40 protein-coding genes (1 of these 40 running past the window's edge) are annotated in these 57,671 nt (G+C 43.6%); 6 read left to right on the top strand and 34 right to left on the bottom strand.

All coding sequences use genetic code 11. The features are described from left to right. The 13 genes from AB9H30_RS06270 to xylB form a co-directional block, all read right to left on the bottom strand. On the bottom strand, positions 1 to 36 hold the beginning of the coding sequence (locus AB9H30_RS06270; RefSeq protein WP_371193797.1) for a family 78 glycoside hydrolase catalytic domain. 2,745 nt of this gene lie to the left of the window's left edge; 36 of the gene's 2,781 nt are visible here — the first part of the coding sequence; it begins with the start codon at positions 34 to 36; its stop codon lies beyond the left edge, outside the window. Between the two features lie 43 nt (positions 37 to 79). Next, positions 80 to 1,171 (bottom strand): Gfo/Idh/MocA family protein, encoded by a 1,092-nt coding sequence (locus AB9H30_RS06265; protein WP_371193796.1) that lies wholly within the window; start codon positions 1,169 to 1,171, stop codon positions 80 to 82. 16 nt (positions 1,172 to 1,187) lie between these two features. Further along, positions 1,188 to 2,582: a hypothetical protein gene (locus tag AB9H30_RS06260; protein WP_371193795.1), complete on the bottom strand. Its 1,395-nt coding sequence runs from the start codon at positions 2,580 to 2,582 to the stop codon at positions 1,188 to 1,190. A gap of 21 nt (positions 2,583 to 2,603) precedes the next feature. Then, complete coding sequence (locus AB9H30_RS06255; protein WP_371193794.1) at positions 2,604 to 3,755, bottom strand: Gfo/Idh/MocA family protein; 1,152 nt, start codon at positions 3,753 to 3,755, stop codon at positions 2,604 to 2,606. A gap of 41 nt (positions 3,756 to 3,796) precedes the next feature. Continuing rightward, positions 3,797 to 4,498, bottom strand: a complete 702-nt coding sequence (locus AB9H30_RS06250) for a DUF1080 domain-containing protein (protein ID WP_371193793.1) — start codon at positions 4,496 to 4,498, stop codon at positions 3,797 to 3,799. 206 nt (positions 4,499 to 4,704) lie between these two features. Continuing rightward, positions 4,705 to 7,752 (bottom strand): TonB-dependent receptor, encoded by a 3,048-nt coding sequence (locus tag AB9H30_RS06245; RefSeq protein ID WP_371193792.1) that lies wholly within the window; start codon positions 7,750 to 7,752, stop codon positions 4,705 to 4,707. Positions 7,753 to 8,326: 574 nt separating this feature from the next. Next, on the bottom strand, positions 8,327 to 9,709 hold the full coding sequence (locus AB9H30_RS06240; RefSeq protein ID WP_371193791.1) for an NAD(P)(+) transhydrogenase (Re/Si-specific) subunit beta: 1,383 nt from the start codon (positions 9,707 to 9,709) through the stop codon (positions 8,327 to 8,329). A gap of 9 nt (positions 9,710 to 9,718) precedes the next feature. After that, entirely contained in the window at positions 9,719 to 9,994 is a 276-nt protein-coding gene (locus AB9H30_RS06235; RefSeq protein ID WP_371193790.1) for an NAD(P) transhydrogenase subunit alpha, read from the bottom strand. After that, a complete protein-coding gene (locus AB9H30_RS06230) occupies positions 9,994 to 11,157 on the bottom strand; it encodes an NAD(P) transhydrogenase subunit alpha (protein ID WP_371193789.1) in 1,164 nt (387 codons plus the stop codon). The genes AB9H30_RS06235 and AB9H30_RS06230 overlap by 1 nt, the downstream gene beginning before the upstream one ends. 280 nt (positions 11,158 to 11,437) lie before the next feature. Continuing rightward, the gene (locus AB9H30_RS06225) at positions 11,438 to 12,439 is read right to left on the bottom strand and encodes a Kelch repeat-containing protein (RefSeq protein WP_371193788.1); all 1,002 of its coding nucleotides are present in this window, start codon (positions 12,437 to 12,439) and stop codon (positions 11,438 to 11,440) included. A gap of 127 nt (positions 12,440 to 12,566) precedes the next feature. Further along, on the bottom strand, positions 12,567 to 14,288 hold the full coding sequence (locus AB9H30_RS06220) for a hypothetical protein (RefSeq protein WP_371193787.1): 1,722 nt from the start codon (positions 14,286 to 14,288) through the stop codon (positions 12,567 to 12,569). Positions 14,289 to 14,432: 144 nt separating this feature from the next. Further along, positions 14,433 to 15,755 (bottom strand): xylose isomerase, encoded by a 1,323-nt coding sequence (gene xylA, locus AB9H30_RS06215; RefSeq protein WP_371193786.1) that lies wholly within the window; start codon positions 15,753 to 15,755, stop codon positions 14,433 to 14,435. 39 nt (positions 15,756 to 15,794) lie between these two features. Further along, positions 15,795 to 17,297 carry a xylulokinase gene (gene xylB, locus AB9H30_RS06210; protein WP_371193785.1) on the bottom strand — a complete coding sequence of 501 codons (1,503 nt, stop codon included), beginning with the start codon at positions 17,295 to 17,297 and terminating at the stop codon, positions 15,795 to 15,797. Positions 17,298 to 17,488: 191 nt separating this feature from the next. Here xylB and AB9H30_RS06205 point away from each other — a divergent pair, with 191 nt between their 5' ends. Further along, positions 17,489 to 18,691, top strand: coding sequence for a XylR family transcriptional regulator (locus AB9H30_RS06205; protein ID WP_371193784.1), 1,203 nt, complete (start codon positions 17,489 to 17,491; stop codon positions 18,689 to 18,691). Positions 18,692 to 18,718: 27 nt separating this feature from the next. Here the strand turns inward: AB9H30_RS06205 and AB9H30_RS06200 are convergent, their stop codons facing one another. Then, positions 18,719 to 19,477 (bottom strand): helix-turn-helix domain-containing protein, encoded by a 759-nt coding sequence (locus tag AB9H30_RS06200; protein WP_371193783.1) that lies wholly within the window; start codon positions 19,475 to 19,477, stop codon positions 18,719 to 18,721. 166 nt (positions 19,478 to 19,643) lie between these two features. On the opposite strand from AB9H30_RS06200, the gene AB9H30_RS06195 reads away from it, so the two are divergent. The 3 genes from AB9H30_RS06195 (at position 19,644) to AB9H30_RS06185 (ending at position 23,189) form a co-directional block, all read left to right on the top strand. Further along, a complete protein-coding gene (locus AB9H30_RS06195; RefSeq protein WP_371193782.1) occupies positions 19,644 to 20,792 on the top strand; it encodes a Gfo/Idh/MocA family protein in 1,149 nt (382 codons plus the stop codon). 63 nt (positions 20,793 to 20,855) lie between these two features. Further along, positions 20,856 to 21,911, top strand: a complete 1,056-nt coding sequence (locus AB9H30_RS06190; protein ID WP_371193781.1) for a sugar phosphate isomerase/epimerase family protein — start codon at positions 20,856 to 20,858, stop codon at positions 21,909 to 21,911. 9 nt (positions 21,912 to 21,920) lie between these two features. Next, on the top strand, positions 21,921 to 23,189 hold the full coding sequence (locus AB9H30_RS06185) for a sugar MFS transporter (RefSeq protein ID WP_371193780.1): 1,269 nt from the start codon (positions 21,921 to 21,923) through the stop codon (positions 23,187 to 23,189). 277 nt (positions 23,190 to 23,466) lie between these two features. Here the strand turns inward: AB9H30_RS06185 and AB9H30_RS06180 are convergent, their stop codons facing one another. The 11 genes from AB9H30_RS06180 to kduD all read right to left on the bottom strand — a co-directional run bounded on the left by AB9H30_RS06180 (position 23,467) and on the right by kduD (position 40,478). Next, a complete protein-coding gene (locus AB9H30_RS06180; RefSeq protein WP_371193779.1) occupies positions 23,467 to 24,975 on the bottom strand; it encodes a sulfatase in 1,509 nt (502 codons plus the stop codon). An 11-nt stretch (positions 24,976 to 24,986) separates the two neighbouring features. Continuing rightward, the gene (locus AB9H30_RS06175) at positions 24,987 to 25,970 is read right to left on the bottom strand and encodes a ThuA domain-containing protein (protein WP_371193778.1); all 984 of its coding nucleotides are present in this window, start codon (positions 25,968 to 25,970) and stop codon (positions 24,987 to 24,989) included. Between the two features lie 62 nt (positions 25,971 to 26,032). Next, entirely contained in the window at positions 26,033 to 27,271 is a 1,239-nt protein-coding gene (locus tag AB9H30_RS06170) for a glycoside hydrolase family 105 protein (protein WP_371193777.1), read from the bottom strand. A 50-nt stretch (positions 27,272 to 27,321) separates the two neighbouring features. Beyond that, on the bottom strand, positions 27,322 to 28,665 hold the full coding sequence (locus tag AB9H30_RS06165; RefSeq protein ID WP_371193776.1) for a BNR-4 repeat-containing protein: 1,344 nt from the start codon (positions 28,663 to 28,665) through the stop codon (positions 27,322 to 27,324). A 234-nt stretch (positions 28,666 to 28,899) separates the two neighbouring features. Beyond that, positions 28,900 to 30,312 (bottom strand): sulfatase-like hydrolase/transferase, encoded by a 1,413-nt coding sequence (locus AB9H30_RS06160; RefSeq protein WP_371193775.1) that lies wholly within the window; start codon positions 30,310 to 30,312, stop codon positions 28,900 to 28,902. Between the two features lie 532 nt (positions 30,313 to 30,844). Continuing rightward, positions 30,845 to 34,105: a glycosyl hydrolase gene (locus tag AB9H30_RS06155; RefSeq protein WP_371193774.1), complete on the bottom strand. Its 3,261-nt coding sequence runs from the start codon at positions 34,103 to 34,105 to the stop codon at positions 30,845 to 30,847. Positions 34,106 to 34,137: 32 nt separating this feature from the next. Next, entirely contained in the window at positions 34,138 to 35,541 is a 1,404-nt protein-coding gene (locus tag AB9H30_RS06150) for a BNR-4 repeat-containing protein (RefSeq protein ID WP_371193773.1), read from the bottom strand. Positions 35,542 to 35,772: 231 nt separating this feature from the next. Further along, complete coding sequence (locus AB9H30_RS06145; RefSeq protein WP_371193772.1) at positions 35,773 to 36,726, bottom strand: TIM barrel protein; 954 nt, start codon at positions 36,724 to 36,726, stop codon at positions 35,773 to 35,775. Next, positions 36,726 to 38,456 carry a GMC oxidoreductase gene (locus AB9H30_RS06140; protein WP_371193771.1) on the bottom strand — a complete coding sequence of 577 codons (1,731 nt, stop codon included), beginning with the start codon at positions 38,454 to 38,456 and terminating at the stop codon, positions 36,726 to 36,728. Before AB9H30_RS06140 ends, AB9H30_RS06145 begins: the two co-directional genes overlap by 1 nt. A 370-nt stretch (positions 38,457 to 38,826) precedes the next feature. Then, entirely contained in the window at positions 38,827 to 39,657 is an 831-nt protein-coding gene (gene kduI, locus AB9H30_RS06135) for a 5-dehydro-4-deoxy-D-glucuronate isomerase (RefSeq protein WP_371193770.1), read from the bottom strand. A gap of 47 nt (positions 39,658 to 39,704) precedes the next feature. After that, entirely contained in the window at positions 39,705 to 40,478 is a 774-nt protein-coding gene (kduD, locus tag AB9H30_RS06130) for a 2-dehydro-3-deoxy-D-gluconate 5-dehydrogenase KduD (RefSeq protein WP_371193769.1), read from the bottom strand. Positions 40,479 to 40,909: 431 nt separating this feature from the next. On the opposite strand from kduD, the gene AB9H30_RS06125 reads away from it, so the two are divergent. Continuing rightward, a complete protein-coding gene (locus tag AB9H30_RS06125; RefSeq protein WP_371193768.1) occupies positions 40,910 to 41,737 on the top strand; it encodes a DeoR/GlpR family DNA-binding transcription regulator in 828 nt (275 codons plus the stop codon). 86 nt (positions 41,738 to 41,823) lie between these two features. Here the strand turns inward: AB9H30_RS06125 and AB9H30_RS06120 are convergent, their stop codons facing one another. The 5 genes from AB9H30_RS06120 to AB9H30_RS06100 all read right to left on the bottom strand — a co-directional run bounded on the left by AB9H30_RS06120 (position 41,824) and on the right by AB9H30_RS06100 (position 50,630). After that, positions 41,824 to 43,224: an FGGY-family carbohydrate kinase gene (locus AB9H30_RS06120; RefSeq protein WP_371193767.1), complete on the bottom strand. Its 1,401-nt coding sequence runs from the start codon at positions 43,222 to 43,224 to the stop codon at positions 41,824 to 41,826. A 171-nt stretch (positions 43,225 to 43,395) separates the two neighbouring features. Next, a complete protein-coding gene (locus AB9H30_RS06115; RefSeq protein ID WP_371193766.1) occupies positions 43,396 to 45,069 on the bottom strand; it encodes a cytosine permease in 1,674 nt (557 codons plus the stop codon). Between the two features lie 95 nt (positions 45,070 to 45,164). Continuing rightward, positions 45,165 to 46,460 (bottom strand): L-rhamnose catabolism isomerase, encoded by a 1,296-nt coding sequence (gene rhaI, locus AB9H30_RS06110; protein WP_371193765.1) that lies wholly within the window; start codon positions 46,458 to 46,460, stop codon positions 45,165 to 45,167. A 56-nt stretch (positions 46,461 to 46,516) separates the two neighbouring features. Next, a complete protein-coding gene (locus AB9H30_RS06105; RefSeq protein ID WP_371193764.1) occupies positions 46,517 to 48,709 on the bottom strand; it encodes a bifunctional rhamnulose-1-phosphate aldolase/short-chain dehydrogenase in 2,193 nt (730 codons plus the stop codon). A 379-nt stretch (positions 48,710 to 49,088) separates the two neighbouring features. Next, entirely contained in the window at positions 49,089 to 50,630 is a 1,542-nt protein-coding gene (locus AB9H30_RS06100) for a sialate O-acetylesterase (protein WP_371193763.1), read from the bottom strand. A gap of 124 nt (positions 50,631 to 50,754) precedes the next feature. Between AB9H30_RS06100 and AB9H30_RS06095 the strand changes: the two genes are divergently transcribed. After that, complete coding sequence (locus AB9H30_RS06095) at positions 50,755 to 51,675, top strand: sugar kinase (RefSeq protein ID WP_371193762.1); 921 nt, start codon at positions 50,755 to 50,757, stop codon at positions 51,673 to 51,675. A 154-nt stretch (positions 51,676 to 51,829) separates the two neighbouring features. Here AB9H30_RS06095 and AB9H30_RS06090 read toward each other — a convergent pair whose 3' ends face one another. From AB9H30_RS06090 to AB9H30_RS06075, 4 genes are all read right to left on the bottom strand, one after another. Then, on the bottom strand, positions 51,830 to 54,979 hold the full coding sequence (locus AB9H30_RS06090) for a TonB-dependent receptor (RefSeq protein WP_371193761.1): 3,150 nt from the start codon (positions 54,977 to 54,979) through the stop codon (positions 51,830 to 51,832). 1,134 nt (positions 54,980 to 56,113) lie between these two features. Continuing rightward, positions 56,114 to 56,290 carry a hypothetical protein gene (locus tag AB9H30_RS06085; protein WP_371193760.1) on the bottom strand — a complete coding sequence of 59 codons (177 nt, stop codon included), beginning with the start codon at positions 56,288 to 56,290 and terminating at the stop codon, positions 56,114 to 56,116. 182 nt (positions 56,291 to 56,472) lie between these two features. After that, complete coding sequence (locus AB9H30_RS06080) at positions 56,473 to 57,066, bottom strand: hypothetical protein (protein WP_371193759.1); 594 nt, start codon at positions 57,064 to 57,066, stop codon at positions 56,473 to 56,475. Next, positions 57,059 to 57,671, bottom strand: a 613-nt coding sequence (locus AB9H30_RS06075) for a hypothetical protein (RefSeq protein ID WP_371193758.1), incomplete at its 5' end; no start/stop codon positions are given. The genes AB9H30_RS06075 and AB9H30_RS06080, both read right to left, overlap by 8 nt.

Raw genomic sequence — 57,671 nt, 5'->3', positions numbered from 1 at the left:
TATTAGCTTTTGGAAACCTTTGTTGTTTTGTAACATACTTACCTCTTCGGTATTAGCAAGCTTACTGCTATTGCCATATTTAACTTGTTTGATTTTGTGTATCTGCCAATCGCTGCGCAAGCATGCTGAGTTCGGCAGCCTTAAACACATGAGCTTGAGTCATTGAATTCTCAGTTCTGTGTATGCAATCTAAAATAAGCTCTCCAAAAAAAGGAAAGCTAGATTGCCCTAAACAGTCGATTTCATGTTCGCCGTCTGCATCGCTTAAAAACACTTTTGACGCCGGTGCTTGGCGTCCAATATCGATGTATTTGCGGCATTCTATTGTACCCTTGGTGCCCATAATAAAGCTGCGACCATCGCCCCATGTTGCTTGTCCGTCTGGCGTAAACCAGTCGACTCTTGCGTAAAAAGACACACCATTGCTTGCAGTCATCGATACTTCACCAAAGTCTTCAAGCTGCGGTTTATCTGCGTTGGCAACGTTGGCAACCCTAGCAAAATTAATGCTGGCTTCTTGCACATCCCCATAAGTCAAAAATTGCTCAACCTGGTGGGAGCCTATATCGGTTAATATGCCGCCATATTGCTGTTTATCGAAAAACCAATCGGGGCGCTTTTCCTTTGATAAACGATGTGGGGCGATGTTTATGACCTGTATCACCTCGCCTATCGCACCTTGTTTTATAAGCTCACCGGCATGCCAAGCTGCCTCATTGTGTAAGCGTTCAGCGTAATACACGCTATACAAACGCTGAGTAGTTTTTGCTATCTGCTTTATTTCAGAAAGTTGCTCTAAGGTCGTAAAAGGTGATTTATCGGTAAAATAGTCTTTACCTGCCAACATTACCTGCTTGCCAATATTTGCACGTAAATTGGGGATGGCTGCCGACACCACTAATTGTGTGCTGTCGTCGCTAAGTATTTGCTCAAAACGCTCGGCGACAATCGCTTGCGGATACTTTTGACAAAAATCCTCTAAGCGCTTTGGGTCGCTATCAAATACATATCTTAATGTCGCGCCTGCTTGCAACAGGCCATTTGTTTGTCCGTAAATATGCCCGTGATCTAAATACGCCACGGAAAAGAAAAACTCATTCGGCTGCACGACCGGTTTTGCATTGCCTAGCGGTGCATAAGTCGCCCCGTCTTTAATATTTGTTTTTTGCACCTCTACGCTCCACGCATTAAGCTAAATTGACCCACACAGAATAGGAGACACTCGCAAACACCGTCACAATGCACACCGCCATCGCCAGATTAAATAAGTGTCTTTTCAAGCCCTTTGGCATAGCACTGCCAAGGTAATTGGGTCGATTGTGTAAAATTGCCCAGCCGATATACGCAACAGGCAATAAAAACCCACATATGGCAGCAGTGGGTAACACAACATAAGGCCCCATTGATGCCCAAAAAAAGATACCGAGCACCGCTGGTGTGGGTGCTAATAAAGCTAATTTGTATTTTAAGCTTCCCTCTTTCCATTTAAACATTGCCGCCGCAGCTGAGCCGCAGCAAAGCATATGCATAACCAAAGAGCCCACCGCCATACCCAAAATACCAAAGGCAAATATCAGCCGACTGGTAAGCTCACCTAAACCTGCAGACATAAACATCGTGCCAGCTTCAGTGGCGCTTACCCTGCCCTGTATGTCTGAACCGCTGTCAAAAAATGCACCAGCTGCTGCAATAGAAATTAGACCTGTGACCAAAATATATGGCACTACCAGCCCTACCCCAATATCATAGCGAGACAAAGTGACATGTGCTGGTGTCCATTTTTTATGCAGCAAAGTAAAGCCATAAATAAAGGTCATATTTATGCCTACCGCACTGCCCAAAGCAGCCATTAATATTGTGACACCTTGGGCATCATCAGGCAGTGAGGATGGGATATATCCGGTGAGTACGGCGCCCCAATCAACTTTACCTTTAAGACTGGCACTCACAACTACCCACAAAAAGGCGACAATGACTAAAGCACTGAGTACCTTGATACCCGTTTCAAATATTACAATGGTATTCACTTTGCCACTTCGAGACTGAGTGTCGCCGCCAGTGCGTTTACCGTAATTCCAAGCAGTAAAGCCACACAAGGCCCATACTGCAATGGCGAGTATCAGCAAATACACATTTCGTAGACCATGCTTATTGTGGTCCACTGAAAATCCTGTAGACACTACAATAATCTCTTCTAACATCGCAGCGCTTAAAGGGTAATGTGCAAAGCCCCAAATGATGCTTGAAGCAAAGGCCGCAAGTGCCCAACTATAGGCAATAGGACGATTAACATGTTTTTTCATCGACTCAAACGGCGACGTTTGGGTATGTAAGGTTTGATAAGAGAGTGCAAACAGCATGACGCAACCAATTAGCATGGCCACCGGCTGTACCCATAAAAACTCATAACCATACAGCGCGCCAATAGTTAAAGATGTAACCGCGCTACCTCCCCCTAGGGTCATCGCGCCCTGCAACCAACCTGGGCCACTCAGAGATAAATATGTGGGCACTCTTGAATACCAAGGTTTACTGCTCAGTGCGATTAACATGGCCGCCTCTGAATCAATTCTGTTTTTCATGCAACTCCTTGTATTCACTTATCATCGGTACGATGCCGACATATCTATTTTGGCTTGTCGCGTAGATTTTGCTCGCAAAGCAGAGCCCTTTATTTTTTCATTTAAGCGATTTTGATAAACCTGCCGATTAAGAGGTAGAGTCACTGATTGATTTGTCCATGTAGACAGCAGCATGGCATTTGCCATATCTAACGAAGCTAAGCCATCAGCAGCGGGAGCAATCAATGACTCACCCTGCAATATTGCTTGCACAAAATTATTCATTACCGCCGCGTGCTGGTTGACACTTTCTTCAATACGAATCACGCTAGTCTCTGATAGAGGTATGCCAAACATATCATTGGTTTGCTGATTAAACTCGACGCTGCTTTGGCTATTAATAATGACGCTTAGCTGCCCGTCATCAAACAACAAGGCGCCCTTATCACCCACAATTTCAAAACGATTAAAGCCTGGCGCTTCGCCGGTAGAGCCTATAAACCCTCCAGTCGCACCATTTTGATAGCGAAAAAAAGCACTGACTTGGTCTTCCACTTCAATATCATGATGCTTGCCAAATTCGCAAAATGCGCATATTTCAGAGGGCAATCCGCAAATCCATTGAAACACATCGATGTTATGAATAGCTTGATTGACCAATAGGCCTCCCCCTTCCCCCTTCCAAGTCGCGCGCCAATCACTGACCTGAAAATAAATCTCTGGTCTGAACCAATTCGTCATGGTCCAGTGTGTGCGCTGAATATCGCCGAGCAAGCCACTGTCGACAATCTGCTTCATTCTTAAAAACGTGGGATCAGTCCGCTGATTTAGCATCAAGGCAAATTGGGTACCTACATTTTGATATGCAAGTAGCTGCTCTCCCTCATAAGATGATAGGCCCATAGGTTTTTCTAGCATCACATGCAGTCTTTTTTGCAGTGCGTATTTTGCGACTTCAAAATGGGTCAATGTAGGTGTTGCAATAATAATGGCGTCGATGCAACTAGCATCAATCATCGACTTATAATCGGTGTAATGGCTAACGCCAAGCTCTGCTGAGAGCGAACTTGGGCTGCGTGAACAAATAGCCACGAGATTTGCACCTTCAACGCGATTGTTGACGATATTGTTGATATGTTGTTTCGCGATATTGCCGAGGCCAACAACACCAATATTTACTGTGTTTTGCGTCATAGCTTGCTCAATTACTTATTTCGCTTATGTGGATAGGGCTGCTAGTCAAGCTCAGTGATAAAAACATTTCGAAATTTCACTTGATTATCTGTTTTGCCGGTCTCAATCAACTTTTTGCTGCCGTGATGCTGCAAGGCAATAAAGCCCTCGCTATCGGTGCTGTCTAGAACATGCGTGGTGAGGATGTCATTCACAAAAATTTTAATTTCGTTACCCCTGCATTCAATTCTGTAGCGATTCCACTCCAGGTGTTTGTAGGCATTGGCCAATTCTTCTGTCCACTCAGGAATGAAGTTCTTTATAAATTTTTCGTCTGGCTGAGAGCGCGTTGGGTGAGTTGGATGCAACCATTGCCTGCGCCCTTGATCAAAAAACCCTCCACTCCATCGGCGAGTGCTTGGGTCCACCTCAGCTTGATATCCTATCGCGACAACTCCGCCTTCTACTGGTTTTGTTTGCCCACGAAACAAAATGCCGGAATTACTATATTCTTCCACATCTGGTAATAATATCTCTGCGGTCAATACAAAGTTTTTATAGGTTTTTTTAGTGCTGTAGAACCAGTTTTTTGTAGATTCTAAGACCAGTTCGCCGTTGCGATACTCAGCGACTCCGTATGAATAGATATTTTCAAATTGCGAAAGCTCCGCATCGAGCAAGTTTTTTGGTGCTTGAGTTGAAATACATGCAAAAAGGTGAGTCAAGACGAATAGTAATAATGACCTTCTCAGTAGTGAGACCATAGTTCCCTCCAGAAGGATTAATTTAAATGACATATAATGATTGATTATGAGCGAAAATAATCTTTATTCCAAGTAATTAATCATATTTATGTAACAATAATTTAACGTTCTGTTATGACGACCTCAGACGCTAAAAAGCCTAACGAAGCACAAAACATCCAGTTTTGTTTTCATTAGGCTTTGTAGCGTTATTTAACAATTAATAATTAAAATGTGTAAGTAGCAAAGATTTGATACTGGCGGCCAGAGTATCTTACACGATGTATCGCATCTTCATTACCTCCAATAAAATCATACTCTTGACGGTTGTTTAAGTTAAATGCATTTAAATTTAGCCTTAAGCTTTTGCTCCACCTATAGGACGTAGATAAATCCAAACGGCCACCAGAGGTCTGAGAGCGAGCATCACTACCTAGGAAATTTGGATCACCACCACCTGCGCTTAACAATTTTTCGTCCTGCCAGTTGTATGCCAGTCGCACAGAAATACCATCGTTTTCCCAATAGGTAATAAGATTGTATGAGCGCGGCGCAATACGTGTCATTGGCGGAGCGTCATCACCCTCGTCGGTCGTTACATAAGTATAGTTAAATACACCACCAAAACCATTCCATGGGTACGGTAAAAAATCTAGCTTTTGTTGTATCGCAAGCTCATACCCGTTTACATCAATTGTTGCATCAATATTTGGATACTCTCGAATGAGAACTTCGCGATTTTCAGTAATATCACCGGTTTGAGGGTCTGTAAATGAACCAACCTCTTGACAAATAAAGCCACCGTCTGGCTGGTCAAGTCTTTCTAGCGCGCCGACTAAACCATCAAATTGTGCTTCGTTACCAACAGGGCAAACCGTTTGTCTATCGCCAAACAAGTTTGTAATTTCTTTCCGAAAATAGCCAATTGAAATGGCACTACCACTTCGGTTATACCACTCTAATGATAAGTCATAGCTTTTTGAGGTATATGGCTCTACATCACTTCTAGGATTATCTATAGTAACGCGGTTTGGGGTCGAATTAATTGTACCGCTCGGGGTTTGAGCACGCAGATTCGGACGCACTAAGCCTTCTGCATAAGCAGCTCTGAGGATTAAGTCGTCTTTAAGTTCAAGCGAGGCGTTAAATGAAGGCAAAGTATGTTCATAATCGTTATCGCTAACAAAGGGAACATCTTCACCATCAATAAAACCAGAGCCAATTAGGTCATTTTTGGTTTGAACATGACGCACACCTATATTACCAGAATACAACATCCCGCCAATTTCACCCTCAAAATCCGCCATGATATACGCTGCATTTATTTGTTGCTCAACCGAGAAGTTGTTAGTGTAAAATTGGTTTCGTCCCCCAGCAGTGCGAATGAACCAGCCGGTATCTCCAGCAAGTTCAGCCCCCTCAGGAATGTCTCTGTCGCTTTGCAATAAGGTTCTTAGATTCTCTGAATCAAGGACCCTCCAGCCATTGTTAATATCGTAATAACCAGGAAAGTCACCATTAAAATATTCTGCCTGATTATCAGAGGTTAAGGCGTCTCGCCAAATAGTTTCTTCTGATAAACCTGAGGTATTGATACCGCCAGCACCAATTCGAAAATCGTCATTTCTTAACTCTTCATTCGACTGACGAATACCAAATTTAATCGAACTCACTTTAGCTAAATCGTTGCCAAAATCCACAAAGCGCGTTGCATTGGCTTCGAAGCTATTGAAATCACGTTCTGGACGATCAACTCGGCCATTTACAAATAGCCTTACGTCTCTTCCTCCATTTACCGTTCTATCAAGACGAGTATCAAAATTCGCTAACGCTACGCTGCTCCATTCACCAGAATAAATAAAGTTATCCCAACCCAACAATGAAGATGACGCTGCACGTAAGTCACCATTTCCGGTATTGATGGTGCCAGTAATACCTGTGGGTTCAAAAGCATTATTGTTTGCTGAAGTAAGGTGGCGGACATCAATACCTTCATTAATAAATTCGTTACTTGCAGTTGACGCACTTATTGTGCTGTCAATTACCCAGTCATCGTTGACATAATTGCCGTATAAAAATACGCCTTTGGCCTCTTCAGTATATGAGAATAAGCGGTTAGCGGGGACCCAAGTCACATTGCTTAATCTAACTTCATCTACAGTATAAATTGGCGTACCGTCTGCACCGTCCGTCAAACGCACAGGATTCCCTAATAATTCGACTGACTGCATAACTTGACCAGCATTTGGACCGCGGGTGAACCTTGAATCGAGCTGAGAGCGAATCGAAAAGTTAACGTCTTCCATATTACTCTCATCAAGCACTCGTTTTGTATAAAGTAAGTTAGCGCCCAGTTTGATATTTTTGCTCGCCTGCCACTCAATATTCCCTGTTGCTGATAATCTATCTCCGCGCGCATTTTCTGTTATTTGTCTTGCTCGAATGGGCGCATAAATGCTTGCATTTTCTTCCAAACCATGTCGTTGAATAAACTCAGCAACGTTTGCGACGTTTTCATTAACAAAAGCGCGGTCATCCCAGTTTGCAGTATCACGACGAAAATTCTGCTCAGAACCCGCGACCTTTACCGCAACCGCAAGCGTGTCTTTAATTAAGTGCTTTGTACCTGAAAGCCTGAATTCATTGTCCCAAGCTTGTGATAGTTCCTCGTACCTTGTCCCCAAGCTAAAACTATAGCGACCGTCTGCTTTTGTAAGTGCGCGTTGTAACTTTTTATCTACGACACCGGCTATACCACCTTCTTGAATATCCGCCGTAGGGCTCTTAATAACAGTAATGCCGTCAAATACACTTGCTTCAAATGAACCGAAGGGATTTGTACTACCGACAAGATCAGCAGCTCTACTTGGAGTAGCAAACGATTGTCCTTCAGCTGTTGTTTGAACAAACCCGCTTCCTAGGCCGCGTAAGCTAATTTCTGAGTTGCGTTGTGCATCTTCAGTATTTAATTGAACTCCGGGCAGCAACTGTAGTGCTTCGCCTAAATCTAATGCTGGTAGAGAGTCAATGTCGGTTGCAGAAATTGCATCAACGATAGATTTCGCAGTCCGCTTTATATTGAGTGCATCCTCTAATGAGCTCCTAACTCCTTTGACTTCAATTATTTCAGTTTCTTCTTGTTTCTCTGTATTAAGCGCAGTATTAACCTCTTGTGCAATAATTGATGGAGAACTGACGCTTAAAAGGATACCCGTTAAACTGCAAATGAACATTGAGCAGCTTCGATTATTTTGATTAAACAATGTTTTTTTCATTATAAACCCCTAGATTCCAGATAATTGGGTTAATTAAATATGTGTTTTACTTCACATGCCTTATTGATAATTAAATGTTTAACAATAAATAAATGCTTAATCTCCATACATTAAAAGTCAAAATCGCTCATTAAAAGTACTCACAATTAATCATTCGGCGCCATTATGCGCCTAAAAAAACTTTAATCAACAAAATGTTAACGCACTGTATGAAATTTGTTTTAGGCCACGTATACAGAGGGATGTAGAGAACATTGCCACTAACAAAAGAGGGGTATTTTAGGACTGTAATTGCGCTGACTGAAAATGACTGAACTAGCCGAAAGATTAGCTGGGATTGACAAATCTACTTTTTATATATAATTCTGAAGACATATTTAGAACGCTGGGCGACAAAAGTAGCTCGAAGTATATGCAAAACGACCAATTTAATTACGCCAGAGATGATTAAATGCTTAGATTCACGTTGTCAGTAATCTGAAAAATCCGTACAGCGGCCAATCCATTGATGTTCTAATTCATATTTTCAATGGCTTAGCCGATGTGCGTCTTGGAATAATCAATTGTTGAATTATCAATCTGAAAATTGTTTTATGATCCCGTTTATTGTGGTTTTCGCATCACCAAAGAGCATTCTGGCATTTGGCTTGAAAAAAAGCGGATTATCTACACCGGCGAAACCTGATGACATGCTACGTTTTAAGATGAATACATTTTTTGCGAGATCTGCATTGATTATTGGCATGCCAAAAATTGGGCTACCCTTTATGTCTCTTGCCGCAGGGTTAACCACATCATTTGCGCCAATAACAATTGCGACATCAAAACCTTCCATGCGGGCATTTACTTCATCCATCTCGAGTAATATCTCATAAGACACATCAGCTTCGGCTAACAATACATTCATGTGACCGGGCATTCTTCCAGCAACCGGATGGATACCATATACAACTTCTGCTGCATTTCTTTCCAGCAAGGCCTGTAGTTCTTTCATTGCATGTTGCGCTTGCGCCACTGCCATCCCATAGCCGGGAATAACCAATACAGATTGAGCCGCCTCCAGCAGGTAGAAAGCATCTTCGGGCGACATGGGTGTCACTTCCCCTTCAATTTCAAAGGTTTTATCTGTTGGATTTGTAAAACCAGAAAATAGCACATTGCTCAGCGACCGGTTCATCGCTTTGCACATAATGCTGGTCAAAATAATTCCACTCGCACCAACCAAAGCACCAGCCACAATTAATAAATTATTGAATACAGCAAACCCGGCAGCACAGGCCGCTATACCTGAGTAGCTATTAAGTAGAGAAATAACCACTGGCATATCCGCACCACCAATGGGTAAGACTAGCATCACGCCCAAGACCAAACACAACACAACAAATACGCTAATCAAATTGAGACTTTCTGGCCAGAGTGTTAAAACGGTTGTAAGCAACACAATGCACACTAATAAGAAAATATTTACAAAAGCCTGACCTTTAAAGACTGTAGAACCGCTGCTGATCACCCTAGGGATACTGCCGCTTAGTTTTGCCCACGCGACAATGCTACCCGAAAAGGTGATACTGCCAATCAAACTGGTTAACAACGCAATCAGTATTAAATAGGTTGATAATTGAGAATTGTTCAATAGTAATGCTAAAGCGACCATAAGACTTGCTAAGCCGCCTACGCCATTTAGCAAAGAAACCATTTCTGGCATACTTGTCATCTCGACTTTTTTGGCAATGACTACGCCAATCATGCTGCCCACAACAATCGAAACAATAATCAACTCGTAAGAAATAATGCGCTCATTAAGCAAGGTCGCGAGGATCGCAACAAGCATACCTATGGCCGATAAAAAGTTTCCTTTTCTGGCACTCGCTGGGTGTCCTAAAAGTTTAAGTCCGACTATAAATAATATGACACTTATGATGTAGACGGCATTAATGATTAAATTTATATTTTCCATAATGCGCCCTTACTTACTTTTGAACATAGCGAGCATACGGTCAGTAACCATATACCCACCCACAACGTTTATGGTGGCAAGACATACCGAAAGGCATGCAAGTGTTTTCGAGAGTATTGAATAATCGCCCCCGGCATAGGCAAGTGCACCTATCAAGGTTACGCCCGAAATCGCGTTGGCACCTGACATAAGTGGCGTATGAAGTGTCGCAGGCACTTTTCGAATGAGTTCAAATCCTAAAAAAATAGCAAGTATTAAGATAGTTGATAAATAAATAAATGACATTAGTGTGTCTCCGCGCTGTTCAAGGCTTTGGTGTGCAAGGCTTTGAAATTTAGATTAATCAATTCGCCTTGGTGGGTAATTAGAGCCGATTGCAGAATTTCATCTGCGATATCTAGCTCTACTTTTTGCGCTTGTGGACGCCAAAACTCTTGCAATAATGCTTGTAAGTTATTCGCATACATCTGGCTGGCATGGTAGGCAACTTTACTACTCCAATTACCTGTACCGATAATGGTTACGCCGTTATAAATAGTGGTTTTCCCAGCAACGCTGGCTTCTACATTACCGCCCGATTCAGCTGCCATATCAACAATCACACTACCTGGTTGCATTAATGCAATTACATTGTTTTTTATCAGTAAGGGAGGTTTGCGGCCAAAAACTTGCGCTGTGGTTATCACGACATCAGATTCTGCAATACACTGCGCTTGAGCCTTTTGCTGCAACTCTATTTGCTCGCTCGTTAGCGCATTCGCATATCCTTGCTCGTTCTGTCCTGTATTACCTAGGTCGATATTTAAAAATTTAGCGCCTAAGGATCTAACTTGCTCAGCAACAGCTTCTCGCGTGTCGTATGCAACCACCGACGCTCCTAATCGTTTCGCGGTGGCAATGGCCTGTAAACCGGCAACACCTGCACCAATTACAAACACCTTTGTTGGTTTTATGGTGCCAGCGGGGGTCATCATCATAGGAAATACTTTGGGTAAAGCAAGCATTGCTTCGGCGACCATAACATAACCAGCAAGGCTAGCCTGCGAGCTCAGGGCATCCATTTTTTGACAACGACTACTTCTTGGTATTAATTCCATAGATAACGATGATCTGCCAGATATTCTTAACCACTCAATTAGTTCAGGTGAATTAAAAGGGTCAAAGAAACTGATACAACAAACCTCAAGCTTAGTTTCGTTCAAATCCTTTTGAGACAATGGGTGAATGGATAAAACATAATCAGCAACAGACAACAATTTTTTTCGACTAGAAGCGATAATCGCGCCAGCATCGATATATTTGGAATCATCAATATGCAATGTCTTGCCGATCCCTTTTTGCACATACACAGACATTCCTAGTTCCACAAGCGTTTTTACATTGTTAGGTAAACAACTGCATCTTCGCTCCTGTAACCTCTGCTCTTTAACAAAGACGACAGTGCTCATTCTTACTCCTCGGTTTCAATGTTTACAAAAATTCATAATTTGCCTAAGCAACAGGCACAAATCTCCCTCCTAAAAATATTCAGGATCTTCTGTCGACGTGATTATTGTTTTAAGTATGTTTTATCGCGCAGTCTTAAATAATCGACGCTGCTTTGCGATATTGCGGGTATTGACAATCTTAAAAGTGATGTTAATTTTTAAGCCGCGGCGCACATTAAACCATAATGATTTATTTTGCAATTTTTTGACCGATTATGATTTAAGCGGCATGTTATCTCACTTAGCGCAAAGGTATGGTCAATCTCTCCATATTACTCAACTCGGGCCTACCCCCTCGCCTACCGCTGCCGCTCACAACGTAGATAGCTCCCTGATGCAAGCTTGCCCCGCCACTGTGTCTTCCTATATTCAGGGGTGGCGCGTTTGACCACGTTAAGTTATGGGTGTTTAGTACTTCTACTTCTGCATGCGCTTGCTTTTGACTTCCAGATTCGCCTCCAATAACCCATATATCCTTTTCTACGACAACTACGTTTGCGCCTGCTCTGGGGGTGGGTAAGTTCATACTTTCAGGAAGTGTCTGCCAAGTTTGACTGTGAAAATCAAAAACATCAACTTGTGAAACTGTTAACTCAAAGGTTTGCCCAGTTGCTGCTGATGTTTTGCGACCTCCGAGAACATAGAGTTTATCTCCTACTACTGCTGCCGCGGCGTGGTCTCTTGAATTAGGGGCATCCGGCAATCTGACAAAGCTCTGCGTTTTTGGATTATATTTGTCAAACCAGCTAACGCTACCTGATAGATGACCGTTGACAATACCTCCGACCAAATAAATATTATCGTTGTAAACCGCTGCGCTTGCGCCACCTCTTATTCTGTCTTTAGGCATCGTTGTGCTGCGGGTTAATTGATTGCTATTTGTATTAAAAACAAGCACATTTTCAACCCCCGTTTCGTTAGGATAAGAACCAGTGAAAGCACCCAAAATGTATATATTGTCTTGCCAAGCTAGCGCTTGAAAATGATGCAGCTCAAGAGGCGTTTGAGGTAAAACATGCTTCCATAAAGCGTTCTTGCTGTCATATTTTTCTATTGGCTTATCTCGCCGACCGCCTAACAAATATAAGGCACCGTTAACACTTACCAATGTCGACTCATGTCTTGGCACTAAGTTGGTTTCTAATAATTCCCAATTTTTTTGCGCGTTTACCAATTGGCATTTTGAAAATAGTGATAAGAGAAGCACAACACTCATTAACTTTAGGGTAGTCAGTGATGGCATTATGTTAATTCCTTTGTTTAGTGGGTTTCGTTTACTGCAGCCTACCGTATGGAGTTGAATGAGCTTAAACAAGCGAAGGTTTTGCGTTTATTCGCTGAATTTAGCTGAGTCAGCTAGCTTCTGAACATCAAAATATTTCCACTACAGTATCTGCGAGCAATACTTCAATTCTCTGTACGCCAAATGATGCTAATGTACTTTCGATAACAATTTGCGACTGACCGGAGCCGTTGGTTGACACCTTCAGGCTCTGCCAATCGCTCCATAACAAACGATTGTTTTTGATGTATGACTGCTTAGCTTGTGTAAATGCGATCTGACCAGCGTTGCTTAAGCGCTTGTTTGGGGAGGACGTCGCATGAATATCATCCACAAGCCAGCCACCCTTGCTTTGCGAAATTAACTGTTCTGAAAAGTCGGCGTAAAACAGGTCGTTGTGATTGTTACTCGCGTCTATATTCGCTAAGCGATAATTAAACGCCGTACCCTCAGCAAAATCGACGTTTAAAACCAGTCTAATGGACTCTGGCGCTTGGTATGAAAGGTCTGTCGCATTGAAGTTAAACAGCAGCATATCAAAGCCCTGTTTATCAGGCTTTTGCGTAAAAATACCATCGACTCGATTATTCGCTATCTTTGGCTCACCTGTTCGCTGATTAACAAAAAGATGATTGCCCACCATCGAGTGTAAGGCTAACTGTGTCATTGCCTCAGCAATATATTCACCTTTTCTAACATTGCCCCATTGAAACACCTCGGCGATACCGTTTTCTAAGACCATTTTTGCCATCATCGCAAAAAAGGACGAACTGTGAGATGTCGCGACGCTTACAAAACCTCCTCTTTGCATTTTTGATATCAGCTTAAACTCATGTATTTCAAAACTCGCCTCGGGGCTCCAGTCGGGATGCCGCTGCACCGGTGCCATATCGTGGGCATATACAAGCGCCATATCCAACTCCTGAGGTTTATGAATATGCGGGTAGTAAGATATAGCAATAAAATCATAGTGGACATCATTTGCCTTTGCCCACTCTACAAAATGAGGCGCATATGCATCTTCAGTATTACCCGTGTAGTCAACATATCGTCCTTTAAATGACGCCTCTCTAAACTGAGTGCCTACCTTCGCTTCAGGCAATACAGCATGCACTGCTTCTACGGTGTTTTTGTAGTGATCAAAAAACTCTTGGCGAGTAGCTGCCCAATGCTGCGGTCTTGTGTCAATTTCGGAGCCCACTCTGAAGCGCCAGCTTCGCACCATTTCTTCGCCATAAGTGTTCACTAAGTGTTGAATAAAAGCCGATATATACATTCGCCAAGCAACGGGGTCATTCGGTGGTAAGACATTCCCATAAACCCCTCTAGCATCTTTACTCAAATAGTCTTTGCCGTTTGCCTCATCAACAAATACCATACCACGTTGAAATGCCCACGGAGGATTGTCCAAGACAATTTGGAAAATATCCCAGTCGTTTCCAAGCCAAGCATCAATGCGATTAGTGGCTTGTTTGAAGTCATATACGTAGTTTTCGCCATCCCACTTATAGGTATCAGCTTGCAAGTCTTTGTTGAAAAAACCCCCTAACATTCTCACGGTATTTACTTTAGCGCGCCGATCGAACTTGGCGGGAATTGAATTTACCGAAGCGTTTTGGGTTCTGACGCTTACATCGAAAAAGTCAAATACTTCACCTGTAGCATTTGCAGACTTTGAAAAATCGACACTCAAAGTGACATGATTTGTTTGCGATGTTACGTCTTTCTCTAAGACCCTTATTGGCTGAGCACAGGCAAATAAAACAACGATACCAAATAGAAAAAATAATCTCAGTAACGCTACTTTCATCACAACTGCCTCATTTATTTCATTCCACTTAGCTAGTCAGTTCGGTGACTACTGCCTTAGCGATTGATTTTGAGAGGGATGTTGAATTAGGGGTTTAGCAAAGGCCAAACCAGCCCTCATTATTTTTTTCCAAATGACACTGTTCTACCCAAACAAGATACGATTCACTTGATTTTCAAGCAGCTCTTGTTGACCGCTTACGTGTTTGGGATGCAGGTTGTTTGCAATAGTGTGATCGGCTAAAGATTCAAGTGAATGTTTGCCCCCTAAAATATCTTTGCCAGTCTCTAAATTCCAATCTGCATAGCGTTGACGCACCTTTTTACCTAACACATCTTTTTCTAGCAAAGCTGCGGCCTTTTTGAGTGCTAATGCAACATGATCCATCCCGCCAATGTGGCCGTGAAACAGATCAGCAGGATCAGAGCTTTGGCGACGTAACTTACAGTCAAAATTAAATCCGCCGCTTGTATATCCGCCGGCTTTTAAGATTTCGTACATGACTAACGTTAACTCGCCAACATCATTTGGAAACTGATCGGTGTCCCATCCATTTTGCGCATCGCCTCGGTTAGCGTCAATGCTGCCAAAAATCCCCATCGAAATGGCCGTGGCAATTTCATGATGGAAGGAATGCCCCGCCAGTGTCGCGTGATTGGCTTCAATGTTTACTTTAAATTCGTTTTCTAAGCCAAATTGCTTTAAAAAACCATATACAGTCGCCGTATCATAATCATACTGATGTTTTGTCGGCTCTTGAGGCTTTGGCTCTATCAATAATGTGCCATTAAAACCAATTTTTTGCTTATGCTCTGCCACCATAGTGAAAAAGCGTCCAAGCTGCTCACGCTCTTGACGGAGATCAGTGTTTAGGAGGCTTTCATAGCCTTCTCTGCCGCCCCAAAGTACATAGTTCTCGCCACCCAAACGTTTGGTAGCATTCATCGCGTGTAACACTTGGGTAGCACCATAGCTGAAAACGTCTGGATTAGGATTTGACGCAGCGCCGGCAGCATAGCGAGGATTACTAAATAAGTTTGCCGTTCCCCATAGCAGTTTCATGCCGGTTTCAGCTTGTTTTTGCTCCAACACATCTACCATGCTGGAAAAGTTGTGAACGTACTCTTTGATGCTGTTACCCTCGGGAGCAACATCAACGTCATGAAAACAATAAAAAGGAATATTCAATTTAGAAAAAAACTCAAAGGCAACATCCGCTTTTTGTTTAGCTGCCGCCATGGGCTCTAAATCGGCTTTAAGCCAAGGACGACTAAATGTACCTTGCCCAAATACATCGGCGCCATCCCAACAAAAATTATGCCAGTAACATGCCGCAAAGCGTAAATGCTCCTTCATGCTTTTTCCTAACACTATTTCTTCAGGATTGTAATGATGAAAAGCTAGAGGATTATCTGAATCTGTACCCTCATATTCGATGGGCGAAATACTATCAAAATAATGTGACATAACGATGTTTCCTAATGTGTAGGTGAATCAAATTGCAAGTTAAAGTAGGTCTTTGGTTTGTTGATACAGACGCTGAAATACTCCTCTCCGAATTTGGTAATGCGCGTGCCTAGTGCCATTGGCTAAATGCTTTTGTTGAATTGGCGGTGCATAACAAATGTCTGACAAAGTAGGCGCGTTATGAGGCTTATTAGCACCAACTCGTTCAACTGATTGCAGGTAAGCAATTTGCGCCAAACGCGCAGCACCTAGAGCTGGGCCTACATCACCACCGGTTCGGTAGACCATGGTTAGATTTAATACATCTGCAAGCATTTGACGCCAAAATGGGCTCTTTGCTCCACCACCAATTAATGACACCTCGCTGGCCTTTGTGCCTGAGCCGTGCAGGGCATCCACACCGTCGGCAAAAGCAAAACTGACGCCCTCTAGCACTGCATAGAGCATATGCAGTTTTGTCGTGGTGTGACGTAAGCCAAAAAACATGCCTTTTGCGACAGGGTTGTTATGAGGGGTGCGTTCGCCACTCAAGTAAGGCAAAAAATAGGGCGTGTCTTGGCAATGAAATGCCTCTATTTCAGTGCTTTCAAGTGATGCCATAAGCACTCCGATATCTTGTTCGAGAATAGACTCGGCAAACCATTGTATGCAGCTTGCTGCGCTTAACAGCACCGACATTAAATGCCATCGCATAGGCAAGGCATGGCAGAAGCTATGAACTGCATTCTCGGGCGACGCGCTATATTGATCGCTCACCACAAAATAGACACCAGATGTGCCCAAGGATAGCATGCCTTGACCTGGCTCAATTAGCCCCGCACCGATTGCACCAGCGGCATTATCGCCGCCACCAGCAACGATTGGGATAGCCTTTGCCATGCCCCATTTTTTACTCAGTTCAGGTAACAGAAATCCCGTAATCTGAGAGCCCTCGAATAAGGCTGGCATATGCGAGAGTGACAGACCACAGGCCTTAATTAAAGATTCATCCCACTTTCGCTCAGCGATGTTTAACCACATAGTGCCAGCAGAATCCGACATATCCGATGCATAATCGCCACTTAGCAGTAAGCGCAGATAGTCCTTGGGCAACAAAACCTTATTAATTTGGGCAAAGATCTTAGGATGATGCTCTTTCATCCAAAGCAATTTAGGAGCAGTAAAACCAGGCATCATGATATTGCCAGTAATGTCGCGGCTATTTTTCACACTGGCCTCGAGCGCGACGCATTGCGCTTGACTACGACCATCATTCCATAAAATCGCAGGATAAACTGCTTGATCGTTCTCGTCTAACATAGTGGCGCCGTGCATTTGCCCCGATAAGCCAATGCTACAAACTTGCGCTAAATGAGGTCCTTCGCTGAGCTGCTGCATGGCCATATTCAATGCAGACCACCATTGCGCTGGATCTTGCTCGCTAAACAGGGCCTGCGGACGATTTACCGTTAACGGCGCCGATGCAGCGTCTAGGAGCTCACCGTGTCTATTTATAATAATGACTTTTACACCAGAGGTGCCTAAATCAATGCCAAGATACATAGGTTTTGTCTCATGTTTAGCGCTTTAAAACTATACCGCCATCATGGACACTCGTTAAACTATTCACAATTACTAATTTCCATAATTAAATTTCGTAATTTTGTTATTTAAATGTTACGAACGAAGGGTTACTATCATCAATACCGTTTACTTATATCTTTTGCAGGATTTAACCTACTTTGAGAATCGACATGCCTGCCTTTCATCGACACCGAATCAGTCTGCTGTTTAATGCAAATAAAGTTTATGACCGCCAAATAATAGAGGGCATTGGACATTATTTACAGTCTTCTAAAGTCAGTTGGGACGTTTATCTCGAGGAGGACTGCCTAGCAAGGCTAAACTATTTGAAAGACTGGGATGTCGATGGCATTATCGCCGACTATGATGACCCAAGTATTCAGCAAGCACTACAACCTCTTACACTCCCCATAGTTGGCACCGGCGGCTCATATCAAGATACTTCACTCTACCCACCTGTACCTTTCGTTGCCACCGACAACTACGCTATTGTTGACACTGCATTTGAGCACTTGAAGCAAAAAGGCCTGCAACATTTTGCGTTTTATGGCTTACCGCAAAATAAAAATCATCGTTGGGCCCAGGAGCGAGAAAATGCAATGGCCGATGTCTGTAACAAAAACGGATTCAAATGTTCGATGTATCAAGGTCAAGAAACTCGCCCTGAAACATGGCTTTACAGCATGAATCGTTTAGCCGACTGGTTAACCAGCTTACCTCTGCCAGTGGGTATTGTTGCGGTAACCGATGCACGCGCCAGACATCTGGTCCAAACCTGCGACAAAATTGGTCTATTGGTTCCCGATCAGGTCTCTATTGTCGGTATAGACGATGATGATATCGCCCGAAACTTGAGTCGTGTAAGCCTAAGTTCTGTGAGTCAGGGTTGTTTTGAGATTGGATTTAAAGCAGCAAAACTCCTCCATAAACGCTTGCAGCAAAAAAGGTCTGGCATTGATACTTCTGCACGAACACCAATACGAATGTTGGTGCCACCGATTGGCGTCGTTCAACGTCAATCAACTGATTTTAAAGCGCTGCAGGACCCCTATGTTATTCAAGCTATGTACTTTATTCGCCAGTATGCTCATAGCGGTATTAAAGTCGACCAGGTACTTGATTATGTTGGTATTTCGCGCAGTAATTTAGAGCAGCGTTTTGTTCAGGAATGCGGACATACAATTCATACTCAAATTCACAATGAAAAACTCTCTGGCGCATGCAAGCTTTTAGAGCAAAACCATATCCCCCTCGCTTCGGTAGCTAAACGCGCGGGTTATCCTTCATTGCCATATATGTACGCAATTTTTAAAAAGCATTTTGACTTGACCCCTAAGCAATATCGATTGCAGTTAAGCAAAACAAACGATTAAACAAGTTTTGATCAACACAGCTTAAAGTTACGGCAAGGAATTCAATTTTTGAACGTGCAACATCACTTTAGAGGGCTGCACTGCAAACAATGATTTGAACTGTTTACTAAAATAGCTTTGATCGCTAAACCCACAGGCTAACGCTACATCTGCAATTGGTCCCTCCCCTTCCATAATTAAGCGTCTCGCGTTCTCCAAGCGCACTTGATTGATAAACTGTTTAGGGGTTTTACTTAGGTAACGTTTAAACCGCCGCTCTAACGCACTGACTGACAAGAAACTCAGTTCAGCGAGTTGTTCAACGGTGATGCTCGATGCATAGTTCGCTCTAACGTATTCCACCGGCACTCTTATGCCATCGATAGTAGAGAGCAAATGTGAGGTTTTTTCTAGGTGCTGAGTAAAGCCGTAAGACCCAATAATCATACCCTGTTTGTTTATTAAGGGTCTTTTTGAAGTGGAAAACCAGCCGTAACCACCGCTTTTTAACATGTTTAATTCAAGCCTATCGGTAATTAGCTCCCCGGCCATTACCTTTATATCGTCGGTGAGATATTGCCTAGCAAGATAATACGGAAAGAAACATTCATCTGTTTTCCCTTTTATCACTTGCAAGCTTTTTACACCTAAATGCTCTAAAAAAACTTTATTGGCGTGCACGATAGCGCTGTTCGTATCTTTGACCCAAAACAACACATCAGGCAACAGGTCAAACATACCAATCACTTGTTGAACATCGATGTTAGTTAAGCGCAGCTCTTGGCTGTTGCTGTTAGTAGTATTCATGCTGTATACCTTTTGTAAAGCCCGCTACCCAAGAATCAGTTTGCGCCGAATTTGTTATAATCTCAACCGATTTCTTCCTAACATCATTTGTTATCAAGTTGTTAATATGAGAAGTGGAAAACGATTAATTTAACACCGATATAACAAGTGCTGCGGGGGTATTACGATGGCTCAGAAAAAACTTAAAATGGGGATGGTCGGTGGCGGTGAAGGTGCATTCATCGGCAATGTGCATCGCATGGCTGCGAATTTGGATGGGCAAATAGAGCTAGTGTGTGGAGCGTTTAGTTCTGACCCAGTAAAGAGTAAACGTTCAGGCGAAGCCCTATTTTTAGAGCCCTCTCGCTGCTATGGCAGTTTTCTTGAAATGTTTGAAAAAGAGCAGGCCCTGCCCGCTTCCGATCGGATGGATTTTGTCTCCATTGTTACCCCTAACCATTTGCATTTTGCTGTAGCAAAAGCCGCATTTGAGCATGGCTTTCATGTGATTTGTGATAAACCTGCGACCTTCTCATTGCAAGAGGCAAAACAGCTAAAAGACCTTATTGAAAAATCACAAAAGCTGTATGGCCTGACTCATACCTACACCGGCTACCCTTTAGTCAAGCAAGCCAAGCACATAATTACCACGGGGCAAATCGGCGACGTAGTGAAAGTTGTGGTGCAATACAGCCAAGGCTGGTTAGCCGCTCGTGAAGATACCAGCGGAAAACAAGCCGCTTGGCGCTTAGATCCCGCTCAAGCAGGTATAAGCTGTTGTATGGGTGACATTGGCGTACATGCTGCCAACTTAATGGAGTATATAAGTGGACAACGCATCATTGAGCTTTGCGCGGACTTAAATTCAACTGTAATGGGCAGGCAGCTTGACGACGACGGCACAGTGTTGGTGAGGCTGTCCAACGGCGCCAATGGAGTACTAACATCTAGCCAAATCTCGATTGGCGATGAAAACGGCCTAGCCATCAGTATTTATGGAAGCGAAGCGAGCCTAAGCTGGCGTCAAGAAGAGCCCAACACGCTGTGGATGAAGTTTAACCATCAGGGCGCAAAAATGATCCGCACTGGTGTAGGCGAGTTTTGTGACGAAGCGCTTGCCGCTATCCGCACACCGGCTGGACACCCTGAGGGTTACTTAGAAGCCTTTGCTAACTTATACACTCGGTTTGCAATGCAAATACGAGCATACCCGTCGCAACTGCAAGACCGCGAAACGATCCCCGGAATTGAAGACGCGATCCGTGGCATGGCATTTATTGAAAATGCCGTTTCGGCCAGTATCTCCGACATAAAATGGCATAAGTTTATAATCTAGAAAATTTCGATTTAGTACCGCGCATTGGAAAGTACAAAGCGCAGTGAAAACAGGAGAAATACGATGAAAGAAATAAAAGGCCCAGGCATATTTTTAGCGCAATTTGCGGGCAATGATGCTCCATTTAACGATCTTAACAGTATCTGCAAATGGGCGTCTGAACAAGGCTTTAGGGGGATTCAAATGCCCTCTTGGGACGGAAGGTTGTTCAATTTGGAACTTGCGGCTACCAGCGATGACTATTGCCAAGAAGTACAGGGAGTTATGGCTGAATATGGTCTCACCCTGACCGAACTCTCTACACACTTACAAGGCCAATTGATTGCAGTACACCCTACCTATGACCAAATGTTCGACGGCTTTGCCCCTGAGCACGTGCGCGGCAACCCTTCTGCTAGAACAGAATGGGCAGTGCAACAAATGCAGTGGGCAGCGCAAGCAAGCGGCAAATTTGGCCTTAAATCACACGCTAGTTTTTCTGGTGCATTGCTGTGGCAAACCATGTATCCATGGCCGCAACGCCCTGCTGGCTTAGTTGAGATGGGCTTTGAAGAGTTGGGTAAACGTTGGTTGCCTATTTTAGATGCCTTCGGCGATAACGATTGTAATGTGTGCTATGAACTTCACCCTGGTGAAGACTTGCATGACGGCGTGACCTTTGAGCGTTTCTTAGACGCCACTAACAACCACTCACGTGCGAACATTTTGTACGACCCAAGTCACTTTGTGTTGCAGCAGTTGGACTATCTCGCGTTTATCGATATTTACCATGAGCGGATTAAGGCTTTTCATGTAAAGGATGCAGAGTTTAACCCTTCGGGCCGTTCAGGTGTGTACGGCGGCTATCAATCCTGGATTGACCGTCCAGGACGGTTTCGTTCGTTAGGCGACGGTCAGATAGACTTCAAAAGTATCTTCAGTAAGCTCACGCAATATGATTTTGACGGTTGGGCGGTAATGGAGTGGGAGTGCTGTATGAAGCACCCAGAAAATGGCGCCAAAGAAGGGGCTATCTTTATAAACGAGCATCTTATACGCCCTACCGACAAAGCATTTGATGATTTTGCCGATTCAGGCGCCGACGAAGCACTTAACCGAGCCATTCTTGGCTTAAATTAAGGAATATGTATGCAAGCTCAATCCTCAGCAAATTTTGACGATAGCCCCCTGCATCCGCACGCCACTAGGATGTTCAATTTAAGCTGTATCGCACTCATTGTGACCGCGATGACTTTTGCGATACGCGCGGGGATCTTAAATGAACTCGGCGAGCAATACGCTTTCAGTAATGAACAGCTAGGCATTATTGCTGGGATGGCCTTCTTTGGCTTCCCTGTTGCGATGATTTTTGGTGGTTTACTTTATAATCATGTGGGTGCTAAAAAAATGATCTGGCTGGCATTTATATGTCATTTTGTTGGTTTAGTCATGACCATTTTCTCCAGCAGCTTTATTGGACTGTTGCTCTCAACCTTCTTAGTAGGCTTTGCTAACGGTGCGGTTGAAGCGGGCTGTAACCCACTAATTTCAGATCTATATCGCAACAATAAAACCACTATGCTCAACAAATTTCATGTGTGGTTTCCCGGCGGCATAGTCATTGGTGCTTTAGTATCTTACGTGATGACCAATATGGGCTTCACTTGGGAATATCAAATTGCTGTAATGCTGTTACCCACTGCTGTCTATGGCGTTATGTTAATTGGCTGTACTTTCCCAGACATGGCACAAGCTAAAGATGCATTAGGGTCTACGGTCACCAATATCAAAAGTTTGTTTTCACCTATCTTTATATTTTTAATCATATGTATGACCATTACAGCGACCACCGAACTCGGAACGCAGCAGTGGATAAATAGCCTGCTAGGTGCATCAGGTGCCCACCCGATGCTGGTGCTTGCGATGATAACCGGAATAATGGCAGTAGGCCGATATTTTGCTGGCCCTCTAGTACATACTTTCAACCCTACCGGTGTGCTTCTGGTATCGGCGGTGTTGTCTACTTTGGGTATGTTTTTAATGACGCAGTTAAGTGGCGGTAGCGTTTATGCCGCAGCGATTGTGTTTGCCATTGGCGTTACTTACTTTTGGCCAACGATTATTGGCTGCGTAGCCGAATATCAGCCGCAAACCGGCGCACTTGGTATGTCACTCATTGGCGGCGCTGGGATGTTCGCGGTGAGTATTTGGAATCCGATCATTGGAGGGTGGATTGACGATGCACAGGCTGAGGCTGCAGCGCAGAACTTAAGCGGTGATGCCCTAACTATTGCTTCAGGCCAAGCGGTACTCGCAAACTTAGTGCTATTGCCTGCTATTTTGATTGTGTTGTTTGCAGGGTTTTACATATACATGAAAAAAACCAATAAGGCGCAAATAGCAGCGCCATCTAGTTAAAGCTGCTGAGGGTTATCTCGGTCCCTAACGTGATAACCCTCTTTTTCTCCCCCTTCTTTTGACTGTGCGTGTTTTCGCCTAACTTTTTTTGCATAGCGCCAGCTGCTTCTGAATGAATTACGCTCATGAGTATGTCATCTCAAACATTGCCTAACTATAGAATTTATGTTGAGGGTATTTTCAATTACTGCGAAACGTCATCCCCAAAAAAAAAAGAGCACTTTCGTACTCCTTTTTCTAATTTGAATTAACTCACTAAGTGCTATACTGATGACCCTTAGTTAGCAGAGTTGTCTGTTAAAATTTTTCGCTTGGTCACCGGATACCAGTTTGTTAATTTTTCAGACAGGCGCTTGACTATCTCTGGATGTTGCTGAACTAAGTTATTTTGTTCGTGCGCATCCTCCAATAAGTTGTATAAGCGAGGGCCGCCCAACACGCCCTCATGGTGACTTTGATAACTGATATTGAGCCCGTCATAGCTTAAAATCAGTTTCCACTCATTCTCTATTACCCAGCGATACATTAAAGTCGATTCAGGATCATTTAAATCGTCCATATCATGCGCAAAGCCTTCGCCATAAATCGTATCTCGGGCAATCGGCCTTTGGTTTTTCATATCCTCAAACAAATTGAGGCCAGGCAAATCCGACGGTACCTCTAGACCTGCGGCGCCTAAAATTGTGGGCACAATGTCGATACTGCTGACCAATTCAGGGCGCATTTGCGGTGCTAATTGGCTCGGCAACGAGAACATAATTGGAGTACGCACACCGCTCTCTCCTGGGCTTTGTTTTGAGTTTGGTAAAAAGCGATTTAGCTGCTCAGGGTTGGCCAACCAGCCATTATCTGTCACATACACGACAAGAGTGTTGTCTCTTAAACCATTGTCTTCTAAGTAAGATAATAGTTGACCATTTGTTTCATCGAACCATTCAACATTCGCATAATACTTGGCCACGGGTTCAGCAAGGCCTTTACCCTCATATTTTTCTAATATTCTCGCTGGCGGGTTGTGAGGTGTGTGGGGCAAATAGGGCGCATACCATACAAAAAATGGTGTATCTGAAGCAACCGTCTTGTCAATAAACGTGGTAATGGTGTCGATCCCTTCGCGACCAATTTTAAGACCGTCATCTCCATGCCTCCCGCCTTGTTCTGGAAATCCGCGCGTCATTCCTTCATCAAACCCAGCTCGAGAATAATTTCCTTCCCACCACTTACCGGTCTGCAAGGAACGGTAGCCTTTGGCCTTTAATAACTGCGGGAGTGTGGCCAAGTTATCAACTTTCGCAATAATCTCTGCAAGTTGCTCGCGATACTCTTCCCCTTCTCTACCACCGGGCAAGTTTCTTGACGGATTATTGCCAGTAATACCGTGCTGTGAAGCATAATGGCCGCTGATGATTGTCGCTAAGGACGGACGACAAAGAGAAGTCGGCACGTATCCACGACTGAAGGTCACACCTTCCGCGGCTAGTTTATCCAAAGACGGCGTCTGAATAATTTCGTGTCCCATAAAACTATAATCATTCCAAGCCTGATCGTCTGATAATATAAGCAAAATATTTGGCGGACGCGTCTCTGCTGCCAATACGACCGACTGCTCTTCTGAGGCCCCATCATTAGAAGCTTGATAGCTATCGCATCCTGACAGCACAAATATTCCGAGCAAAAGTAGCCCGATATAGCGCTTAGCAGAAACGCTTTTGTACCTTCTATTACTATTGCCTTGCGTGTTCATAAACAGACCCTTTAATGTGAAGTTTATTTTGCTTAGTTTCATGTTGCTTAGTTCTATTGAATAAAAACCCGTCTTGAAGAGGCAGACTTGCTCGGAAAATCACTTGGCACCGGCTGCGTGACCTTGCCAGTAGCGGCCCATTCAGTTCCCCGCAAAAAGGTAGTAATAAAACCCACGCTTTCATAGGACTCCTGTTGATGACCAAGGGTGGTATGAAAAATACGGCCTTCCCCGTAATTCAAGACCATTAAGATCGGCTCATGTTTACCTGTGCCATTTTCTTCCTTCGGACAAAGTGCAGACGCAATCACAACCATGTTTTCAGCAGGCCCACGTAAATCTCCATAGCACTCGTCGGTTGCATGCATCCATACCTCAGGCATGCCCAATAGTATGGGATGGTCATTGCGCTTAGTGATCTGAAATTCATGTTTAGTACCGTGTGCGCCGCCTTCACCGGGGGAATAATCTCTAATCAGCCTGCCATTTTCATCAAAATATACATAAGGACCATCACTTTCATCTCGTCCACCCCATCCGCCAAGCCCCGTCATTTTCTGATATTCATGCCATTGCACAAAGGTGTTGTTAGCAGCATGCACTGAAACAAAGCCACCGCCATTTTTCATGTAGTCTTCAAAGGCAGATTGAGCAGCAAGCGGCCAGTCAGCAGCGCGATAGCCAAAATTAGATATCACAACGTCATATTTTGCAAAGTTAGGCATAAAGCTATCGTCAGTAGCGGGCTGTTCTACCAATTGATGCGCATCTGTATTGTATAGCTTTAGATATGGCAGTTCGGCTTCTCCGCGCCATACTAGTTTCGTTCGGTAAACATCCACACTAAAGAGCTCAGAGTCTTCTAAATATGTCTTCATCATCACGGTCGCTTTTGGCCACACCGTGTGGTTATTTTGACCATCTACTATCAGCACATTAATCTTTTGTGTGTTGCTTGTACTATGATTTTTGGGCAGCTCAACATGCGCACACGATGCGAGGAAAAACGCCAGTACCAACGCTGCACAAAATTTCATGATGTTCTCCTTAAAAAAAAGGGTGAAAAGTCATCATTGTCTTTCCAGCCCTTTATAAGTGCTTATTGCCATTTAGCCATTTCAGCCGCGGCCAAGAGAACCGCACCTGTGCCATAAAGCTGTGAATCAGTTTTACTGACTGGGTCAGGAGACTTACCCACATGTTGCACCCAGTTTACACGACCATCTTCAGAGATAGCGCGCGTAATAGCAGCCCAGCCCTTTTCAACAATTTCTTTTGATTCAGGGTCGGTCAACAAGCCATTATTTACGCCCCAAGCGAGACCGTAAGTAATAAAGCCAGTACCGCTAAGCTCTGGGGTTTTTACTTTATCAGGATCTCTTAAAGATGCAGGCCAGTATCCCTCTTCTGTTTGGAGCTTAAGTAAAGCTGCGGCGTTCTTTTTGTATAGTTCAATATAGCGTGGTCTTGAAGGGTGATCTTCTGGCAAATCATCTATGATTAGTGGGATCGCAGCAAATACCCAGCCGTTTCCACGCCCCCAAAATACCGGTTCGCCATTGTCACTTTTCATATCGAAGTAGCGACTATCACGATAAAACAAGCCATATTCATCAGAGAACAAGTAATCAGCAGCAGCCCAAAACTCTGAATCGGCATATTCGAAATATTTTGGGTCGCCGGTAATATTTGAAAGTTTAAGCCAAGTGCGAGGCGCCATGAATAATGCATCAGCCCAACACCAACGCAGTTGGCAATTGCCTTCATTATGCACTTTCCCGGAACCGCTTGAGGTACTGGCTAATAATTCGAGGCCAACAGTCGGTTTGTTCGCTAAAATCCAATCAAAATGTTCTTGAGTGGGTTTATAAGCGTCTTGATTACCCGTTCGTTCCGTTAACCACAAATACGTTTGCCCAATAGTGTGGTCATCAGCGTGATATGGACGTTCAGTAAGAAGGCTGTATTCTTCATCCTTTGCCATCTTTTCAAGGTGCGCCATAAACTCGGGGTTGTTCGACACCTCAGTCCATTTAGTTAAGCCAATATATAGGACTGCTTGAATCCAAAACTTAGCATTCTCTGACTTCGCACGATGAGATTCTGGAATATATGTCAGATTACCAAGTTGAGCTAATTGCCATGTACCGCTGCGGGTAGCTATATCATAGGCTGATTTGCGAATTTCTTCTGCACTGCTCAATTCAGTGATTGCACTTGCAGGTGACGCAGGCGTCGCGGTAATCTTTGCTGCGCTGCTAAGCTCTTCTTTTTGACCAGTGCAGGCACCTACTGCCAAGCTCATTGCAAAGGCTACTGAAACCATTTTTTTATTCATACTACACCTCATACTGTGGGATTAACTCGCAAATTTAATTGTTGATATTTTTAATCTGTTTTAAAAATTGATGTGTCTTTTTGTAAGGTCGCGTCACGCATCGGGCGCTGAATTGGCCCATTTTCGCCCAGTAAATATATTTTCCTATCAGGCGTATTTTTAGAACGTTCAGCCACAATCACGCGAGCATCAGGGTGCGAATTTTTAATAATAGCGGTCGTAGCAAAACTCGCATTGGGCCTGCGCAGTAGTTCTTTGCTCTTGGTAAACGACTGCCCACCGTCCGTGCTGCTCCATACCGATACTAAGCCATCACTGCCATCTTGCTCAGATAAAAAATATTGAATATTTTGCTCAGACGAAAACATAAAATCACCCCGCGATATACCCGATTCTTGACCATTTACTTTGACACCATCTGACCAACTCTCACCGTCCCACCGAATGTGGTGCGTAAGCTTTGGTCCACCGGTTTTTTCACCTAAGTCTTTGCCATAATTTATCGCTATGTGAGGATGACCATTACTATCTAAGTTTACTGAGCCATTAAACGTCCATTGCTCACCGGTACTTAAAGCCAGGGTCTTTTGCTCAGCCTCTTCGCGGGTAAGAGGCATAGTTAATGTTTCGCCCTGCACATTACGCCACTCGCCTGTTTTCGTATTGAAGGCCATAAAGTGTGCGTCATGACGCTCTGTTGTATGCCCTCGACCGTTTACGCCAGCGCCGCCATCCCAGCAAATGTGATAGTCAAAACTGACAATAATGTCGTCACCTTCGCCACGACTTGCCCAAGCATACCAACTATCCACAGCTTGCAAATCGCTGCGTCGCTTATGCTTTAAAAAAGAAACAGGTTCGGAATAGGTGCGACCATTATCAGTAGATAGTTGATAAACCCAATCGCTGCGATGCGCGCCATGACGATAAAATAGATAAATATCGCCGTTATCCATTTTTATCGCTTGGTTGTAAGTACCAAACACCGAAATATTATCGACTTCTTCCCATTCGGTAATATCTAAGGGCCGCTTAGAGATAGAGTTTTTATTTGCACCGTGATGAACATTTCCTAAGAGGTTTTTACCATGATGTTTATCACCGCCGTGACCGCCATAAAAAATGTGAATATAGCCCTCGTCATCAATTAGCAAAGTGGGTTTGCCATGATTATCGAAATTGGTTCGCCCTTCTCTGCGTCCCAATTCGCTGGTACCGGCTCTGAACGGGCCTAACCACTCTTTTGTTTCGTGATTATAAGCGGCGACATAAGGGTCTTCAAAAGGCCCTTGGTAGGACACATAGCTAATGCCGTCATGATATTCCCCCGCAGGGTATTGCACCACGGCAAGCGGGTTACCCGTGCCATTGTCAGCAAAGTGATCAGCAAGCATTGAAGGTGCTTGAATGTCTTTTGGTTGCAGCTTGCTTTGCAAGGAACAAGCACTACTGGTAAAAACGAGGGCTAATAACGTAATTATGATTAGGCTGCGCTTTTTAACGCGACATAATATCGAATAAGAATTTGCAACATATTTCATGTAGGGGCCACACCTGTAAAAAGTAAGCCCAAACACTAAACAGACAACACACGAACTGCTTAGTGATGGGCCCATAGGGAAAAGGATTTAGTTTTTGTATTTCTCGAACATATCGAAAAACTCTTTGCTAAGCGCAGGTTGCTTGGCTACAAGATTCTTAGATTCACCTGGGTCATTAGTGATGTTGTACAACTCAAGCGGTGCGTCAAAGCCATATCTAACAGCCTTCCACTCACCGCGGCGGGCGGCTTGATAAGTATCTCCTATTATGCCCGAATTTGGATCGCCTACCTGCTTTGAAAATTCCCAGTACAGGGTTCGCTCATCTATTTGTATCGGTGAATCGTTTAACAAACCCTTAATTGACACACCGTTGGTTCGAACACGCGGCACAATGTTTAAATTAACGCCAGCGATGTCTGCAAAAGTCGGCAGCACATCGTGAAACGCCCAAGGAGTTTGATCTACGCGGCCTCGCTTGATTTTTGCGGGCCATTGCACAATCATCGGCACATGAATGCCACCGTCGTACAAATCACGTTTTTGACCCTTATAAGGAGCAGAGGCTTGGAAAAACTCAGGGTCGGCGCCGCCCTCATCATGCGGCCCGTTATCTGATGAAAATATGATAAGCGTATTTTCTAGATCACCAGTCTCTTCTAGAGCGCTAATAATTTGTCCGACGTAGTCATCTAGCGCACTTACCATTCCCGCTAGCACTGCATTTGGTCTTTCAACCGGCTCAGGGTAGTACCAAGCGTATTTGTCTGATGGCACGCCGTCTTGCATCCCAAGATACGGGGTTTCTTCTAGGTCATACATGTCACTGTACTTTTCTGGTACCGCTAAATCTGCATGGGGAGTGGTATAAGCGAGCATGACAAAGAATGGGTTATCACGCTCTTGTTTAATGTAATTGATGGTTTCATTGGTAAACAGTTCGGGCGCATAGGCGCCTTTTTTGCCGCCTTCGTTTTCAACAACGCGCTCTTTGACGCCGTCCCGCCAAAGTATATGCGGGTACTGTCTATGGCCTTCTAAGATAGAATACATGCCGTACCAAGTATCAAAGCCCATAGCTAAAGGATCGGTAACGCCCATTTTTGAACCTATTGAATACTTACCAAACAGAGCAGTGTCATAATTGGCGTACTTAAGCACGTGTGCCATAGTGATATCAATTTCTTCAAGTTGGACGGTATTGGAGTTGTTAGTCATAAAACGACCGTCGCGACCAGTAAAAAGAGAGACGCGTGAGGGCGAACAAACTGTATTACCTGCATAAGCTTGGTCAAAGCGTATACCATTGTTGGCCATCTGGTCGATGTTTGGGGTTTTGATCACAGTGTCGCCATACACGCCGACTTGGTTGAAACCAAGATCATCCGTAAGAATGAAAATGATATTGGGCTTGTCGGCAGCCAATGCCGGCATAGTAAAAGCAGATAACACCATACCTGTTACCAGCGCACCTAGCAGACTATAATTTTTTAATGTCATTCACTGTTACCTTTTAAATACTAAGGGTTTGATAGCTGTTGTTACTGCTTCATTAAGATGAAAGCTTTTGTTGTAACGACGCGACTTTTAAATTTAACAGTTAGTTTACATTAAATCTAAGCCTACAAAAAGACTTAGTTTGATACATTTTGATTTAAAATGACTATTATTTTATATAAGTGATTAATTATTCATTTTTTATATGAGTAAACAGCAGGGAAAACTTGATATTGTAAAACTTCGAGCATGTATGGATTGTCTTTAAGACTCATCAAAGTTTATTGCTATGAGTTGCCAAAAATATGAAATTATCTGACATTGCGCTAATAGACCAGGTGCGCAGTCAGCTACGTGCGTTTAATACTATGCCCAAGACCTTGAAGTCACTACACAACAAACTGCTTTAGTAAGAGCTGCGTTAAGTGATAAAAATACTATTAAAAAGCACACAGATTTATTGATGTTGCGTCCTTTATCTGCGCACCCCTAACAAAACTATGATGGAGTACGCAGCATTTAATCAATATTGACCTTAAGGTTTAATCAGCATCACGGGCCCTAATAATCCTGATGACTGCAACACCCGCGACTTTTCGGTAGCGAAAAAGTTAAAGCCAGTAAAGGTTACGCGCTCACTTTTGGGAGGTGGTTCATTATTGTTTATCCAAGCTACTGTATCGCCAGTCATACTATAGCCACTGGTATCAGGAAGGGCTTCATCCCCAATCAAACGATTCACCCAGGTATTCGTAACCTCAACTTCCAATATGTTATCACCTTCAAGAGCTGCATCGCTTATATCTAAAGCAAAGGGCGGTTTCCAAAGTGTCGCAAGCTTTTTACCATTGAGGCTAACTTCAGCAATTTGTTGCACCTCACCAAGGTCTATATATAAAGCTTGCCCGCTGTTGATATCATCCTTTGATAATTGAAAGGTGTTGCGGTACTGGGCAGTCCCCGAAAAGTGCCTAATACCCTCTTCTTCTCGCTGAGTCCAATCCACTAACTTGTCAAATTTAACCTCTCCCGGGCCGCTCCAATCTGGGTCGAAGCTTACGCTCCAAGGCTGAGTAAAGTTAATTGCCGCTTTAGTTTGCACTGATTCATATACTGCCTTTACCAGTTCACTATTAGCCTGAGTGTAATTGGGCGTATCATCATCTCTGCGAATAAGCACAAAACGCGCGCCATACGGCTCAAGCAGCAAGCGAGTTTGCAGGCGCTGATTGTTACGGGTAAACGCACGTACTTTCTCTACACTGCCATCATCCACATTCCAAATTTCAGGTTGACCGTCGGGGGAACGGAAATCCGCGTCTAAGTAGGCAAACTCGGGCTTATCATTATAAAAAAAGTACAAGTCATTTTTACCAATGCGTCGGTGAGCAAAAAGTTTAACCGCCTGCTGATTAATTTTGAGCGCAGGCTGATAGCCAAGCTGCAAAATAGCTCCATCTAAAGACAGCGTGCTAACCTGTCCTTTACCCACTTTACGCAAACTTTGCTCACCATCCCCCCATACTTCTTGAGCAATAGCATTAAATGCTTCTCGTTGCGGCCATTCACTGTAGCCAATAGGTTGCTCTGGTTTAGCACTAATTACCGTTGCTCCAGCGGCAATTAAATCGCGCACACGGGTAATGGTTTCCATGGTTAAATATTGCGGACGATACAACTGCAGCGCACGATAGCGAGTGCCTTCAGGCAAAACCAACCAACCATCTTCCACGCTAAGGCGCTCAACTAGCACTTCAGTGTTAACGTAATCAAAGTTAAAACCATCGGGCACTTTGGTATTGTTTCTACTTGGCACAGCTCTTGGTGAAATATCACCCAAATGCACTAAAAAGTCAGATTCTGGCACACCCTGTTGCAACAAGTACGAACCACGGCCAAGATACTTAAACCATTCGATGCCGCCGTTATTCCACCATGTTTGCGTGCGGTCAATATGGGATCCAATGCTATCCATGGTCATTCCGGGCTTAACATGCGTATTGGGTTGGTGAGCGTAACGATGAAACATGGTTTCGTTGATGCCGCGGGCCCAAATTTTATCGCCATAGTGCTTATAAAAGTACGGATGACCTTTCCAGTTCACAGTATTTATGGACGTGAATGATTCGGCCGAAATGATGTTTTTTCCGTAAATACGCGCCGATGAAATTGCTGCGCTTACACGCCCTGGATATTCCTCATCTCTGACCCAGAACTCGCCCATTAGCCGGTCTGCCTTACCACCTGCTCTTAGTTCATCAAAAGGTCCCCAGCCGTAGGGCTCAATATACGACTCCATACCATATTCATTCGTTAACCGAGTAAACTCACCATAGTAGTTTTCGACCATCAAATCAGAAAGGTGCTGCCTAAACTCTTGTAAAATAGCACCGCTTTGATGGGACGATTCAATGACTCGGCCGGTTAATAGCGGTAACCAAGGAATGATGTCATAGTTAAACTTATCTTCGAAAGTTTGCTCTATGCCCGTTGTCCAATTTTGACCGCCCATTTCGTAGCTATCGATTTCGGAAAATTTAAGTGATTTATAGCCTTTTTCTTTGGCTTTATCGGCAATTTTCCCGACGTATTGCTCAAAATGAAAGCGCAGTGCTACCGGATCGAACTTGTCACATTCTAAACCCGTGCCTTCAACCGATGCAGGAATGTTTTTTGCCCCCGTACTGGTATAGCCAAAGCGCAGAACCCGCCAGTCTCCCTTTGGCAGTACTATTCCGTTTTCAGGCAAAGCGCCTCTATTTAGCACCTGCACCGCGCTTGCGGGGGTAATCACATCGTGGTGGGTGCTTGGCGTAATGGTTAATTGCCCTCGTTCCATTGCATTCATGGCTAACCAGTGCGGCGCGCGTGGCACTGACCACAAGTCAAATCGCTTTACACCAATGGGTTTGTCAAACACAACACGAAAGTATTTTGCGCTAAAACCATCCATAGTATGACTAAATGCCCAAGTTCTGGCACCGGTGCGTGGACGTCTGAGTTTTTCTACCACAGTAGTAAAGTTCACTCCGTCTTCTGAGATTTGCAAGGCACCCTCACCATGACGAGTAGGTGTTTCGATTTGCAAACTGCGCAAAGTACTTGGCTCTTCAAGCTCTACTTGGACCCAATACTCTTGTTTTTCATTTGCTGTAAATACTAATTCAGTATCCCAATCTTGGTCTTTTAGCACGCTGAGATCTAAACTTGGGTCAGAACTAGTAAGGGTCGCATTAGCGAAATGGTTGTTCTGATTATACTCATTTGCGGGTAAAGCAATAACCGCAATATCCCGATAAAACCCTTCTTCAAAACCGGGCTGTAGGGGCATCCATTTCTGTTCTGAAACATCAACGCTAATGGCTTGTTCCGACCAAGTAATTCGCTTCATGGACATCTCTGGCGTGATCCATGGCCCACCGCTAGACGACCAACCATCGGCATTGTGCATACCCATTTCCAGACCTAACTTGTCGGCTTCGCCCAAGGCATGAACGAGAGTATCGTTAAACTCATCGCTACCAAATCTGACTGGACCTCGAGATGAATACGGCAGGTTTTGACGATGCACATGAAACATTATGGCCCCACCTATGCCGGCATCAGACATCGCTTGCAAATCTTTACTGAAGCCGGGCTTGCTCAAATTACCATTCATGGCATGCATCCACGTTTTCGGAAAATACGTTTGCGCAGGCGTTTCAAACTCCTCAGGAGACAAACTTTGCGAATGAGCCAGGCTCGCCGCTAGTAATGACATGCCAGCAATGATTAAGCATAAATTTCTGATTTTCATATATTTTTATTCTCCACAAATACAAGCAAACTTTATTTACCCATCACTTCTGATGCCGGTCGATACACAGGGCCACTTGCGCCTAATAAATACATTTTTCGTAGATCTGTTCCGTTTACCTTTGCGGCAACAATCACCTGTGCGTCAGGATGTGCGTTACGAATAAGAGATGTAATCGCAAATGTCGCGTTTGCTTGAGTCAGTAATATTTTGCCTTGCTCAAAGCTCTGGCCTCCGTCGAAGGTATGCCACCACGAAACCTGCCCCTCTCCCTTATTACTTTTATGCGCCAACAGTGCGCTTGAGTGCTTATCTGAGCTAACCATTAAAGAACCCTGAGCAACAGGAATTTGATTGTCTTGTCCCACGCGCCATTGCTCTCCATCCCAGCGGTAATAATTAGGGTATTTAGGCCCACCATGCTTGCGCCCTAAATGCGGTCCTTTAGCAAAAATCATGTGAGGATGGCCATTCTGATCAAGCTGTGTGGTAGTATGATTGCTCCATTCAATACCCGAATCCAATACTAAGGTTTTTTGATTGGAGGTATTGCGGTCAATAGGTGTTGCTACAGGCTCACCTTTAACATTGAACCATTGCCCGCTGATAGTATCCATTTGCATGAAATACCCGTTTAACCGCTCTCCAGTATGTTGATGATCGGCATTTGTATCCCAACAAATATGGTATGAGTAGGTGGCAACTATCGTATCGCCCTCGCCTTTTCCAAACCAGCCATACCATGAGTCAGTGCCTTTTACATCGTCTCGACGAAGAGTTTTTAATACCGATACCGGCTGCGAAAACGAGCGACCGTGATCCGTCGACTTTTGATACACCCAATCACTGCGATGTGCGCCATGACGATAAAATAAATAGAGATCGCCATTGTCCATTTTAATCCATTGATTGTAGGTACCAAAGGGCGAAACGTTATTAAGCACCTCCCACTCACTAATATCATATGGGCGCTTTGACACCACATTCTGCTGACGACCATAGTGGTAGTTCCCCAGGGTATTTTTACCCAGCTCCTTTACGCCTCCATGCCCCCCAAACACAATGTGAATATAACCAAGATCATCAATAATCAGGGCAGGTTTACCATGATTATCTATCTTGCGACTGGGGTCTTTACCCATATCACTGACGCCTGCTTTATAAGGCCCGGACCACCGCTTTGTAAGGTGATTATATGCAGCTACGTAAGGGTCTTCTAGCAAGCCTTGATAGGTAAGGTAAGTAATGCCATTCACATATTCGCCCGCCGGGTGCTGGGTCGGAGAAACGGCATTGCTCAATCCATTTTCGGTAAAATACTCAAGCGCCTTTGCTTGCAATCGCTCTGAGACTTTCGCATAAACTGGGTGACTTTGATGGGTAAACAATACAAAAAGTATTGCCGCGTAATATACAAACGGATATGCGATTCTCATTTTATGGTTCCTATCATTTTTGTCTAATTCTCAACATTAGTTTATTCACTAATTGCTCCTGCTATATGATCAACTACTGGCCTGTGATTCAAATAATCCATGCTTTGTAATACAGGCGCCAATCCCGGCGTTTTTGACCGATAAAAATCTGACATTTGATTATTTCGGGTCAACTTAAGCATTAATTCAAGAATGCAAGAATGGAAACCATGATGATTTTCAGCAATATTGTTAAAGGCTTTTAACTAATGGTGGAGATAAGTTGATCCGCTTTGCTAGTTTTGCTATGTCAGAGGCTGCTCTTTGTGCGTCTTTATTTTCGGGAAAAAACTCGGCTCCTATGAACCCCGTATATCCGAGCTCTCGCAAACGGATGAGGACCTTTTCGTATGCTACCTCACCAGTACCAGGTTGATTCCGATTAGGCGAGTCTGCAAGTTGAATATACGCGACCTGATCAAATCCATTCTCAAGATTGGTAATCAAATTGCCGTTGGTGCGCTGCATATGAAAAAAATCCCAGTTGATTTTAACGCTGGGAGAGTTTACTTCGCGACAAATACTCAAGGCTGGTTCGTTACCATATATAAAATGCCCTTTGTGCGAAAAAGGATTGTATGGCTCAATGGTGGCAACCATGTTTTCGTCTTCTAATCTTGGGGCGGCTAACTTGAGCATTTTGGTGTAATTTTCGATCATTTGCTCATTACTCAGGCCCTCTATGATTTTATGACCAGTAACGTTAAAATTTGACACGTTAAGAGCTTTGCCAGACGCAATAGCAATATCTAACCATTCCCAAAATTCTTGCGTTTTTGTAAGGTCCGCAAAATTCGGAGGGTTGGGCGAGTAACTGGTAACACGAACTCCCTGCTGTTTTGCTCGAGCAGCTATGGCACCGGGTGTCTTACCGATCTTTGGATTGTTAGGGTTCCATATTTCAACCGCAGAAAATCCCAGCGCCTTGGCGGCGTTAATCCGCTCTAAAAAAGGCATAGGACGAAACCACTGTTCAATATTGCAGGCAAACGAGGACAACCAAAATTTACGCTCTTCTAAGGGCATAAGCGTAGTTGTTGGCTCATCGTTTTTTGCAATCCTCTGGGGGGTGTTGCTTACACATGCGGCCAATCCTGTTGTTGCTCCAAACACTGCAGCAGCGGCGACAAAACGACGACGATCCATTACAGAGTACCCGCTTTTAATAATTTAGCAGCGTAATCCGCCGCTCGTGCAGTAATCGCCATATAGGTGAGCGAAGGGTTTTGGGTTGCTGAAGATGACATTGCCGCACCGTCTGTAACAAATAAATTTGGTACGTCGTGAGCTTGCGACCAAGCGTTTAACACTGATGTTTTTGGATTGCTACCCATGCATGCACCGCCCATTTCGTGAGTTCTAGCGCCCACGCTGATATGAGTACTGCGGCTAACTTTGTTAACTTTGATATTGGTGCAACCGCCCGCATCTAACATTTCTTCAATATCTTTGGCGGCTTGGTCGGTCATATTACGCTCGTTTTCGCCGACCTTCGCATCAATATGCAGTTGCGGCATCCCCCATTTATCGGTTTTAGTGGGATGCAAAGTTGCTCTATTGTTATAATAAGGCAAAATTTCACCATACATAAATGCTCTAATCACCCAATCGCTGGGTTGATTTGCTTGGGCTTTTGTTACGGCTCCAATTCCGGCACGATTGGCTGAATTACCGGTATTTGATCGCTGGGACGCCGAGGTTTGAAAGCCATAACCACGCACAAAATTTACATCAGCGGCTTTTTGCTGGCGGAAATTGGGAATATAAGTACCAATTGGACGGCGTCCAAAACTGTATTTATCGTCAAGCCCTGGTACTGTGGCACTGGCCCTTACTCCGGTGAAATGATCCATTATGTAGCGGCCAAGAGCGTCACTCGAATTGGCAATGCCATTCGGAAAGGTGTCTGACTTAGAATTTAGCATTATTTGCACTGAACCCAGTGCTGAGGCGCACAGAAAAACCACTCTTGCTTTGTACTGGCTCTTCTTTTTCGTGTTGGCATCTATCACAGTAACGCCAGAGGCCTTGCCACTGCTTTGGTCATAGTCAACATGCGAAGCAATAGCATCGGTAACAATGCTTAAGTTACCCGTTGCTTTAGCGGCAGGTAAGGTTGCCGACAGTGAGCTGAAATATGCACCAAAAGTGCAACCACGTTTGCAATATGCTCTTGCTTGGCACTTTCCTCGGCCTAGTGACCTTTGCTCGGGGGTAGGTTCAGTTAGATTTGCCGCGCGCGCAGAAATTAAGCGACGGTCTTTATAACTTTTAGCAATATTGTCTGATACGAATTTCTCTGCGCAACTCATTTCAAAGGCTTTTTGAGAGACGCAGTCAGGTACGCTATCAAGACCGTCTTCATTGCCCGACACACCAATAAAGCGTTCGACGTATTCATACCAAGGAGCCAAATCGTCATATCCAATGGGCCAGGGTACACCGTGCCCATCTTTTGCGTTGGACTCAAAATCTGTGCGTCCCCAACGATAAACTTGGCGAGCCCAAGTGAGCGAACGACCGCCTAGTTGATAACCACGCGTCCACATAAAGGGCTTATCGTCAGGATGTGAATAAGGGTGTTCTTTCTCGTCTGCAAAAAAATGCATGAATTCTGAGCGGTATTTGCCAAATTTTTCTTTAAATAGCTGATAACGGCCCTCCTCATCGTACTTTTCAGTGCCTAAATCTCTATTTTGCAGTTCCCATGGAGCTTGCATATCTTTGTATTCGGGTCCACGATGTTCGATATTACGACCCCGCTCGATAACCAGCGTATTAAAGCCTTTTTCGCAAAATTCTTTTGCTGCCCATCCGCCTGTTATTCCTGACCCTACCACAATCACATCGAAAGCTTGCTTTATGTTTATGCTCATAGCGGGATAAACTCTCTTATTGTTTGATTCAAGCGCAACCATATTATGATTGCTTTTGAATCATAATGACCTTTTATGTAAACAATTGCAACAAAACGACAACACAAAAATCACAGTTTTCATGCGATGCTTTTACTTCGAAACTGGCTAAATTAGTAATATTCCTTGTACAAGTAATATGAAAAGTCTGCGTTCAAGGCACATACTGCAGTCCGCTGGCGTAATCAGAAAAATCGCGGTTATATTTTGTGCGAGTGTTGCTTGAGTAATGTTGTCTTGAAAAAAAGCTGGTGAGGACTGAGACCCGATAGGGTTGAAGCGCACTTCAAGAGGTGAAGTGCACTTATTTCATTAACTAGTTGCGTGTCGCTTATTTTAAATCAGATACTTTGATGTGGTCCATATCATCAAACTCTTGATTTTCGCCGCCCATTGCCCATATGAAGGTATAATTAGTGGTGCCTACACCACTATGGATTGACCACACAGGCGATGCTATTGCTACTTCGCCTGGCAATGATAGCGAGCGAACTTCAGTAGGCTCACCCATTAAATGAAACACCCTTTCTTCAACTGGCAAATCAAAATACATATATATTTCTGTGCGTCTAAAATGCGTATGAGGAGGCTTAGTATTCCAAACGCTGCCGGTCTTCAGTTCAGTGATCCCCATAACCAACTGACAACTGTCGACTATACCGGGGCGGATCGACTGAAAAATTGTCCGCTCGTTTGAGGTCTCTTGCGCGCCTAAATGAATAGTATGCGCTAGGCTTTTAGGTACATGAACGGTTTTGGTCACTCGATGAGCAGGGTATGACACTAGATAGAACTTCGCAGGCATTGATTTATCGTCAGAGCGGAATTCAATGTGTTTACTTTCTTTGGCAATGTACAAGCTGTCTCGATTGGCCATTGCGTAGATTTGTCCGTCAACTGTGATACTGCCGCTGCCGCCGATATTGATGACCCCAGCTTCACGGCGTTGGCAAAAATAATCTGCTGCAAGTTGTTTATGCGTTGGCAGTTCTAGGGCTTGAGATGTTGGTACTATCCCGCCTACCAAGCCTCGATCAACATCGGTATAAGTTAAATTAATGCTGCCGTCTATGAATAGAGGATCGGTAACAAAGGCTTCACGCAACTCGTCGTTGCGCATATTTTTGTAGCTTCTCTTGTCGGCAGAGAACATAAATTTCATGTGACATCCTTAATGGAATTACTAATTAAAAAAACGAGCAACTTTACTTAGCGCGCCATCCAACCACCATCCACTAACATAATATGGCCGTTCACATAGTTTGACGCTGGGCTTGACAAGAACACCGTTGCACCAGCCATGTCCTCAGGCTTACCCCATTCCCCACATGGTATCCTTGCGGTAATACTGGCAAACCTTTCTTCGTCTTTACGTAAATTATATGTATTATCGGTTTCAAAATAACCAGGAGCTATAGCATTTACCTGTATACCAGAGCTTGCCCATTCGTTTGCCAGAGCTTTTGTTAATTGCGCGACTCCGCCCTTACTCGCTGCATAAGCCGGAACAGTAATACCACCAGAAAAACTCAACAACGATGCTATATTAATTATTTTGCCAGAGCCCTGCTTCAACATGTGTTTACCCGCCTCGCGACAAAACTTAAACACACCATTGAGATTAATATTGATTACTTCATTCCAGTCATCGTCTGAAAATTCATGGGCGGGTGAACGCTTGATCGTACCCGCGTTGTTCACAAGAATGTCAATTTTACCGAATTCCGCCATCGCATCCTCAATCACTTTGACAATTTGTTCGCCATCGCTTTGGTCGCATCCTAATGCCAAAAGGGGGATGTTTTTTGCTGTAAGAATATCGATGGTGTTCGAAAGATTATCAAGTTTTGAACCAACCACTACTACCGTGGCTCCAGCCTCTCCCAGCGCAACTGCCATAGCTTGACCCAGTCCTCGAGTTGCGCCTGTAACAATCGCAACTTTTCCATACAAACTAAACTGCTTATTAAGATATTCTTGCATAGTAACTTCCAATTATTTATTTCGATAACAAAAAAGAAAATAGCTGCCTAACTTCGCGCAACTTAATTTTGTTGGCTAAAGTAATAATGATTTTGACGCATTATACTGAGCGCTAAATCTGAAAAAATCGTGCTAATGAATATCCAACAAGTCTACCTTTACCCGCTGTGATTGTAAATGACGCATTTAGCGCAATTATGAGTATTTAAAACGCATTCATTTTTCAATCAATATCGTAAATAAATCATATTTTTCAGAGCAATAATTGAAGTAAATGTTAATAATATGATAACAGCTTTCCAAAAAAAACCCTTCAAAAACAATCCACAAAAATCACTTTTAAACATTTATTATCATTTTTAATCAATTTAAACTAAAATATATTAAAAGTGTACATAGCCGAATTAGCCGACTAGAATAAGGGTTAGAAAATGAGCAACAATGTTAGTAGTATCTCAGAGAAAGGCTTACCAATGTTAGAGAAACATAGGCAACAATTGATTAAAGATATTCTTGATCAACAACAATTTGCGAGTGTACGTAGCTTAACCGAAAAATTGAATACGTCTGAAGCTACTATCAGACGCGACATTACCAAAATGGCAAAACGTAACGAGATCAATAAGATACGTGGTGGTGCCGAATCGATAAACAGCGAGCCAAAAAAGAAGCACATTGCTAGTTCGGCGTTTATGGTTGATAAGACAAAGCGTTCTGAAACCAAAAAGCGAATCGCACAACGCGCGGTAGAGCTTTGTTCAGATGGCGACTCCATCATCATTAATGGCGGTAGCTCAACCTATATGATGGGCCAATTTTTACCTGCATTAGATTTGAATATTTTGACTAATTCATTTGTACTTGCTAATCACATTACTGAAAACAGTGACAATCAAGTCACCCTTCCTGGCGGTGAAATTTATCGTGAACAAGGGATCATCCTTAGCTCATATGACAACGACTGCACCGAATATTACTACGGCAGTATGATGTTTATGGGCACGCCTGGAATTGGCAAGTTTGGTGTAATGGAATCTGATCCACTGTTAATCCGTTCTGAACAAAAGCTCAAAAAACAAGCTGAAAAGCTGGTAATTTTGGCAGACAGTTCGAAGTTTGGTAAACGCAGTAATTTTGTATTTTGCCCACTAAGCGATGTCGATATATTGATCACCGACTCTCAAGCCTCTCTGGAAGACATTCGCTTTTTTGAAGATAAAGGCATAGAAGTTATCGTTGTCGAAGCGCTGGATGAATAAGCTAGCGCTTATTAATGTTATGACTCGGTTAAAAATGCCCCTGACCGTTTGCTAAAGAGACGATGTCAGTTGGGTGCTTGCTTGTGTCATTGTTGCAACAAAGCCAGCCACTGCTGACGATAGGCTTGCAAACTGCGTAAGGCAGACATTTCTGCTGGCTGCAATTCAACATCAACCTTTATTTTTTCCCAATCAGTTAAGTACGCTGCGCCTAGTACGGTGCCTGTTGCATCTCTTGATAACCACACACTCTGCTCAGCTCGAAGCTGATTAAGTACCGCGCATAACAACGGGTTTTTCAAAAATGCCCCTTCAATAATGACCTTACCTTGGGCTTGCAGCATGGTTAACTGATAATCAATCATTAAGGCGCAGTACATGGTGGCTAAAGCAATTCCACTAACTTTTTCTACGGGTCCAACAAATTCTGATCCTCTTCCCCCAAAAGGCCCTGAGCCATCACTAAAATCAGGTAATGCAAAAACTGATTTATCAATAATTGCTTGGAGGTGGCTTTCTTCAAATTGCTCGCCTAACCAAGAGCCTGCTTGTTCGCAGATACTCTCAAATTCGCGCCCCCCCATAAATCTTGCACATGCAATAGGTGTTCCTAATGCATCCACATTAGCTAGCATATCTCTTTTAGGGTCCAGAGTAGATAAGGGTACTTGAGAAGCCATTAGAATGGTCCAAGTGCCTGTAGACACTACTGTGAATGGCAAACTGTCTTGAGCCAATCGATACCGTAGAAAGCTCGCGTTACTGTCGTGCAGACCACTGTAAAATTCACAGCTTGAATCTAGTCCTAAATCGGCACTTAATTCTGGATGTAGCTTGCCGCAACTAAACCATGCCGGCTGTATGGGTGGGAACAAGTGTTGACAATTAAGTTCTGCAACTAATGCAGAGTAAGTCTGATCTCTAATTGACCATAAGTCGGTGTGGCAACCTAAAGACGTAATTTCAGACACACGTTTACCGGTAAAGCGCCAGGCCCAATACTGAGGATACATCAATACATCTGTTGCTTGACTAAACTGGGCAGGAAACGTCTTCTTTAACCAGTAAAGTTGCCTTCCTAAATTAAGCCCCGCTGGTAAACTTGGTGAACATGAATCGACGAACTCAGGGCGAATGTATTCATATTCAGGTGTATCACTAAACGTTGGGGCGAATTCATAGTCTAGAACCGGTAGCACCAAACCATCTTTTAATGAGGAGTCTCTATCAATCAATGCGGCTGTTGCGCCGTGAGTAGTAATGGTAATACGTGACACCAAAAACCGCCGAGACACTTCTTTGATAGTATTGAGCATCCAATCCCAAATTTTCGCCACGTCGGCGCTTGGATAAATACTGCTAACATCAACCGAATTACTCATCTGTTTTGAAAATGCGGAGTCAAACTGCCGATCAAGCACGTGTAACTTAACGTGAGTCTTACCAATATCAATGATGAGTGTATGCGGAGCTTTGTCAGTTGTCATAGTGATGATTAATTTATGTTGATATAAAGCGTTACACGGCGATAGGCTTAGACTATAAAGCCTGAGAATAAAATGTAGGCTAGACTCGCAATAAACGATGTCTAGCTTATGTAAACCAAGTTCTTAATAAAGGCGATGATAACAGGCAATGAAAAGTCTGTATCAGATGCCTTAAGCCTCTTCAACACTGCCATCAGACACCGCCAGATAAGCGTAAGTTGCGGTAACAAAATACACTAAGGTCGGCACAATAAGCCATGTCGTAATCGTTTGCATATCATTATTCATATATGCGGCTACTCCCATATAAGCGCAATATAACAGGGCTCCCCACGACACATACTTAGCAATATTTGCGAGCAATGGTACATCTTTATTATGAGTGGCATCGCTAGTTGCAGAGCTTTGCAGATACTGCGCCTCAGCCGCTTTTCGGTCGGCTTCAGTTTGTTCGGCTGCACCAGCCTCAGGGTAAGTATCTTTTGCTCCCATCGCAGATGCAAGCGCGATGTACAGGACAGTAGAGAAAATCCAAAGCGGTATTAGAATAAAAAACAGGTGTAACAAGCCCATTTGCTCTACTGCAATCCCCACAGCCATGCCGACTATCCAAGTGATAAACGCCGCCATATTAGTCGTGTTTCCTTTGTAGGATGACCAATACCGTGTTAAGCCAATTTTAGGGAATATCCAATGCTCGGTAACAATAATTGCTCCTACCGGCGCTAATAATAGGCCCATGTAACCTACAAACCCAAGCAAGCCAGAAAACACAAATGGCGAACACGCAATTATCGTGGTGATGACCCCAACGACAATCGTTACGCGGGTTCTACCCCATGAATGGTTTAATGAACTGAAGGCTAAACCGGCACGATAAATGGTAGGATTAGAGGTTGTCCAACCAGCGATAATAACTGCAAGAATGCCCGAGGCACCTAAGGCCGTGAAAGCAACGGAGCCTGGATCGATTGCAGTAATGCTTGTTTTCAATACAATCGCTGCTCCGGCGCCCATGATACCCGCACATATCCACGCCATATAATGTCCTATGAACATTCCGAGTGCCGAGAAGTATCCGTATTTAGGGCTTTTCGCAAAACGAAGCAGGGTCATATCTCCGAGACTACCGTGCATAGCTAAATTTGCCACCCATGCGAAGGCAACAACATGCCATATACCTATTTCGCCCTCTGTATCTCTCCAAATTGACTCACTGGCAACGGTTAAAAAATCACTAAAACTGCTGATGCTATCGACGCCTGCCGTAGCAGCTATCGTCGTGGGCATCATGACTAGGGCACCAACCACAAACATTAGGATCATCCATGGTGCACATACCTCTGCAAATGCCGCGAGTTTTTTGAAACCTTTAACCGCCATGTATACAACCACTGCGCCTACTCCCAGCACCACTAGCACAAAGCGATAATCTGATGGTAGGTAACCCACTTGGTCTTCTATTCCAAAGAGTATTCTTACTGCAGAGGCTGAAACAGTTATCATTGCCCCTGCTAAGACGCAGAACAAAGCTCCATTGACCACACTATAAAGCTTGATTGTGCCGGGCCCGGCGATTTTTTCTAGATAAGCGTAAAGGGTTAAGCGGGTATCGGTGGCAATGGGGGCTGTGATAAGGCCCCACGTGAGCACTGCCAACAAATTACCGAATAACAAACCAACCAAGATATCAACCGCTCCTACCCCCCAAGATACAAACAAAGCGCCAATCACAAACTCAGTTCCCGCAACGTGCTCGCCAGAGTAGCTAGCTGCAAAGGGCCTTGGTCCCTGCAACTTGTCGGGTGAGACCGGTCGTGTTTCAAACTCTTGGACTGTAGACATATTGTTCTCCGAATTTGCTAATGCCAGTGGCTTGTCTTGCTCGCTGGATTAACTTTTATTGTTGTTATGTATTCGATACTTCGTGGCGCTTTTGGCTAGACTATCCCTGAGCCGTTACCACCGCTATTTGGACGAACTTTTGCAACCGCTTGGCGATAGCCGGACGCGCGATAAGTCGCAATCGGATCAATTGCTCCACCCTTGCGTAAACGCGCCATTTGCAAAATAGGCGATACGTCAGTAGTAAAGGCATCTTTAAGCGTATTACTTGCCATAATTGCGTCATTATTTGCTTGATACTGACTGAGTAAGCTGCGGTCAACAATTAATGCTGAAACATAAGAACGCTGAACGCTTGCCGCCGAATTCATTAAACTTTCGATTGGGTCGGTTACATTATGCGATTGGTCGAGCATGTAGTTTGGATTGAAAGCATCTTGCTTGCGATACTCAGCATCTACCAATTCATTGAAAATCAGGAACTGTTGATATGGATGCAAGCTTCCGCTGTCTAAATCATCATCGCCGTATTTTGAATCGTTAAAATGAAACCCACCTAACTTTTTAAACTGAATCAAGCGCGACACAATCATCTCGATGTTTACGTTAGGCGCATGATGGCCTAAATCGACTAAAGACTTGGCCTGTGGGCCCAGCTCCATAGCCGCTAAAATATTACTTCCCCAGTCTTGAATGATCGTGGAGTAAAATGCAGGCTCAAACATTTTATGTTCAATGTGCAATTCCCAATCGCTCGGCAATCCAGCATAGATCTCTTTCATGCTCTCAAGGTAACGCTCAAACGCGTGTTGAAAATGCTGCTGCCCTGGATGGTTAGAGCCATCGCCTACCCAAACGGTGAGGGTTTTCGAACCTAAAGCTTGGCCCCATTTAATACAATCTAGATTGTGAGCAATGGCTAAATCTCTGCTCGCCTTACTTGTGTTGCTCAAGCTTCCGTATTTAAAACTATGCTCCTGACCGGGTTGATCTTGAAAGGTATTTGAGTTTATCGAATCCCACTTCAAACCTAAGGCGTCGGAGGCCTCTTTTAATTCACTAAAATCATCTACTTTATCCCAAGGAAAATGCGGAGAGACACGTTCAGTCGCTTGCGATAAATCATTAATAACTGCGCTGTCTTCAAGCTTTTCATAAATATTACGTGGTTCACCCTCGCCAGGAAAACGCGCAAAACGCGTACCACCGGTTCCAGTACCCCAAGACGGGACAGCAATTTGGAATGTTTCTGCTTTGGCCGTAATTTCGTCAATATTGATATTGTCACGCGCCAACTTGTTGCCCAAGGCTTCATAGTCTTCTTTGACATAAGCTTCTGTCTTTGCATTCTGCTCTGCTATCAGCGCCTTATCGATACGTTGCTGTGTCATACTTAAATTCCTATCTATATTTTATTAATTTTTACGTTGACGAATTTTGCCTAGTGCTAACGCAAGAATGCTTCGTGTAAGCCGCCATCCACGCTTATGATTTGTCCGGTGGTTTTGCTCAACTGACCCGACACCATCAAATAAGCTGCCTCTGCTTGATCGGCGGGTGTTATAGGTTGCTTAGTAAGCGTGCGCTGCGCATAAAACATGGCTAATTTGTCGCGTAACTCTTCATCTGAGTCATTGCTTGAGTGCTCAACATTATATTTAGATAAAGATGCAATCACGCGCTCACGCGGAAACATTGTGCTGCCTTTTACGACGGTTGCTGGCGCCAAGCCATTAACGTTTACTAAAGGCGCTAGCTCTACTGCTAACTCTCTCACTAAGTGGTTAGCGGCTGCCTTGGATGTGTCGTATGCCAATGAGCCCTTTTTAGATACCGCAGCATTAACGCTTGTGGTCAATACCATAGCGCCTTGCAGTTTTTGGGCCTGCCAAATTTTATTGGCTTCTGTTGCAACGATGTAACCACCTTTAACGTTGACCGCAAAGCTCATGTCAAACTGCTCATCATCGCTCATGCCAGATTGTCCTGGTGCTAAAAATACGCCTGCGGTAATGATGACTTTATCGATGCCACCATAAGCCATAATGACTTGCTCAAACATCGCCTGAACACTAGCGCGCTCCGTGATGTTAACTGCCTGCGCAATTGCAGGGCCGCAGCCCGATATACCGGTGCCCGCTACACCAATACCCTGACCATATATTGCGGTTAATTCCTCAGCGGTCTTTTGCGCCGCCTCGTAACGTAAGTCTGCGCATACAACATGTGCGCCTTCTTTGGCAACGCGGAACGCAGTTTCTTTACCAATGCCGTCACCAGCACCAATCACTACCACAACATCACGAGCTAGGGGCGCCTCTTTTGGCATACGCTGAAGCTTCGCCTCTTCCAAGGCCCAATATTCAATATCAAATGCTTCTTGTTGCGGTAATGCGGTGTACTCACTAATGGCTTCGGCGCCACGCATGACCTCAATGGCGCAGTTATAAAATTCAGTAGTCACCCTAGACTCTGATTTATTTTTACCCCAACCAATTATCCCAACACCCGGTATCAAGATAACCGTTGGGCTAGGATCACGCATAGCAGGAGAGTCATCTCGTTTGCAGGCCTCATAGTACTGAGCATATTCAATGCGATACTGCTCTATACCCGCGTTAAGCTTTTCAACTAAGGCGTCAAAGTCGTCCGTTTCTGGATTGAAATCCACATACAGAGGCTGAATTTTCGTGCGTAAAAAATGATCCGGGCATGATGTGCCAAGCTTTGCTAAACGAGGCGCATCGACACTGTTAACAAATCTTAAGGCAACTTCATCACATTGCACCGTCGCAATAAATTTAACTTTATTTGAAATAATGCCTCTTGCTACCGGCAAAAATTTGGTCAATAAACTATGACGTTCTTCATACGACAAACTTCTTACTTTTGCACCGCCAAAGGTCTGCTCACCTTTGTCGTGCGCTTCTATATAACGAGCCGCAGTCTCAATGACCCACAAAGAAGTCTCATAGCAACTTTTGCTTTCTGACTCCCAATTAGTGTGGCCATGCTGACCAAGTAAAATACCTATGCTGTCTGGTTTCTCGGCATATGCTTGCTCACATACTATTGCCGCTTCCCAACCAGGGCGCATCCAAGGCACGTATGCCATTTTACCGCCCCATACTTTTTCGGTAAGTGCTTCTTGGTCTTTACAAGAGGCTATTGCAATAACCGCATTTGGATGCAAATGATCAACATGCTTTTCGGCAATCATTGAGTGTAAAGGGGTATCTATAGAAGAGGCGCGAGGGTTTAAACAAAAGTTACAGTGTTTATACATGCCTATCATGGCATCTTCGCCTGGAGACTTATAACCTTTATCGTCGCGAGCTTGATACGTAGCGTCCAAAGCGGTTAATTTGCCCTGATACAGCGAGGAAAAATTCTCTAGCTTCGCGGTGCGCAGATCACCGCCAGAGCCTTTTACCCAAAGCACTTCGACTTGCTCGCCGGTAAGAGGGTCAGTCTCAATGAGTTTTGCTGAGGTGTTACCGCCGCCAGTATTAGTGATTCTCTGGTCTGCACCCAAAATATTAGAACGGTATACTAAGCTCTCTACTTCGCTTAGATTTTCGGCGTAAGCGTCATCCCAATCGTAATTAACATGTTTAAAGTCTTCTTTTTTTTTCGACATCTGTCGCGTCTCTCCAATGTATCGATACACGGTCATTTACATTTGTAACGCCATATTAACGCCTAAGCGAACACAGTCAAGCATTTTAAATCAATTTCAATCACCAACATAGTGCTTTAGCTTGCGTTATTAGCTTGTGTAACCAACTTCAGTTAGATATTAAAATTCTATTTATCACATTGAATTTGTTGAATTTAGTTAATTTAAAACGCAAATTTAATTAATCATTTTGAATATAAAATCAAGCTACGATTAAATTAACATTTCATTTACATATAACGGAATAGTGGTGTATGAATATAACGATTGCACATTTTTAAAGCACCTTTGTGCCGCTCGTATTAATCTGTAAGCAATAACTACTTATCTATCATTAAGCTTATTTGGCAGTGTCCGGTAAATTTGCGATATCCCAATTGTCTGTTCTGAAACTGCGAGCGGGTAAACCAGCTTGATTGACCAAGTTTGGATTGGCCAACTCATGCCATGCAAAACGCACAGCCACTGGTAAACTCACGTCGGGGCTGCTTAGTTTTACTTTTCCATCAACAAGTACTGCCCTTGCTCGATAAAAAACTTGGTCTTCACCTGCTATTTCAAAACAAGATAAGGCTCCTCCATCTTTGGATTGAAGCCCATTGTCATACATAAACTGTAAATATACCTTGTCTTTAATTATTTGAAAGTCTTGTAACTGGGGGGAGTCAGCCAATATATCTCTATGATACGTATCCCGCAGCGCTAGCTTAGCTAAGCGATCTCCTACTACCTGTTTGTTTCTAGGATGAATGTCGCTTTCGTCACCATTGTCAGTGATCACTACCATAGCCGTATTTGGTAAATCTAACGCACTGGCCTGCCCATCTCTTAATAAAGGCAGTAAATAAGGCGTATCTACTTTGCGTGAGGGGTTTTTTGAGTAGCCGTAAGGAGCTAATTGCACAAAATAAAACGGCAGTTTTGCCGCAGGGTCCTTAAAATCTTGTGTCCATCTTTCTCGCCAAGTCTTAATTAAGCTTTTGAATTTAGCCGCGTAGTGCATCCCGTCAAATAGATTGCTTTCGCCTTGGTACCAAATAAAGCCTTTTAGTGTGTAAGGCACTACTGGATGAATCATCCCGTTATATAAAAAGCTAGGCGCTCGCCTAAGGTTATTCTGTAGCTCGTTTTTACTGGCTCCTTGCGCAAGCAATACCTTATGTCTATCTAAGACTTTTTCAATGTTGGCATTAGTATCTCGAATTTGCTGTTGATTGGACTCAAAGGCGCTCAGTGGTCTCCAAGGATTGATGCGAGTGCCGCCAAAAGACGAGTGAATGATACCAACTGGCACGTCTAAATCACTATTTAAGGTCGCAGCAAAATGAAAGGCCACTGCAGAAAAATTCGTAACCAACGTTTTATTACACGGCTGCCAAAACCCATCCATAGCATCGCTTTGCTTTACTTGGGGGTTGCGCGCAACGTTAAGTAATCGAATGTTTGTACAATCGAGATTCGCCAATGTCGCTTCAAATTCATTAGTTTTGGAAAGCGGCCATTCCATATTAGATTGACCCGATGCCAGCCAAACTTCACCCATTAGCACATTATTTAACATTATGTGGTTAGCACTCGAAATAGAAACCGAATGCGCAACCTTGTCGGCTTTCGGTGTGCTTAGCCTTAGCAACCATTTACCGTCTGACTTAACTAATGTGCGGCTTACCGCCCCCCAAGAGCCTTTTACAGTGACTGTTGCTCCTTGCTCACCAAACCCATAAATCGCTACTTCAGTGCCCTGTTGTAAGACCATATTATCGGTAAAAGGTGAGCCAAGCTCGATTAAGCCAAGTTGCTCGTGCAGTTTGATATTGCCCGATGGTAAAGAAGAACACGCACCGACAAATAGGCAAACGATGCAGACAATCAACAATTTCATTTTTATGCTCACTATAAATCACCTATATTTAATCAAACTTTGCATAATCGCTCATCTCATCTTACCAAATATAAATACGGCATGGTAAACTATTGTGAAATCAAAACAGACATAGGGTAACAAAATGAAGCTCGGCGCAATCGGCGAGTGTATGCTCGAAATTTCTCACGAAAACAAGTTAGACTTTTCCCAAGCATCATTGAAATTTGGCGGGGATACTTTAAATACCGTCTTATATGCGTCTCGCTTGGGCGTTGAGAGCTATTTTTTTTCTGCACTGGGTGATGATCACTACAGTAATTGGTTGTTGATGGAATGGAGTAGCGCAGGCATACAAACTGAATATGTTTTGCAATTAGCCAATAAGCTCCCCGGCATTTATGCTATTGAAGTTGACAATCATGGCGAGCGTAGCTTTCACTACTGGCGTCAGCAAAGCGCATTTAAAGACTACCTGAACGCGCTCGATACCGATAAGTTTATGCGGCAATTACGCGAGCTCGATTTTATTTATTTGTCGGGGATCACTCTATCGGTCTTTGATGATCATCAACGAGAGGTGCTTTGCAACTGTCTCGAAAAGCTTTCAAAGCTTGGGAAAACTATTATTTATGACGGTAACTACCGTCCACGGAATTGGACCAACACGCAAATGGCGATTCACTGGAACACCCGTATTCTGAAATATGTATCGTGGTACTTACCAACCTTTGATGACGAAGTAATGATGCATGGCTTTGAAGATTTAGACGCACTATTTGACTATTACAAGGACTTCAATATTGCCGAATTGGTGGTGAAAAATGGAGAGAGTGGCTGTTGGGTAATCTCTGCAGAAGAAAAAACCTTAGTTGCTGTTGAACAAGCAATTAAGCCCGTCGATACCACCGCAGCAGGCGATTCGTTTAACGCAGGTTATATTGCTGGCCGCCTAAATGGAAAAAGTGCGTCTGAGGCAGCTTTAGTTGGTCATAAGGTTGCAGCGCAGGTAATACAGTATAGAGGTGCTATTGTTGACAAGAATAAATTTGTAAACCCGCTCTAAGATTCGAAGATGGTTTCAACGCTTCATCATCGTAAACTATCATGGTCACTTAATGCTGCATAGCGCAAACAAAAAGCCCGTCTTCATTTAAGACGGGCTTTTCAATTAACATACTATTGCCATTGAGCTTCTAGTATATGGATATCACTTAAGATTAAAAGCGATAGTTTACAGCAACTTGATAGATTCGACCTGTGTAAGTAATTCTACTAACCGCTCTCTCATCAGTCCCTAAGAACTCTTGACCAATTTCATCAGTAAGGTTAAAGGCACGTAAAAAGAGCTTGGTTTTTCTATTTAGTGCATACGAGCCAACAAAATCTAATCTACCTTGAGCAAGACGTGTTCGAGCATTGGTGCCCAAGAATGAATTAGCTCCGCGCAAAGTTTGATCGTCTCTCCAGTTATAGGCAAGACGCAAACTAACCTTTTTGTTTTCCCAGTAACCGATAATATTAAAAGATTCCGGAGATACGCGCTGAAGTTCAACTTCACTGCCTGATTGCTCTATTTTAGTGTAGTTAAATACTCCACCAAAACCACTCCAAGGATAGGGTAGGAAGTCGAGTTTTTGCTGAATAGCTAACTCGTAACCTTCTACTGTTATCTCATCGTCAATGTTGATTGGCGCGGTAATTTCTACATCACGAAATATCTCATTGCCGTCATCATCAATAGTGGCTGTCAGTTGTTGACACCCCACTAAGATACCCTGCTCATCGGTAATCCGCTCAACCGGTCCGATAAGCGCATCAACAATCGCATTTGAGCTATTTTCTGGGCAAAAGCCAGATTCTTGGTCAAACAAATTGCTGATATCTTTTTTGAAGAAACCGATTGAAATAGCACTTCCACTGCGGTTGTACCATTCCAAAGAAATATCATAGTTAGTCGCCTCATAGGGTTCTACCGTTGCCGTAGGCAATGTAATCCTAACACTATCAGAACCGCCACGGACAGCTGCTGTTGGACGCTGTGCTAATAAATTTGGTCTAACGATGCCTTCATAATAGGCTGCTCTAAGCACTACGTCTTCGTGCAGTTCGAAGGCAACGTTCATCATTGGTAACGTATGATTGTAATCGTCTTTAAAGTTAGTAAAAACTGCAATACCATTGCGGCCCTGAGCATCGACCTGAGTTTCGAATCCATTGAAGGAGTTGTCAGTTTGAATATGCCTAACTCCAATATTACCTGTGTATTCAACCGCTCCTAACCGCCCAGAGAAGTTACTCATCAAATAAACCGCCAAAATATCCTGCTCAGCGTCGAAGTTAAATCCGATATTGGTAGGCAAGCCTGAGTTTCGGTCCAGAGTGTCCCAAAACCCTGTGCGGTTTCGAGTCAGTAAATCTGGAACCGATGCAATGTTTCCGGTACCAATTACCAGCTCAGACGCATCATTGGTAATCCCTTCTTGTAAAGCTGCAATAGTCGCATCATTGTCGAAAGTCAGCCATCCACTGGTATTGTCAAAGGTACCTGGAATATTGCCGTTGAAATAATCGCTTTGAGTAGACGACAGAACATTAGAAGTAAGAAAATCACTAGACACGTTACCCACATTGATACCCGCAGGGCCTTGACGTTGGTCCAGACTTTCTAAGCTCTCTCTTGAAAAATGCGCACCAAACTTTACCGTATCGAAGCGAAGTACGTCGCCCAAACCAAAATCTGTATAGCGTTGAGCGTTAAATTCGGCGCTACTCATGTCTCGCGTTAAGTCCTGCACCCGACCATTAATACCAAAGTTAAGCCGGCGCCCCTGATTGGCGTCTGATACTGACGAAATTGAAGCACCAACTAAAGTGGGTACTGACCATACCAAATTGTCGTAAACATATGGTTGATCAAACCCGCCTGACACCACAATTTGATCTAAGTCTCCACCCCCAGAACTAATACTGCCGTTAAAACCAGTTGGGATACTAGGAACCGAGCGGCGGCCTTCACTGTCAGTAAAATTGAATCGATTTCTCCAATCTTGGTTGTGAACAAAGTTAATACCTACATTTTCAAAATTATTTTCAGCTTCAGAGTGTGTAATTAAGCCATCAATCAACCAATCTTCTTTAGCATAATCGGCATACAATATAACGCCTCCTGTACTTTCCTTGAAGGTCGTTTTTCGGTTTTCAGTTTGAAGGCTGCCGTTGACGTAGTCATAGCTTGAAACGCCAAAGATTTGCCCAGCATCAGGCGCATCAGAAATCCGATCGTAAGCAAACGGCGCTGAATCTAGATCGAGTGTTACACGGCCATCAAAGTTATCTCTGTCTCGACGGTTAGTATTGAAACCAGGGCTGAATGTCGTGGCTTCTTTTGTGCCATCATCTAAATTACGCTCTGAAAAGAGTATATGGGCGCCCAATTTGAAATCATCAGTAACACGATACTCAATATTCCCGGTTAATGAAATTCTGTCACCGTCACTGAATTCAGTAACGTTTCGACCCCTCGCTGGTGCCCTTAACTGAGCATCATCTGGAATACCCCAACGTTCTCTGTATTCTGCGACATTTGTCGCTCTAACATCGGCACCGTCATCATCTACAGATGTGTAATCAATAATATCAAAGGTATCACGCCTAAAGGTCTGACCCGAAGCTCCAACTTTAAAGGCAACTGCAAGCTTATCTTCAATGATGTGCTTAACACCAGACAAACGGATATTTGGGTCGGTTTCACCTGTTAATTCTTCATAGCGCCCACCAACACTTAAGTTCAAGCTCCCGTCAGCCTTTGATAAGGCTTGTTGAAGCTTTTTATCTACGATCCCAGCTACGCCGCCTTCTTGTAAATCTGCAGTTGGACTTTTGACTACGGTTACGCCGTCAAAAACACTTGGCTCGAATGCTGCAAAAGGATTGGGAGAACCGACAGCACTGAGGCTGCGCGAAGGCGAAGGAGAAGCAAAAGATTGGCCAAACGCTGTGGTTTTTACAAACCCGTCGCCCAGACCACGCAAGCTTATTGAATTCTGCCGACCTTCGTCGTCGTTGTTTAATTGTACACCTGGAATGGCTTGAAGTGCTTCACCTAAATCTAGTGCAGGCAGGGCATCAATATCGTTAGCCGAAATTGCGTCTACAATTGATGCAGCGTTTCGCTTTACGTTCAATGCGTTTTCTAACGAGCTTCTAACGCCCGTTACTTCTATAATTTCTGTTGTTGCTTCATTTTCAACTGCGCTATTCACTTCTTGTGCAATCAATGTGGGCGAGCTAATTGTTAACAATATTGCAGCAGTAGCAGCGGGAATACCATTTTGAGCAAATCGTCTGCTGTTGTGTGTATGAGCCATACTTCCTCCGAGTGTGTTTAGTGCTTTAAACGTCTTTTGTTGTCGACTTAACAAGCGTTTTTAATTTATTTAATAATGTTACTGAGTTTAGTTTTTTGATTGAGTCGCTTACCAATTCAATTCAATCCAATTCAATCTAATCCAATCAGATAAAGTCACAAACTATCATAATATGCCATCAAATGTGAATTAATTATTAATTATTTATTTATTTTTCGTATATTGATCGTGGCAAATACTATTGTTTTTTTGATTGAGAGAATTTAAGGTTAGAGCTCCAAGTGCATCATTACATGGGCTTTCATCTAATTTTGAACGATGTAAAAGTAAGATCTACATGTGTAAAAAAAGTTATTATTTATTATTATAAAAAATAGCCTTGTTAATAGTTTGTGTATAATAAACTCGTGTTCTTTGGAATTTATGAACAAGATTGAAAGGCAAAAGCAGCAGAGTAATTTTTAATGGGGCACGACGCAAAAAGCAGGCTTTATGCGACATTAGTCGACTTCAACAATCAGACGTAAAAATTATATTAGCTAATAAACCTGAACTCTGGATAATAATTATTCTTAAGAGCTATATCGCTCTGCGTCTATTTTTATATTGGCATAAACAATAAGGGTGGTTGTGAATAACACGATTGCTATTTTCAGCGTTACCTGGAGTCACAATTATTTACATAATCAGTATGATATTTAAAACATCGCTTCATTTTCAGCTTTTATCCAGATGAAACTTCGCTCGTGATGACCCATTAAACGAAGTCAGCTGGTACGTACAAAACCGTAAATATTATTGCGCTAATAATCTTAGAAAAATAAAAAACACTCGGCTTTTGAAAGCATCTTAGTGAATTTTGTCCTTATTCTTAAACTTAGAATAATCATAATCAGTCTTTTTCTTTCAACACTAGAATGTGGCTCACTGGCAATCACACTTTTGATATACCGATTTACCGCCCAACAGCTTCCAGTGAAGCCGTAACTATCTACCAGCTTTTGATGGATAGTGCTGCCTTGCACGCCGCTTTCAATCCACTTTTTGACCTTCTCAGCATGAGGGAGCACACAAGACACGCTTGATGATGACTTGTGCACAGTAACATTCAGTACGGTTGCCAATTGGGCGTTGTCAGGTAGGGGGGTTGAGTTTATCTAGCCAGCCATGCTCAAGTGCGGTATCCCTTAACTTCTGCGCCTTTTTGCGCCCCATTAGCCCGCTTTGAGCAATAGCGCGATTAGATTCACCCATTCGCATCCGAACGAGTATTTGTCGATATTCGTACATTTCAAACCTCTTGTTTGCCATGCGCATCTCCTTGTCTAAAAAGTAGACATCAAGATACGCTATTTACAATGAAGTTTGAGAGGGAAAAGGATGGCTAAAGTGGCTCCATTAGCTGCAAATCAGGTGGTGCCATTAGGTGCAAATTAGATGGTGCCATTACGCCGCAAGTCGAATGGCCCCATAGCGGTGCAAATTAACACGCCCTACCTACTATCATAAGCCGCAATAACTGACTCACAAAAAGCCCTGCCCGCGCTCGACAAAAAGTAATGGTTGCTGCTGGTTTCAAACGCAAAGCCCCTATTAGCCAAATATTCAATCGCTTTAAACCAATTTGGTATTTTCAGCGCCTTACATATTGCGCTGTATTCATCGTTCTTAGCAATCTCTTCAATGTCTTTGTCGTTAAAGCCAAGTGAGTCAACGGTAAGGTTATCTATGCTGCGGCCCGACATCTCAAAATGCCGTGCTAGCACAAGTACAATGGATTGTGTTTTAAGCGCATGCTCATCAGCCTCGTCCTCATCATTGTCTGATGCACTGCTAATGAAAAAGAATTCACCCTGAGCGTTATGCTCTAATTGCTTACCAATAAGGCGGTACAATAAAGAAAACTCATCAACATACCTGAACAAATAGGTATAGTCTTTATCTTCAAAACTGCTCGACTTAAGCTTATCGTAACCGAGTTTGGGAATGACTTTTCCTTGCGTAAAGCGCTGATAGATGCGAGCGCTAATATGCTGATTTAAATGCCCAAAGCTTAGCTCTGAGGCTGCTGAAATTTGGTCAGTCATGCTTTTTGCCCTCGCTTATTATCGTTTCTGATTCACTTGCTTGCGTCTGCACGTCACAGCGAATTCTTCGATACTGATATACCTCGTCGTTGTGCTCTGCCGAGGCAAAATGATTAGTGTGTTTTAGATGCACTGCTGTTGGCTTGTTAGCAAAAAACTGAACGCCGGAGATGAGATCAAATAGGCGATAGCCTGGGAAGTCATCTTTTAAACGCTGGTGCAATATCTTGGTTAAATCGCTAGTGTTACGCAGCGTAATGGTAGATAAAACGTTCTGTAGCGCATAAAAACGCTGAATACGCAGTTCAGAGGCTTCATCATGGCTACCTTGCGCCATGACTGCACTCAAATCGCCGAGCACGTCAATATCTTTTATCCGAGCCTCTAGCTCGTTAAATAGGTTTTTAAAATACGCTGGAGAGTCGTTAAATGCATAGCCTATTGGCCGGCTGAACGCTTTTATGCTCGGTGAAAAGTCAGGCAATACTATTGCTTCGTTACTCAAGAGCTTTTTATTCAAGTTATGACTTTGTGTCTTTTGTAAGCCAACCATAGTTCGATTTTGGTAAAAGTGCTCAATGGCGTTAAAACGTTTAATGCTGTCG

Source organism: Glaciecola sp. SC05 (assembly GCF_041380235.1).
In the GTDB taxonomy this organism is placed as follows: Bacteria; Pseudomonadota; Gammaproteobacteria; order Enterobacterales; family Alteromonadaceae; genus Glaciecola.
The sequence above is the reverse complement of the archived record's forward strand: the minus strand, read 5'-3'. Positions and strand labels throughout refer to the sequence as shown.

Coding starts and splice junctions, on each gene's coding strand:
- AB9H30_RS06260 (WP_371193795.1), bottom strand. CDS start 2,582: ATGAAAAACAGAATTGATTCAGAGGCGGCCATGTTAATCGCACTGAGC.
- AB9H30_RS06255 (WP_371193794.1), bottom strand. CDS start 3,755: ATGACGCAAAACACAGTAAATATTGGTGTTGTTGGCCTCGGCAATATC.
- AB9H30_RS06250 (WP_371193793.1), bottom strand. CDS start 4,498: ATGGTCTCACTACTGAGAAGGTCATTATTACTATTCGTCTTGACTCAC.
- AB9H30_RS06245 (WP_371193792.1), bottom strand. CDS start 7,752: ATGAAAAAAACATTGTTTAATCAAAATAATCGAAGCTGCTCAATGTTC.
- AB9H30_RS06240 (WP_371193791.1), bottom strand. CDS start 9,709: ATGGAAAATATAAATTTAATCATTAATGCCGTCTACATCATAAGTGTC.
- AB9H30_RS06235 (WP_371193790.1), bottom strand. CDS start 9,994: ATGTCATTTATTTATTTATCAACTATCTTAATACTTGCTATTTTTTTA.
- AB9H30_RS06230 (WP_371193789.1), bottom strand. CDS start 11,157: ATGAGCACTGTCGTCTTTGTTAAAGAGCAGAGGTTACAGGAGCGAAGA.
- AB9H30_RS06225 (WP_371193788.1), bottom strand. CDS start 12,439: ATGCCATCACTGACTACCCTAAAGTTAATGAGTGTTGTGCTTCTCTTA.
- AB9H30_RS06220 (WP_371193787.1), bottom strand. CDS start 14,288: ATGAAAGTAGCGTTACTGAGATTATTTTTTCTATTTGGTATCGTTGTT.
- xylA (WP_371193786.1), bottom strand. CDS start 15,755: ATGTCACATTATTTTGATAGTATTTCGCCCATCGAATATGAGGGTACA.
- xylB (WP_371193785.1), bottom strand. CDS start 17,297: ATGTATCTTGGCATTGATTTAGGCACCTCTGGTGTAAAAGTCATTATT.
- AB9H30_RS06205 (WP_371193784.1), top strand. CDS start 17,489: ATGCCTGCCTTTCATCGACACCGAATCAGTCTGCTGTTTAATGCAAAT.
- AB9H30_RS06200 (WP_371193783.1), bottom strand. CDS start 19,477: ATGAATACTACTAACAGCAACAGCCAAGAGCTGCGCTTAACTAACATC.
- AB9H30_RS06195 (WP_371193782.1), top strand. CDS start 19,644: ATGGCTCAGAAAAAACTTAAAATGGGGATGGTCGGTGGCGGTGAAGGT.
- AB9H30_RS06190 (WP_371193781.1), top strand. CDS start 20,856: ATGAAAGAAATAAAAGGCCCAGGCATATTTTTAGCGCAATTTGCGGGC.
- AB9H30_RS06185 (WP_371193780.1), top strand. CDS start 21,921: ATGCAAGCTCAATCCTCAGCAAATTTTGACGATAGCCCCCTGCATCCG.
- AB9H30_RS06180 (WP_371193779.1), bottom strand. CDS start 24,975: ATGAAACTAAGCAAAATAAACTTCACATTAAAGGGTCTGTTTATGAAC.
- AB9H30_RS06175 (WP_371193778.1), bottom strand. CDS start 25,970: ATGAAATTTTGTGCAGCGTTGGTACTGGCGTTTTTCCTCGCATCGTGT.
- AB9H30_RS06170 (WP_371193777.1), bottom strand. CDS start 27,271: ATGAATAAAAAAATGGTTTCAGTAGCCTTTGCAATGAGCTTGGCAGTA.
- AB9H30_RS06165 (WP_371193776.1), bottom strand. CDS start 28,665: ATGCTTGCTGATCACTTTGCTGACAATGGCACGGGTAACCCGCTTGCC.
- AB9H30_RS06160 (WP_371193775.1), bottom strand. CDS start 30,312: ATGACATTAAAAAATTATAGTCTGCTAGGTGCGCTGGTAACAGGTATG.
- AB9H30_RS06155 (WP_371193774.1), bottom strand. CDS start 34,105: ATGAAAATCAGAAATTTATGCTTAATCATTGCTGGCATGTCATTACTA.
- AB9H30_RS06150 (WP_371193773.1), bottom strand. CDS start 35,541: ATGAGAATCGCATATCCGTTTGTATATTACGCGGCAATACTTTTTGTA.
- AB9H30_RS06145 (WP_371193772.1), bottom strand. CDS start 36,726: ATGGATCGTCGTCGTTTTGTCGCCGCTGCTGCAGTGTTTGGAGCAACA.
- AB9H30_RS06140 (WP_371193771.1), bottom strand. CDS start 38,456: ATGAGCATAAACATAAAGCAAGCTTTCGATGTGATTGTGGTAGGGTCA.
- kduI (WP_371193770.1), bottom strand. CDS start 39,657: ATGAAATTTATGTTCTCTGCCGACAAGAGAAGCTACAAAAATATGCGC.
- kduD (WP_371193769.1), bottom strand. CDS start 40,478: ATGCAAGAATATCTTAATAAGCAGTTTAGTTTGTATGGAAAAGTTGCG.
- AB9H30_RS06125 (WP_371193768.1), top strand. CDS start 40,910: ATGAGCAACAATGTTAGTAGTATCTCAGAGAAAGGCTTACCAATGTTA.
- AB9H30_RS06120 (WP_371193767.1), bottom strand. CDS start 43,224: ATGACAACTGACAAAGCTCCGCATACACTCATCATTGATATTGGTAAG.
- AB9H30_RS06115 (WP_371193766.1), bottom strand. CDS start 45,069: ATGTCTACAGTCCAAGAGTTTGAAACACGACCGGTCTCACCCGACAAG.
- rhaI (WP_371193765.1), bottom strand. CDS start 46,460: ATGACACAGCAACGTATCGATAAGGCGCTGATAGCAGAGCAGAATGCA.
- AB9H30_RS06105 (WP_371193764.1), bottom strand. CDS start 48,709: ATGTCGAAAAAAAAAGAAGACTTTAAACATGTTAATTACGATTGGGAT.
- AB9H30_RS06100 (WP_371193763.1), bottom strand. CDS start 50,630: ATGAAATTGTTGATTGTCTGCATCGTTTGCCTATTTGTCGGTGCGTGT.
- AB9H30_RS06095 (WP_371193762.1), top strand. CDS start 50,755: ATGAAGCTCGGCGCAATCGGCGAGTGTATGCTCGAAATTTCTCACGAA.
- AB9H30_RS06090 (WP_371193761.1), bottom strand. CDS start 54,979: ATGGCTCATACACACAACAGCAGACGATTTGCTCAAAATGGTATTCCC.
- AB9H30_RS06085 (WP_371193760.1), bottom strand. CDS start 56,290: ATGGCAAACAAGAGGTTTGAAATGTACGAATATCGACAAATACTCGTT.
- AB9H30_RS06080 (WP_371193759.1), bottom strand. CDS start 57,066: ATGACTGACCAAATTTCAGCAGCCTCAGAGCTAAGCTTTGGGCATTTA.